Raw genomic sequence first — 57671 nt, forward strand, 5'->3', positions numbered from 1 at the left:
TACTATTGGTTTTCGCACTATGGACAGAAAGATCAACAGAAAGATCTTTCTCTGTCATATTATATAGCTCAATTTCAACTGTTTGCTTTTGCTCAGGAGTCATTCGTAAATCAAAATAGCCCGCATTTCCTACTTGATTTTCAGGTTTGATAATTTTGTAGCTGTAGCCTATTCCTAATTCCTCTGGTTCTGTGGCGTATGTAGTATGGGGCATACTTATAAATAGACAGCTTATGTATAATAATAAAAATAGATTTTGTTTGAATAATGATTTCATGATTGATTCCTTTCTGGTTACTCTTTTCTATAAAGCAAGCCCGGGACAAAACTAAAAACCAGTTTTATTTTGGGCTTTAAGTCCGAATAATCGACGAGAAAAAGCAACTCCTTCGGAAATAAGAAGGAGCTATACACTTTTATCTCGACCTCTTGTTTTTCTAGTCTAAAAATCAGTACGTTACTCAAAGTTAAACGGATTACTTAGCGGCAGTTAATACCCAAGTAACTTCACCTTTATAGCTGCCTTCAAAAATTGTTTTATCTTTTCCGACAGTTAACTTCACTGATTTCTCAGATGATTCTTCACCTGTGGCAGTTGTTTTACCAAAGTGGATGTATGTTTGTCCTTGACCTTGTTCTTTGTTGGCGCCATTATTGTCAACGATTGTTGCAGCTGCCGTTTCACTTACTTCAACAGATTTTTTAACTGCACTTGTTGGTAATGCAATTTCTTCTGCTACGTTTGTTTTACGATCAATGTTTCTATATAACAAAGTGGCTCCAGAAAGTGTGCGATCTTCAGATACGTCCCCTTCTTTTACAGTTGTTGTCATTGGTTTTGTGATTTGAGCTGTTAATGTGTAATTATGGTTCAATGTACTACGAACATCTTTGATTAATACATTATTCGCCATAACCGCTTTTGATTCCGTATAATTTTTAGCCCAGAAAACACGATCATTTCCGTCAGTCACAACAGCATTCATACCAAAGCTTAATGGTGTTACATCTTGAATCCCAAAAACAGCTGGTCTAATCGGTCTGGTAACTGAACCAGATTCGATTTCAGTGTCTGAATTTCCATCTGAATCTGTTAAATTTGGTCTTGTTGTATCCGTGTCGTCCGCTGTATTACGTGTAAATTGGATATCCATATCGCCTGCAAAAGTTGTATCCTCTGCCTTTGTGATTCCTGGTACTGCTACTGCTACTGCTACCCCTAGTGTTGCCAATAATACAGCACCACATAATTTGTTAGTTAATTTCATTTGTATTTCCCCCTATGTGTGTTTTTATTTATGGTAACTCGGAAATAATCCAAGTCAGCACCGTTGCGTAAGTCCCTGGTTCTTTGTTGGTTCCCCCAGGAATGGATAATTGGACTGCATTATTTAAATACACAGCTTGATTATCTTTGGAAGTGTCAGTGACAGGCTTCCCATGTTCATCTAATCGAGGAACTAATGTGGAATTATCATTATTTGGATTGTCTTCAGACGTACCAAAAATAATGCTCCATGTTCCTCCACCAGTTCCCTTTTCAGCTTTAGCTAAAGTATACGTCTCGCCTATATTGCTAAGACGAATGACTTCTTTTGAAACAGTTGGATACTTCGGGATGCCATTTGGTGTATTGACCCATGATTTATCGAAAGAAAGAACTGCACCATCAAGTTGGTGCTTCTCTTTATCTTGCTTTGTAAATTGGGTTTCTTGGCGTACTTGTAAGCTCCAACCCGTTTGTGTGTCTCTGTAATCGGAAATTTGAATAAAGTTTCCTCTGGGAGCGATGATTCCTTTAAATAGTAATGAATCAACTGGATAACTGATATTATTTTTCACTATTTTATTACGACTGAAATTGATATTAGGAACAAAATCAATTCTTAAAGGCCCCTGAGTCTTTCCATAATCTTCCTCACTTATTACCTCATTTTTAGGATTTTCGGGATCTAGCACCCCAAAACCTGGATCAGTTAACCCTTTAAACGAAATGCCCATCTCTCCTGTTTGTACCTGAGCATGGGCAAAAGAAGAACTCCAAACTGTAGAACCTACAACACAAAGGAGTAACGTAGGAATCCAATGAATTTTAGTCATTTACTCATTGCCCCTTCCTTTGTTCTTTTGGTGATTAATCCAGCAAAACAACAACAGCAGTATTAATACTATCCCGCTGATGAAAAAACTGTATTTAATCAGTTCACCTGTTGAAGGCAATCTACCTTTGGGCTTTGTAAGAAGATCCGAAGAGTTTGAGGAACTCGTTGAGATAGACGAAGTAGGTTCGCTAGAGCTTGATGATGGATCATCAAACAATATGATTTCCCCTTTGGTTTGCACCTGCGCGCCAGTTTCGGCGGATACATGCTCCACAGTCATTACCAAGAAAGTAAAAACAAGCAACAAAGAAAGGATAGTTTTAACGAAATATTTCTGTTTTTTCATACTCTTCCTCCGCTCCTCTACTTCGTATTTTCCAGTGTAATTGTGATTTTTGCCTGATATTTCCCAAGCGCTTTGATTGCGCCTGGTTTTAGATCAAGTAAAAATCCTTCACCTTTAGACCAACGTTCTTGCGTTACATCATAGCTTCCTGAGATTGTATTCTTATGGCTGATGATTACAACATTCTCATCCCCTAGTAGTAAGTCTTCTCCTTGATAGTTGTACTTGATTGCATCAGGGATAACGACTTGCTCATTCGCTAGACTTGTTAAAGGTTGATCGACTTTGGCTTTTAATGTCCACTTCTCTTTTTCTGCTCTAGTATCAGAAACAACTAGCGGTTGTCCAGTCACTTTAGGATCTGTGAACTTCACCGCATTAATTGTGGCTTTTCTGGTCTCGAAGTCTAATGCATCCGGTGCTGAAATCAACGTTAGTGACCCGTTAAATTGATAGTCAACACTATTATTCCCATAAACTATTTTAAGTTGTTCACTCTCTGGTTTTTTCATTAACTCATAATTGTCTTCTTTTAACTGAGCTAAAATATCAGTCACTTCTGTTAGTTTAGTCAAATCAATCGTTGTACCTATTTCATTCATGCTCACATAAGGATCATGAACTGCATTTCCATTGATATCTATAAAGTTGACTGTTAATTTCGCACTAAGGATGATTTGAACCGTCGTCGTTTTCATTATTGTTCCCTTTTTCGCTTGGATCGTAGCTGTATAGTTTTTTGTGATGTCAGGATCATTGGTCAAGGTTGTGTTAAGGACAGACAGCTCTACATCCTTTTGTAACCCTGTAGCAATATCCCAGCCAGCAGCCTCTGATTTTTTCAAAATCAAGGTATTCAATTCTTTATCTGTTAAACCAGCAACTTCTTTCCTACTCGTACCAAAGTCATTCGCTCCTACCATCACACCAGATGTAGGTAAAGTGTCATCTAACACCATTACAGGGACTCGAATAATCGTGTCTTGTGTGGCTTCATTGGTGTCTTTCATGCGTACTTCTATATACTGTAAACCAGTTTTAGACGTATCGACTGGTTTGTCTGGATTCACATACTCAAAAGCCGCTTTATGCCCAGGTATAATAACTGGATCAGTAATCAAGGTACTGGCTTCTTTACTCCAAACACTATCCTTTTTAAGAATTTGTGCAATCGGTGTTCCGCCTAGGTGATACACATTGACATTGATCTGATAATCTCTTGATGGAACGCCATTTGTTGGACCACCGGATTCATCTACTGCTATGATGTTTGTTTCGTAGCTTTTGATCGTCCCTTGATCTTCATTTGGGTTTTCCGGTAGTTTATTCATTGGCATTACCAACGTTCCATCAAACTCTTTTGCATCATTTGAAAGATAAGGAAATTGACCTTCACTTCCGTCAGGATAGGTGACATACATAGAACCTTTGGCGTTGGCTTCTGGAATCTGGCTTATCGTATAGTCCGACACTAAATCTTCTGTATGATCATGATAGACATTGAAAACATCAGGATCAGCTTGTATTTGCATATAAGGAAGTTCATCCCCTACAAATACTTCATAACCTGTTTTCAAGGCATCTCCTGGTGCAATATCTTTCCAAGGCGCTCCTAATTGGTATGCCGTGTCTAGTTTTTCTACAATAACATCTCCTTCAGCTAAAGCGTCACTTTCATTTCCCTTACCACTAAAGTCATTGCCGAAATAATTATAGTTATCATAAACCCCGATACTTTTATAATACCCAGCAATAAATTTCGTATAGTCTGTCAGCCATTCTCCCCTAGAATCTTTCAACTTAATTGAAAAGCGTTTTCCAGGTGTTGGCTGCATATAGAACCCACTATTATTTTCTAATGCATAGATTGGAACTAAGTCTGATATATAAGCCGTATCAACACTTTCCAACATAGAAAATCTCTTTGTCGCATTAGCAAGGTTATACATGTCTAAATGAACCGAAAAGTTTAAGTTTCGCGCCAGAGCTAAGGTATATACATACATAACCTGATTCGTTTGATCCATCAAAATTTGTTTGATTGTATTGTCTTTTCGCATAAAATAGTCAGTTTCAATTTTAGAATCTACCTCATCCCAGCCAAGACCACTAGTTCTTCCCCAACTATTACTCCCAACACCATAGATAGGAGAGCCTCCTATACCTGGGATATCGGATACATTTTGATTAAAAAAGACATAACCTAGATCATCTTTATCTTTAATGATAAATCCTTTATCCGTTTTAAAAGCACTGGTTAAGCCTCTTTGAGGAAAACTCATTTTTGACCCAGTAAGAGGATTAACAATCAAGCCCTCTGAAGAATTCAACGGAATGTTTTGCCAATCAGTTGGAAGATCTTTACCAAATACCTTATCCGGAGTAACTATCATACTTAGACTATAAGGAATTGAGTCTGTTCCAGAAGTAATGGTCACCGTTGTATCACCTATATGGCTCAGAGAATTGAGTGTCGTACTTGTGATTTTTGCCTTTAGTTTCTCTCCAGTTGTTAATGTCCACGCATTAAACGATAATTTATCGTTTAATAGATTACTAATTTGCAAGCTAGTCAGCCCCTTGATCTCACTTTCTGTCACAAGAGGTAACCCATCGTAACTTAAACCTACTTTGTCACCTACAAGAGCTGTTTGATTATTGGTTACAGTAACAGGGATTGAGATAACTGTTGAGATAGAGGCGTTATTCTTCTCAGTCATTTTGATATATCCCCATTTAAAACCAACTTTACTAGAATCGAAGCCACTTATTGGATCTCCTGCTTCATTCGCTACCCATTCAAAGTTAGCACTATATGCTACTGTTCCAGATAATGTTTGATACTTATCAAAAAAGTTCCCAGCATAGCTTCCCATATTTAGTTGTCCGAACTGAGGAACTGTAGCATAGTACGGTGCTTTTAGCATCGCACCAAATACAACGAAATTACGAGTAACCGTTTCAGTTCTCCCATTTAGACTCAATCGAATCGAACTACTATAGGTTCCGATTGTATCTGGTTTTGCTGTTGTACTTATAACCGTTGCTGATACAGCTTCACCAGTACTCATATCCCAAGCCTTCATATTTGCTTTCGCTTGAACTGTTGCAGCTACCTCATCTGGTGTTTTGCCTTTTACATCGCTCAAAGTAACAACTGCATTTTTATCGCTTTTAAACATAACAGTTGCTCCAAAATGAGTCGAAGTAGTATCGCCCGTCACATTGACTGATACTTTGATGATTGTCGAGACAGTTGGATTATTATTATCCGACATCTTAACATTAGCCCAGTAAAAACCTGTTTGACTGGTATCAAATTTTGGTAATTCTTCTCCTGCTTCATCCACAAATTTATAGTTTACACCTATAGATGCCGTAGACGTCACTGTTTGGAATTTCGCAAATAAATTTGTTGGAACCGAAGATAAAGGTAACGTAGCATTTTGTGCCACCGTCACAATTTTTTGCTGTTCTGCTCCAAAAACCACAACAGTTCTTGAGGCTGTCACTTTTTGTTGGTCGGCTCCTGATCCAGCAGTCACTTCAACGTTGGCAGTATATGATCCAATTGTCGTTGTATTGATCGTTGTATTCAGAACATTTACTGGTAAAGCTTCCCCTGTCTCCATATTCCATGCGCGGAGATTTCCTTTCGTTTGGACTAATTGTGCTAATTCAGCATCTGTTTTATCTTTGGTCTCATTTGGATACAAAACAATTCTTCCGCTATTATTGTCTACTTGAAGGGCCACTGTATTGTTTAATAACAAGCTCGTTCCTGCATCTGTAACAGTCATAGGAATTGGAACAATGATGCTGGATGAAGTCGCTCTTTCCGTGATTTTCACATAAATTGTTTGAAATCCAAGAGTGTAACTATTTGGATTCGTTGGTGAACCATCCGCATTTACATACTCATAAAATGCGCCAGCTGGTGCATTAGGAATAACTACTTGAGAAAAGAGCAAGTTTCGACTTGCAACTGTAGCCAGAGAAGGAAGAGCTCTATTCTGCACTACCGTCAAGACTTTCGGTGTAGCTTTTAGTCCGTTTTCATTTTCTGTAGGATCTAGCAATCTTGCTGAAAAGTTATTCTTGCTTGATTGGCTTGTAGCATTGGTTGAATCTATACTATCTAGATCTTGGATGGTACTTTTAGTTGTTTCTTTCGGAGTCTCGTCTGTTTTAGCAGATATTGACGAAGAACGACTCGAAATAATTATTACCATAACTATCCCTAGAACTGTCAGAGCAATCAAGCTCCACCATTTTTTATTTTTTATATTTTCCATTTTTTCTCCTTTCTTTCTTTATTTTCAAGCTACTCCCTATTCAAGTTCTTACACCACCTCCTTTAAATCCCTAGGTTTTAGGCCTTCACTTGAATCAAGAAGAGCAATTGATGCTATCACCGGATAAATCGGATAAAGAAACAATCTCCAAGTTGTTCTATATTATTTTCACTATTGGATTAAGCATGTATCCTTTTGTACGAACAGTTCTAATGTACTCTCGCCCGCCATAATCTTTCCCCAATTTCGCTCGAAGTTTAAAGACAACATTCGTCACTAAGTATTGGCGGTTCGGATTTATTTGATTTTCCTTACTCCAAACATTTTGATAAAGTTCATCATAAGAAATCGTTGTTCCTATATGTTTCACTAAAACAGTTAAAATCTGGTATTCTGTATTGGTTAATTCAATTTCCTCAATACCATTTTTAAGAACACTTATATTTTGTGGATTGAGCGTTAATGAATCTTCCACTAATTGATTTTTTTTCTTGCTTTCATCAATAACCTCTGCTTTTTCACATGCTTCCAGTACCCGTTTTAGTTGAGTGAACGTAACTTCATAGTCTGTTTCTTCACTTGCTATTGCATCAACCCCTAATTTCAAATACACTAAATCCGTTGTGGTCGTCCGATTCTTTGTTAATAACAGAAGGTACTTATCGAATAAGCTTCTTAATTTCAGAATTGTTTCATAACTATTTTCAGACGCTGAGTCCCCAGTTTCATCTATAATGATTGTATCTATGTAATTTTGTTGCTGTTCAACGCTATTTAAGTCAATAAATTGAACATTGAGTTCAAGCCTTTTTAATACATCTAAATATAACTTTTTCGTCTGAGTTGAGGTTGATAGGATACCGACAAAATACATCTACAATTATTCCTTTCTCGTGCCATTCGTCTCTGAAACGATGTTTCATATATCACTTTCGTTTATAGTAATATAAAGGAAAATGATTCGCGCTATGAAGAAAGCGCTTTTTTGTTCATTCTATGTATTTTTGATCTAAATAAACTTGAAATATTTTTTATTTATTATATAAACATACATATTTTTAACGTATATTATTTCGATTCATAAACTATTTATCTGATATATAAATAGACGAAAACATTTTATATGGAAAAAATAGGAACAATGTTGATCGCATAAATCAAAATTGTTCCTATTGGCTTTTTCATTTAGAGAGGACTTTTCATATTTTAGTCTGGCATAAAAGTAGTTTAGACGTGCCTTGATAAGGCTTGATTATACACACGGATATACATTGTTAAAGTCTTATCTAGGAAATGTTCCGTTGGTTCTTATAGATTTTATGAAGAAAGCGAAGAAAAAACATGTGATTACTTTTAAGTGATTAAAAAGGTAGTTAAAGAACATTGTGCTTACGGATATTTGTTTCATGCATCTTTCGGAGAGTTTGTGCGGTTGTTTGAACAAGGAGATGAGAAGGTTAGGAAATTAGATTATGAGCAGAAAGTTGTTACTGGTTTTATATAGGAAATAGTTTGGGTTTATGAACGGCGGATTTAAAAAAAATAACTGAAGAGAAATAAAGTACTATTCTCACTCAGTTATTTTTTAGATAGGGTTGCTACTTTTCAATCACTTTGATCATTTTCTTTTACTATGTACTTATTTTTTGAGTCCATTTGAAGTCGCATTTTGTACCTATTAATACTTTTTCTGCCTCCACCATCCTTTACAATTACATCTCAAAAGTGAAAGTAGCCCGTATAATTAGGCTGCTTTCACTTTTTTCTGTTCATCCTTATTTTTTTACTTTTTTTTCCTTTTCTTGTTTCTTTTTTTGATTTTCAGTTTCGATTTTTTTGTTCTACTTCGTTTAATTAAAATAATGACGATTATAACTACTACTGATAGAACACCCGCAATAATCATATACAACTGCTTATTATCTTTTTTCTCTATATAAACGGCCTGATTATTAAGTTCCATCGCTTGTTTGCGGCTGATTGTAAAATCTTTTGAAAAATTATATTCTTTTCCATCTGCATTGGCAACCATCTTAAGCCTGTAGTCACCTGATATCAACTCTGTGTTTTGTAAATCTAAACCAAAATTAAACGTCGAATTGGGCGCCATTCTAAGAGAACTTTTATTTGCTTGATAGGCTACCTTTGATGATTTTTTTTCGACTATTTCAGATTTGACGGATAATTTTTTAATCATTGTCGGCGCAGTATTTTGAATGCTTGCTTCAATAAAATTCCGATAATTTCTTTGATCTGCATAAACATCAATTAGTTTTAATTGATTCTCCACTTGTTGATTATTCTCTGTTAAAAGTGTAGCTATGCTGTATGAAAATGTGTTGTATACAGCATTTTCTTTTTCATTTTTTTCTTTTTCATCTGGTTTTTGAGAGAAATGAATGCCTCCTAATACTTGCCCCTCAAACGATTCTTCTGGCATTTGGAGTATAATATCGATTGTTCTTTTTTCCTTAGCATTCAGCGTGACTTCTTGCTCTTTTACGTGTACCAATGACTCAAAATCTACTTTTAGACTATTATCTTTTTCTCTCATACTTTTTTTGTAGCTGGTTATCCCTGCATCACTTGTTGTCGCACGATTTGCCTCTATGTTTACCGTTGTTGGTTTTTCCGAATAATTTTGCAACTCAATCTGCAAAACTTGTTTTTGTTTTGGTGATACATTCAGTTCAAAATACCCATTTTTTCCATTCGCTTGATTATCTGGATAAATTGGCGACACGCTAAATGCAGCACCAGTCCCCTTGTTCGCCTCTTCTTCCGCTTCATCTGCAAGAGCTGTTACGAAAAATAAAGTAGATAGAAAGAACGTACTTAATATGTATATCAGTCCTTTTTTATTCATTTATTGTCACCTTCCTAAAAGAAGAGTCGTTAAGATTCGTATAACCATCAGAATCTTAACGATCTCTTATTTGCTCAATTATTTGTCTGTTACGCTATGTCAATTATGGCGCAACAGTTGGATCTGCTTTTAATTCCCAATCAAAGGTTGCTTTATACGCATCGATTTCTTTTAAAGAATTTCGTGGAATGTTCAATTCTACACCTTTTACAGCCTTTTTATCTTCTGACAATGCGCCCATTCCTAATGACCATGAGCCAACACCGCTATTCTCTCCAGCAGTTGCGATAGTTGTTTCTGTTGCTGGTGACAATACTTTATCACCAACTGCTGCTTTTGGTGCTGTGCCAATTGGATTTGTTGGATTTTTATAGGTTAGATCTTTTAAGGTTACTTCTCCACCTTTTAATTCTTTTCCTTTAGTCGATGTAAATTTGGATGCTGTTACAGTCAATTCCCAGCCTTTGCTTTCTGAGCGAACATCTTTTGTAGACACAAACGATGGTACTTCGTATAGTTCTCCTGTACGGTTTCCTTCTGCATCTAACGCAAATGCGTAGTCTGGTTTTGCATTTGCTTTAAATGTTTTCAAACTATTTTCATGCGTACCAAAATCAAAATCCGATACATATTGAATCATTAAATCAGCTTTAGCTGGATTTACAGGTTTATCAGGATTTGTTGGATCTGTTGGGTCTACTGGCACGATTGGGATATCAGGATCTGTTGGGTCTACAATTTCTGGTCCGCCTTCAGTAAATGTTACTTTCCCCTCGCTTTTAGCTTTTGTTGCAGATGGGTATTCAGCTGCTGATACGCTCTGTACACCCACTCCTCCTAAAATAGTTGCTGCCAGCGTACTGCTGATAATCATTTTTTTCATTTTCATTATTTTCTTCCTCTCAAATACCTAATTTTATATAAAGTAAATAGTTTACGTTATACCATTGTCATTCCACTTATTTCTCTAATGTTCCAGTCGTTTATTTCTGATCCAACTGATGAGCAAAAAAATACTCACAGTAAGTATTCCTAAAAGTAAAAGTAACCAATTTGTTTTGCTATTGGTCTTTGGCAAAATCCCCTTAGTCATTTTAGGTTCCTCTTTTTTTATCGCTTGCCTATCTTCGGTTGTTTCGCTATTATGACTTTCCTGTTCTTTACCCGTTGCTGGAACAAAGCGAACTCCGCCATTGGAAGTGACACCATCAGCAAAACTAACTATGGGAATAGTCAAAATGAAACAGAATGAGCAAAGGCACATGTAATATAATAGTTTTTTCAATTTGTATCACCTTTCTTGTTCCCCTATGGTTCAATCACTAATTCCCAATCGATAGTTGCTGAATATGCTGTCTGATTCTTCCCGTACCCTTGTGCAATATCTAACGTCACACCTGTTGTTCGTTGATCTGCATCTAATGAGCCAAATGCTAAAGACCATGTTCCATTCCCGATATTTTTACCGCCAGTACTAGATATCAACGTTTCATCCTTTGATAGTTCGATTTTGTTAGAAACAACATCTGGCTTTTCTTTTGATGTTTCCGCATAGTTTAGCTCTGAAAGAAAAAGTCTGGCACCTTTTAATACTGAGCCGGAAGCATCTGAAAAGTCAGTTGTACTTGCTCTTAGTTCCCAGTTGCTTGTGCTCATTTTCGGCCGATCATCAATAACAGAGATAAATGCCGGAACTACTTTCGGCTCTTTGGGTGTATTACCATGATCTCCTGCGGCTTTCAGTTGTAGTTGATTTAACGTATTTTGATGTGTACCAAAATCAAAGTCTGATACATACTGGATTCTTAAATCTTCTTTTGTAACGTTTGTTTCATTTGGTGTGCCATCATCTGGGTTCATTGGTGTCAAAATAGTTGTTCCGTCCTCTGGATCCACGATGCTACTACGCCATTTTGCATATAATGTTCTATCTTGCGTCACAGGCGTCGAAAAATCCCATTTTTTCGTTAACATTGGATCTTCATACCAGCCCATAAATTTTTTGTTTTCTAATATGGGATCGTCCGAATTGACAACCTTATCTCCATCTTTAACAAGCTGACTCGGAACTGTACTACCGCCAGTACTATCAAATGTTACGGTCCAAGGTTTTTTTATTTCTATCGTTGTCATGTTATTAGGATTTTTATCCGCTCCATCCATGATCACGTGATATCCTGCAATCGAAGTATCCCATTTTAGCTGAACGCCTTCATCCCATACTCCTTCATAAACGATTTTTTCAGTATTTATTTCCTTAATCGTAAATGTATGTTCTGGAAAAAAAACATGCTTGGCGTTGTTAGTATGTTGCAAATGTAAATTAAAGCTATCACTTGTTTCTTGTCTAAAAGGAAACACTATCTCTGACATATCACCTGCATTTATTTTATTTACACTTTTTAAACTTAATTGACTATTATTGACAATCAACGTATTACTAAAATAGTTGCTCCACGGTTTTTCTGTAGGTGCAACAGGGGTAACATCACTATTTACTGTCAACTGCGTATTCGCAACACTTATTAATGTTAAAGAAGGCAAGGTCAATATTTCTTGTGGAAATTGTCCGACTAATTTAGTACTGGATACAGTAAAGTAAGTAAATGGTGCCGCTTTTTCATTTTCTAAACTAGGAAATCGCCCGCCAATTTTTGTTCTTTGAAGTTGAAGATTTTCTAATTTGGGTAAGGTGAAAATATTTTTATTCAATGTTCCTTCTACTTTTGTATCGCCTAATTGAAATTCAATAAGATTTATTAAATTGCCTACAGAGTTTGGAATCCCTCCAGAAAAATTATTTGCCGAAAGGCGTAAATATTGTAAATTGACTAAATTCCCAATCTTTTCTGGAATCTTTCCCGAAAAGTTATTAAAACCTAAATCTACAAAAAATAATTTATCTAGCGTTTCGATCCCATCAAGGGTTCCACTGACTTTTTCATCTGTTTTTGCAGAAATACGATTTAATAGATTTACAGATTCTAGCTCTGGAAAATTAGTCCATGCTGGCATTTCCCCGTATTTATCAGCGCCTAAACTCAGCGTTAATTTCTTTAATTTATGCAACGGTTGCAAAAGAGCAACATTCGTTTTTACTGCTACTGGGTTTGGAAAATCTGCCGATGATCCTATAGAAAATTCTTCCAAATTTGTTAACAAAGAAAAACTTTCAGGCATTTCTCCTGTTAAACCTGGGTTATTCAAAAGAAATAATTTAGTGAGCCCAGTAAAATAACCAATTCCTTCTGGAATTTGTCCTGATATTTGACTTGATTCAAAAACACCAATATAAGTAATAGTCTGTAAATCACCAAAATATATTGGATGTTCGATATCATCAATTTTTTTAGGAGACAATTGCTGCTCGACAATATTTATTAGCCATTCTTGATTGCCAAGATCTTTTGCGGTTACGATATCTGTCGGTTCTTTTTCTGGTAAAACATACTGTGTCATTGATTTACTAAATTGTCTATCGGAAATGAGAATTGCACTTGACCTTTCAGCTAATACTTTTGTCTGTTCTGGAATGAAATAATAGGCTATTCCTATCAATAAGGAGAAAAAGGCAAAGATAACTATTTTCCTTTTCAATTTTTCACCTCCTTTCAGAAAACTGTTTCTATCGAAATAGGCGTTTAAAAAGTTTACATGCATTTTTGATTCACCTAACTCCTGTAAAAGCAACGTGTTCAACCAGTAGATTGAACTTCATTTGATTTTTTCCTGATTTATTTATCTGACTTTCTAATAAAACGTATTTGATACACACATAATATTCAATCATTTGAAATCGAAATACAACTACGATAATTAACAAATTTTTTTTAATTATTTTAAAAGTTTGCTTTTTTTGAGGAAAATGAAAAAAAGGCGAAAAAAAAAGGCTGTGTAATGTGGAAGTTTGTTTATTAAAATAGTATTATCTTATATAAGTTCTTTTTATTCTGGAAAATCTTAATTACCTGTAATCATTAATATTTAAATAGAATATGAAAATAAAAAAGAAATTCAATTCCAAATAGCATATAATAAATAAAAATATATAGAGGTACAAAATTGAAAAAAACAAAGAAATGGTCTATTTTCCTATTATGTCTCGGTGTTTATGCTTCTTTTAATACACCTACTGAAACTCAAGCTAACACAAGTCAAAAAGACAACAGCCTAGACGCTGGTCTGCTTACATATGATAGTCCTACTAACTTGCTCCCCTCTTCAACAGACATCGTTAACATCCCAGATAATGTATTACGTGCTGTTATTTTGTCGACATTAGGAAAACCAGCGGACAGTGAAATTACTACAACAGATATGGAGATGCTGACATCTTTATACTTATCTGGCGGTGAAACGGAGCAAATCGCTAGTCTATCTGGTTTAGAGTACGCTATCAACTTAGCTAATTTTAATATGATGGCTTCTAACCAGGTAACTGATTTTAGCCCATTAGAAGCTCTCACAAATTTGAGCTACGTTCGGTTACAAGGAGCAAATGTAACAAACGAAAACTTTCCCGACTTACATAAAAATACAGCGATCAATTTGATTTCTCTGACTCAGGCTAATGTAGACGATACAGTTTTAGCAAAACTAACCCCTTTAACGTCTTTAGAAAAAATTTTTATGGAATATAATCCGAACATAACAACAATTGCTGCTTTAAAAAATTTACCTAACCTAAAAACACTTTTCATCCAGTTTGATGGTGTTTCTGATTTTACTGTAATCAACGACTTTCCATTACTGACTGATTTAAGAGCTAGTGGACAATCTATTGGGACAACAAGTCCTCCAAGTACCATCGATTCAAGTAATTTTAATTATCAAGAAGAAAACCAGACTCTTTTAATCCCATTTTCTGCAATGCCCAATCGATTAACCAATTTTGATGGCTATATGCCTCCATTCACAACTGTACCTAGTGAAACAACGCTTGTTTTTAATGGCATTCAATTGGCTGAGGAGCGGTTACAAATACAGGAAGATCATTTATTAGTTACTGATGTTGCAAAAGAGGAATTTGATAATCTGGCAAGCATAAGCTATCGTGCTCGGCTAAATAATGCTCCAGGTTCATATGCTAAACCCACTAGTTTTGCATCCTACGCAATTTCTAACGGTGTTTATACACATGACTTTGTTGTCACGCATAAACCAAAAACCGGCACTGTATTTGTGCACTATACTGATGAAAATGATAATGAATTAGCTTCTCCAGATATATTAACTGGTGTTTTAGGAGAAACTTATCAGACACATGCAAAAGAAATAAGCGGTTGGATCGCTCAAACAAAACCTGAATCGGAAACCGATGTCTTTACTGATACTTCTAAAAAAGTTGCATACATTTATAAAAAAGAGCTCCTAGGCTCAATCACTGTCAGATATCTAGATGAGCACGGACAAGATTTAGAAAAACCAGAAGTTTTAAATGGTGTTTTCAATACTCCTTACGAAACAACTAAAAAAGAGATTGCAGGATGGACATTAAAACAACTTCCAATAAATCAGAATGGTGTTTTTTCTGATCATAATCAAGAAGTTCTTTACATCTATCAGCCAAAAGTACCGCTTTTAGAATCAATAGAAAAACCAACGACTCTTAATTTACTACCTTTGATTACGTTAGATTTTAAGCACCCATCTTTTTCCAATCAAATACCTACTACAAACAATAGGCAAACAGAAGATAGTAGTTTGATGATGCTTAGTAATCTTTTTCCTAATACAATGATACAAAATGAAGGTTTATTGGATATTACGGCTCCTTCCAACAACAAAAAGATACTCAAAAAAACAAAAAAACGATCCGCAGGGACCGTTACAATAAAATATGTAGATGAATTTGGACATGATTTGGCCCCATCAGAAACGTTAAAAGGAGAAATTGGCGAATCATTTACAGCATCTGCTAAAAGTAGCGAGTACTTCTCTAAGTAATATAAGAATAATAAACGACTAACATTGGTTTTAAAAGTAGAGTTTGAGGTGATACAATGGACTATTTAGAATTTTTAGAGGACGACGATAAGGGAAAAGCGCAACTATTAACCACACTGCAACTTTATAATGAGCAATTTTTAAGTAAAAAAAAGCTGATCGAACTAACTGGATTATCCAAATTTTTATTAGAAAAGTACATCAGTGATCTAAATTCGGAATCTTGTGAACTACGCATTTCTGAGCAAAATTATGATGAAATCGTTTATCGACCGATATCAAATGAAACCATTCAAAAACTACATCATCTTTATGTAAAACGTTCTTTGAAATTCATTTTTTTCGTTGAAGTATTAGTCGAGGAAAAATCAATAAAAAAATTCCAAGAAGAGCAACATATCGCCAAGACAACGCTCTATCAAATTCGTCAAAAAGTACTTTCTTGTTTAAAACAGACAGGTCTATCAATTAAAAAAAATAAGCTGGCTAGCCATGAAACGCATGTACGTTCAACTATATTTGATATCGTCTCTTATTTCTATTTCGGAGAAAAACATCCGTTCTCCAAACAAAATGAAAAAGAGTCTCAAGCCATTTCAACAAATGTAATCAACTACTTTAATTTAGATTTGACCTTTCTTGAAAGAAAAAAATTATTTTTATTTATTCAAATCGTGCAAATTAGAGTGAAAAATCACCATCATTTAAAAGAAAATTTCTGTACCATTGATGATAATACTCAGCAAACATTTGCTTCCCAATTGCTTGCGCTAGAAAAAATGTTACACCCATCTTCTCTTCCGCAAACAGATCACTTTGAGGAGACCAACTATTTATTATCCTTTTTATTTATCTCTGATATGTTTGATTGCGATTTACATTTCAACAAAGAATTATCTTGGGAAGCGCACGAAACAACGCAACAATTGGTTAATGTATTAACAACTACTTTTGTACTAACTCAACAACAAGAAACGAATCTATACCATTCGTTTTTCAAAAAAATATTAGGGCTATCTATCTTTAGACAAAACTATACTACGTTTATAGACGTTTCTGCTTATAGTTATTTTTCTGAAGTATACCATCCGTTACATAGAATCATTCTAAGATTCGTTAGAAAAAATAATGCACTTACTTCTTTGGAACTTTCAAAAGATGACCGTGCTAAACTATATTACGATTTAATGTTCTCTACCTTGGCTTTGTTAACCCCAGATCAGCTAGGTACTCCCATCAATATTTATATCGACTTTTCTCATGGTGCTGCTTATACGGAGTACATTCGTCAAAGCTTACAACGTTTTCGAGATTTAAATATTATTATACAAAAGAAATTTAATAATGATACTCGGATTTCTATTTCAGACTACAAAATACAAGAACTCACATGCCAGCAAATCATTTGGAAACAACCGCCAACACCTTCAGATTGGGGAAAATTTGCTGACTTAGTGATTGAGTTAAGAGAGGTCGAAAATGAAAAAGACAACCTTTTTTAAATCGTACTTTGTCACGTTATTTTTGATTATTTTCTTAATTATTCAACCAATTATCATCATTTATTATTTAAAAAATGAACAGTATCATTTGTGGGAGCTCGTCAGTAGTTCTGTTTTGCAAGAAGGAATTTTTGCTGATGATCCACAAGAAGTCACTTTTATTTACAAAAGAAAGAAAATTATTTCACCTGAACATTTTATTACTCTAGAATTAGAGCCTAACTTACTCCCGCCTGCTCATACCAAAACTACTCAATATGGTGATCTATTGCGTTCTCTTTCGGGTGTTTTTCTTTTTGGCTCTAGCACTAAATGACTTTTAAAATACTCTCTATTCAGATTTTAAGGGAGAGAGATATAACAGCGTTTGTTATATCTCTCTCCCTATTTTTACTACAATCAAGTAAATTAGTTGCTATATAGTGTCACTAACCGCTAAACTTGGTTACATCAAACTATGGCTCAGGTATCGCCGTTGCTATATATTGCAATTCATATGTTACATCTATTTCAAGTTTATCTGCGACACCGGTATAGTTTCCGGGTACATCTCCCGGTCGCTCTTGATTGAACACAATGTTTGAATAGCTACTAACCGCTATTATCCACCCACCATTTGGGAGTATCACTGCTTTAGGAAACTCAAAATTACGCACGGTCTGCCCATCTGGTTTCGTTATTAGAAATTCGATCTCTTTTGGTAAGGTATACTCTGTTCCAACTTTTACAATCAATTGATCTGACATTGCTACACTGCCCAAACTATAAGTCTTCTGATTGGATGTATTCGTGTAATAGTAATCGTCAATATCACTCACATCAGGGCGTAAGTACTCTGCATAGTAGCTGAGAGCGTTTAAAATCAGTGGTTCTTTTGTATGTTTATCGACATAATGGATATTTATTTCTACTTCATCTGTATAATATAGTTGGATGAGCATTTCCTCTGTTGAAAATACTCCGTCAAGTTCACCTTCTGCATGTTCAAATAAAAAGTTTGTAATTTCTTTTTTCTCCACATAAAATGCTTGACCTATTTCACCAGTCAAAACATCAGCTGCTATGATTTCATCGCCATTCTTATTTAAATACTGAACGGTGACCGTTCCTTTTTTTTCGACCTCTTTTTTATACTCATAAACAACGGTTTGCTGTTTTTCTGCAAATGTACCAGTAGCATTCGCTGGTAATTTTGCTTCATTTAAAGTATAGCCTGCTATCGATAACTTATATTTTTCTGTAGATGCATCATAGGCTTCACCAATAGTACCGGTAATTGTTTGAGCCGTTTGAAGCTCGTTGCTATTTTCATCAACATAACGGACTAGAATTGTTGACATAACGTTCGGTGGGGTAATTTCTGCCACTGGATAGTAACCTACATAGGTATATCCATTAATCACAGCAGGTTCAATACTCTTCACTTCACCCGCAGAAATTGAAATGGTTTCTGCTGGAATCAAGGTCCCTTCTTTTGCTAAAACAGCTATCGAAGTAGTTCCTATAGCTGTTGGAATAAAAATAAGTAGTAGCAGTTTACTGTATTTTTTCCGTTTATACAAAACAATTATACTAATAGCAATAAAACCACTTCCGTATAACCATAAATCAGTATGCCCTATTTCCCCAGCTTTTGGTAATCTAGATTGATTTGTTGCTTTCAGCACTGTCCCCGAATGTTCCTGTCCAACCAAGCTTCCAGAATCAGAAGAATCAACCATGTTGGAACTATTTTTAGAATTTTGATAAATGAAATTATATTGTTTATACTCCGAATTTAGTTCTGGCTTACCTTTGATAATGGCTGTTCGTTCCTGTTGACTAAGAGTGTCAATATCGTAAAAATTGATTTGAGTTGCTTCACTGGATAAAGGTACTAAGAATAGCGCAATTACTAATATAAATAGACTGGCGATCGTTTTTTTCAAACTTAAGCTCCTCATTATAGACTGTTTTTTTATTATAATAATACAAAAAAACAAATAAATACATTTTTTTCAATGTATCTATTATAATTCTAATAAATAAGACGTGTTTTGTTAGAATTATAATAGATGTTTGTTCACTAACTCGCCAAAATCCATATTCATATCATAGGTTAGCTTTTAATCACGACCTGATCAGTTATATCCAGCCTTTTTCCTTTGCAATCCCCACAGCTTCAATCCGATTTTTTGCATCCAACTTATTCAAAATCTCAGACATATAATTTCGTACCGTTCCACTAGTCAAAAATAATTTTCCTGCAATTTCTTTAGAAGACAATCCTTCCCCAACTGCTAGTAACACTTCTTGCTCTCGCTCAGTCAATGGATTTTCTTGCTTTGAAAATAGACCAGTTACAAGTTCAGGCGAATAAAACTTTTTGCCTTGCATAACAGCTCGAATATTTCCAATCAATTCATCTGTAGGTGTATCTTTTAAAAGATAGCCAGATACGTTTGCTTTGACTGCACGTTCAAAATAACCTTCTCTGGCAAAAGTAGTTAAAATAATCACTTTTTGTGTTCGATCTTTCAAATCTTCCGCTAACTCCAATCCAGTTTTTAACGGCATTTCAATATCTGTCAAACAAATATCTGGCAGATGCGTTTCAATCAATGTTAATGCTTCTACACCATTTTTAGCTATTCCTACAACTTCTAAATCGTCTTCCAAATTTAAAATTGTCGCCAAGGCAGAAGACAATAACCCTTGGTCTTCTGCGATAATTAGTTTAATCATTGATTGTCTCCTCTTTTTTATTCACAGGTACTGTGAATAAAACCTTCGTTCCATTTTTCTCAGTAAAATCCAGCTCCCCATCAATGCTTTCAATCCGTTCCTTTAATCCCGTTAATCCATTGCCATGCATTGATTGTTTCATCCCTAGACCATCATCTTCAACAATAAAATAATAGTTTTTCCCTTCTTTTTTGATGCTGATTTTGCATTGACTAGCTTTACTATGACGGATGACATTGGTGATACATTCTCGTAAGCAATAACTCACTGTATTTTGAATAGCTGTTGGAATTCCCTCAGTCAATTCTTCTCCCTCTGTGGACAAAATGATTTTGGCTGTTCGTAAACTTTTTTCGATCGTAATCATCTCTTCGACAATCAAAACATAACGCATACTTGAGACAATTTCCCGCACGGTCTGCAAGGTCCCTCGTGACGTGTCTGCAACTTCTAGTATTTCTTTTTTAGCTAGTCCATGGTCTTTATCAATAAGCTTTCCCGCAAGTTCCGCTTTGATTGTCATAATTGATAACGACTGCCCTAATGTGTCATGCAGATCTCTAGCGATTCGATAACGTTCTTCTTGTTTAATAACATATTCCATTCGTTGCGTTGACTGATACATTTGCTTACGTAGCTGTGCTTGTTTACGAATCGAGCGCCCAGCAAAAGGAGCAGCACAGATAAAAAAGCCGTACACAAAAATGGTGATTTTCAGTTCATCTGTCATATAAGCCGGTAACTGACTCAACGCAAATGGAACAGGTGCTAGCATACCTAATAAGACGATATAATAATAACGAAATACCTTTTTCTTCATTGGCATAAAACCAATCATCCACGCCGGATAGATAAACAAGTAAATATAACCAAAGTATACTGTATAAAAAAAGGATATCACATACATCAACCCCATCCAAAACGGAAACCACTTCCCATTAAATAAACAATTTCGATAGGTCAAAACAAAAATTACCAACATAACTAATGCCAGTTGCTTATCAAAATTATCATATGGAAACATCGCAATAATTGGAATCAATATAAAAATCAACCATATAAACGAAACAAATCCGTCTTCTTTCGGATACAATCTAAATTTGCCAATCATAACTTTCCCCTAACGTTTTACTTCTTCTTTGCGACCATTCAGATATATTGATAATACCATAAGTACAACAAAATAAATGAAAATGATCAATACTCCTTTCAGATCAGGGAATTGCCCATCTGCCAATTCTTTTGCCCCTTGAGCTGCATAGAATGTTGGTAGACCTGAAGCAATCTTTTGAACCACATCTGGGAACATCTCGATCGGCCACCATAATCCACTAACGATTGCAAGCGGCATCAACACCATGTTATTCAATACACTTGCCGTATTCGGGTCCTTCACTAAGCTGATGATTGTAGCGAGTGCTGTAATCGGTAAGCAACCATATAAAATCCATAAACCACTGCTTAGCCAAGAAACGGCAGTCATTTCCACTCCATTAACGAAATGTCCGACTAAAAAAATAGCAAGCAGCAATAAAACATTGATCAAAAATTGAGTTACAATTTTACTTGTATAATAAATAGTTTCTGGAAGAGGGGATAAGCGTAAAAACTGCTTAACACCCTGTTTGCGATCTTCGATCAATGTCATAGAAAAGGAAAATAACGAACTGATCATCACGCTGTATGTGGCCATTTGAATCATGCTATCTTTATAAAAAATCGCAATATGTTCTTCTGGCACTCCCATGTTGAACACCTTGGTAAATAGTAAGTAAAAGCCAACTGGCATTCCTAATGAAAAAAAGATAAAGGCTTTACTTCTAAATAAGGATCGGTTTAAATCGGTTTTTGTTTGTACAACTAACGCGTTCATTTATTTTCCTCCTCAACTAATGTGCTGAATACCATTTCTAGGTTTCCTGGTACAATCAATAGATTAGCGAATTTAATATTTTCTGCAATCAATTCTAAAATTGTTTCATCACTATTTGCTGTATAAAGCGTGACACGGTTCGTTTCTTTTTCAAGAGTTGTTACATAAGGTAATTCAGCCAATTTTTCGTCCGATGTATGATCTAATAATTGAAAACTCACTTTATTTTGCAACATCTCAGACTGAATACTCTTCAACGTTCCATCGTGAACGATTTTGCCTTGCTTCATTAGCAGAATCCGAGTGGCAACTTTTTCAATTTCTTCTAAATAATGGGTGGTCAAGATAATTGTTTTGCCCTGTTCTCTCAAAGCATTGATTTTGTTCCAGAAAATTTTACGGCTAGTCACATCCATTCCAGTCGTCGGTTCGTCTAGAAAAAGTAAGTCTGGATTTCCAATAATAGCTAAACCAAATGTCAAACGACGTTTTTGCCCACCTGATAATTTAGTGGTATACGTATTTTGGAGTGCAGTTAGACCTGTTAGCTCTAATAATTCCTCTAGTGACAATGATTGTGAGTAGAAACTGCGAAACAAGGTAAATAGCTCTTTGACTTTAACGTTTTCTAGCGTCGTACTTTCTTGAAGCATAACACCGATATCGGTTTTATTTTTTTTATTCATTGGATTTTTACCAAAGAGTGTAATTTCTCCGCTTGTTGGGCGAATCAATCCTGTTAAACAGTTGATCAACGTTGTCTTCCCTGCACCATTTGGACCAACTAAAGCGATGATTTCCCCTTTATCAACGGTTAGTGAGACATTTTTTAAGATTGTTTTATTCTTGATTGTTTTTGTTAGATTCTTTACTGCGATCATTTTTTTCTCCCCTTTGCTTATGTGTTTATCTTACCTAATGCTTGGAGATTGTGTTAGATGATCTTGTCATGAATCCATATGACATTTGTCATGTAGATAGCCAAAAAGCCTGAGATATAACTTTTCAAGTTATGTCCCAGGCTTTTTTACTTAACTTTTAATCTTCAATATATGTCCATTTAAAGTCATATTTCGCACCAGTTGAATGGTAAACTACATCTTTAACTTTATCAGAACGAAGATGTGCTTCAGCTTTTTGATACAACGGAATAACACCCATGTCATCCATTATTAATTTTTCAGCATCTAGCATATCTTTCCAACGTGCTTCTGGATTGTTTGCATTTGTCGTTGCAGCACTTTCTACTAATTTATCATATTCAGGATTTGAATAGCGACCTCTATTATATGAATTGTTTGTTGTAAATAAATCTAAGAAGCTACTTGGATCAGCATAATCTGCTCCCCATGCGCTAACCGCAATTTGGAAGTCTCCTTTATTAGAACGATCTAAACGAACAGAAAATGGTACTGGACTAACGGATACTTTCAAACCTTCTAAAGTATCTGATAATGAGCCTTGAAGATATTCAGCCATTTTCTTCGCATTATCGGTGTCATCAATCAACAAATCTACTGATAATGTTGAAACCCCTAATTCGTCTTTCGCTTTCTTCCATGATTCTTTTGCTTTATCGACATCGTAAACAATCTCATTACCTAATTCTTTGGCAAAATCTTCATCTGTTTTCGGATCAGTCGCTAAACCTTCTGGAACAAGCCCCATTGGTACAGCAGACCCATTTGCTAATATTTGCTCAACTAACGCTTTACGATCGATCGCATATGACAATGCTTTACGTAAATTCACGTTGCGATAAGGTGAGTCAGCTTCTCTTTGGTTTGGTTCAAGATAAAACGTTGACGCGCCTTTTAAAACAATGTAATCCGGTTCATTTTTCATTTGTTGAGCTAATTCGCCTGAAAGCGGCACTTCATCAGCCTGGCCATCTTGGAATAAGTTCAATGAAGTCGGTGCTTCTTTTACAACATCGATTGCTACTTTATCTAATTTAACCGTATCTTTGTCCCAATATTTTTCATTTTTTGTATAAGACCAGCTCGTATCTGTTCCTGGGCCATCAAAATCTGTTAAGGTAAATGGGCCGTTATAAACTGCCTTATCACTTGCTGTTGTATAATCTTTACCATATTTTTCAGCAATATCTTGTCTTTGTGGTAAGAATGATGGGAATGCTAGTAAATAATCAAAATAAGGTGTTGCTTTTTCTAACGTAATTTCTAATTCATACTCACCAATAGCCTTGATGCCAAGTTCTTCTTTTTTCATTTCGCCTTTAGAGATTTTTTCGGCATTTTTTACAGAATTGAACATATAAGCATATTCTGATCCAGTTGCTGGATCAACCGTTCTCTGCCATCCGTAAACAAAATCTGCTGCAGTTACTGGCTTGTCATCTGTCCATTTTGCATCTTCTCTTAATTTAATTTTGTAAGTCAAACCATCTTCACTGACTTCTGCCATTTCGGACGCTCCAGCTGGTTGAGGTTTACTATCTTTATCTAGTCGATAAATTCCTTCATAAACATTATTCAATGCAACAAAACTTACTTCATCTGTTGCTAATGAAGGATCTGCGCTAGGCATTTCTTGTCTTTCAATAAATCTAAATACTTTTTCATCAGCGCCAGACCCGTTGTCTGCACTTTTAGAGTTTCCGCCACATGCAACTAGGGCTATGCTTGATACTGCAATTAATCCTAGTAAAGCACTTTTCTTAAATTTCATATAAAAACCCCCCGATTTTAATAAAAGCTATAAATAATATAGCAAAGTTATAAGTTGGTCGTAATTAAAATATTACGACCGGTTTAGTAAAAATATTCTGAATTTTTTCTAATTTAAAATATAAAAAAAGAAGCGAGCCTTTAAAGGCCTCACTTCTTTTTAAACTATCTGTATTTATTTCGCATAATCTACTGCACGTGTTTCCCGAATCACGGTCACTTTGATGTGGCCTGGGTAATCCAAGTCGTCTTCGATCTTCTTACGAATATCTCGTACTAAACGAACAGCTTCTAAGTCTGTGATTTCATCTGGTTTGACCATTACACGAACTTCGCGTCCGGCTTGTACGGCAAAACTAGACTCAACTCCTTCAAATCCATTAGAAATATTTTCTAAGTTTTCTAAGCGACGAATGTAGTTTTCCATTGACTCGCTACGAGCACCTGGTCGAGCAGCTGATAAAGCATCTGCTGCAGCAACCAAGACAGAAATAACAGAAGTTGCTTCCACATCACCGTGATGGGATGCAATCGCATTGATAACTGTGGAATTTTCTTTGTACTTAGCAGCCAATTCTGCACCGATCTCAACGTGAGAGCCTTCGATTTCATGATCTAGCGCTTTACCAATATCATGCAATAATCCAGCACGTTTAGCTAATTGAATGTCTTCGCCAATTTCTGCGGCCAAGACTCCTGTCAGTTTAGCAACTTCGATCGAGTGATTCAATACGTTTTGACCATAACTTGTACGGAAACGTAAACGACCTAAAATCTTGATCAAATCTGGATGCAATGTGTGAGCGCCCACTTCAAACGCTGCTTGCTCACCGTATTCACGAATACGTTCATCCATTTCTTTACGAGATTTTTCAACCATTTCTTCAATGCGCGCTGGATGAATTCGACCATCTTGAATCAATTTCTCAAGGGTCATCCGAGCGATTTCTCTACGAATTGGGTCAAATCCTGAAAGTACCACGGCTTCTGGCGTATCATCAATAATCAAATCGATTCCTGTTAAGGTCTCTAATGTACGAATATTGCGTCCTTCACGTCCAATGATTCTTCCTTTCATTTCATCGTTTGGTAAACTAACAACAGAAACCGTTGTTTCGGAAACTGAGTCAGCTGCACAGCGTTGAATTGCCAGAGAAAGTAAATTTTTGGCTTTGCGATCTGACTCTTCTTTGGCACGTTGTTCAGACTCTTTAACCATTACTGTTAGCTCATGGCTTAATTCTTCTTCTGTTGATTTCATAATGATATCTTTTGCTTCATCTTTAGATAGTGAAGCAATACGTTCTATTTCTTGATGTTGCTTTTCAACTAGTTCTTCTACATCTTTTTCTCGCTCATCAATTAATTGCTGTCTAGCACCAAGTTTCTCTTCTTTTTCTTCCAGTGAGTTTTCACGTTTTTCAAGAGAGTCATCTTTACGATCTAACGTTTGTTCTCTTTGTAATAAACGATTTTCTTGAGATTTAAGTTCTACTTTGCTTTCTTTCAACTCACTTTCAATTTCTGACCGATACTTCTGGTTTTCTTCCATAGCTTTTAATAAAGCTTCTTTTTTCAGAGTCTCTGCTTCTTTATTGGCACTTTCGATTATGCCTTCTGCAGAGGACTTTGCACCATCTATTGCCTTTTCATGACGTGATTTTGCAACGACTAACCCTAAACCAAGACCGACAACTAAACCGATGATAGCGAGGAGAATTCCTAAAACCATTGTTTCCACCTCCGTACTATCTTCAAATTTTCAATATTCATGTAGTTTTCTGATAAACTATAATCAATTATCAATATGCCTACTTGCATACGTGTTTTGCACACAACTTTATTCTAATGTTTGTACACCAGTGTGTCAACTTAAAAAAGCCCTTTCCCGATGAAAGAGTTCCTATGTTGGAAAGAATCACTGTTACATAAAAAAACAAACCAATAAAACGCTGTTGACAGCTTTCATTGGTTTGCTTTTTACTCTATATTATTCTTCGTCAAGAGGTAGTTCTTCTTGTGCTTGTTCTTCTTCATCAAACGCTGTTCCATCACCGATACCGAATGCATCACGGACACGTTTGGACACTTCTTCGACCATTTCTGGATGTTCAGTCATGTAAACTTTGACATTTTCACGCCCCTGGCCAATTCGTTCTTCTTTGTAACTGTACCATGCGCCACTCTTATCAACAATATCTTTTTCTACAGCCATATCAAGCAATTCTCCTTCTTGAGAAATCCCTTGGCCATACATAATATCTACTTCTGCCACTTTAAATGGCGGTGCCACCTTGTTTTTAACAACTTTGATTTTAGTACGGTTACCAATAATATCTGTTCCTTGTTTCAATTGCTCGGCACGTCTTACTTCCAAACGAACTGTTGCATAGAATTTTAAGGCACGACCACCAGGTGTTGTTTCGGGGTTACCGAACATCACACCGACTTTTTCACGAATTTGATTAATGAAAATCGCAATTGTCTTCGTCTTATTGATTGAACCAGAAAGCTTACGTAACGCTTGTGACATCAAACGCGCTTGCAACCCAACGTGACTGGCTCCCATCTCTCCATCGATTTCAGCACGAGGTACTAAAGCCGCTACAGAGTCAATAACTACAATATCAATTGCACCACTGGAAACTAAAGCATCCGCGATTTCTAATCCTTGCTCACCAGTATCTGGTTGCGAAAGAAGTAGCTCATCGATATTTACGCCTAGCGCTTGGGCATATTGAGGATCTAAAGCATGCTCTGCATCGATAAATGCAGCTGTTCCGCCTTGTTGCTGTACAGAAGCGATCGCATGTAATGCAACAGTCGTCTTACCAGAACTTTCTGGTCCATAGACTTCAACGATACGTCCGCGGGGATATCCACCAACACCTAATGCAACATCCAATGCTAGTGAACCACTAGGAATAGTTGAGATCTGTTGGTCGATCTTCTCCCCTAATTTCATTACTGAACCTTTACCAAAGTTCTTTTCGATTTTTTTTAGTGCGGCATCTAAGGCCACTTTACGATCATCTGCCAATCGATAATCCTCCTTATATATAAACGATTTAAATTCCTTTTCAATAAATATATCATAACTGGTTTATTTAAAAAAAGCAAGAGAAAAACGAACAAACATTCGCCTTTTTATTTTTCCTTATTTACTGCCCTTAAAATCAAATCTAGGCCCTTCATCACAGCGCTTTGGCGAATATAACTTCGATCACGGTTAAAATGTTGCAGTACAGCGATTGTTGATTTTCCTTTTTCTGCTAAGCCGATCCAAACCGTCCCTGCTGGTTGTCCTTCTAATTCGTTAGGTCCTGCTACCCCTGTAAATGATACCGCAAAATCTGCATCTGCTAATTTTCTCGCTTGTTCTGCCATCTGGATCGCACAAAACTCACTCACCGTTCCTTCATTTTCAAGCAATGTAGGATCGATGCCTAAAAAATGCGCTTTCGTCTCAATAGAATAAGTGACAAAACCGCCCTTAAATACTTCTGAAACACCCGAAACATTTCCTAAAGTACTTTGAAAAAGCCCTGCTGTCAGACTTTCTGCAGCCGTTACAGTCTTACCATATTTTTTTAATGCTTCAACTGTGACTTTTACTAAACTGTTCTCATCCCCATATCCATAGAAATACTCACCAACTTTAGCCAAAACTGCTGATTCTAGATCATCCAGCAACTGCTGACCGCTTATTTCATCAGTGACTTTGGCCGTTAAACGCAACGTTACTTCATTAGGTTTAGCGTAAGGTGCGATCGTTGGGTTCGTTTGAGTGTCAATCAATTCTTTTAATTCTGTCACTAATTGTGATTCACCAATCCCATAAAACCTTAGCACTCTAGAAATCAGCTGGTCTACTTGTGGAAAAAGTTCTTCTAGTAGTGGACGAGCATTTTGCTGAAACATGGGCTTTAATTCATTAGGTGGTCCAGGTAATAGTAAATAAGTCGTCTTATTTTCAGTGATCAAAGTCCCCACCGCAAGTCCCGTAGGATTTTGAACCGCAAGTCCACCATCGATCATCAATGTTTGTCTTAAATTATTTTCTGTCATTTTATGTTTTGAAAACTTAAAAAACGCATGAAGACGAGCAAGTGCTTGTTCATCTTGAACTAAAGAGTGATGAATATGAGCGGCAACTGTATCTTTGGTCAAATCATCATCTGTAGGTCCTAATCCACCACATAACACGATCAAGTCGCTACGCTCATCCGCCTCAGCTAACAATTGTTCCAAACGCTGCGGGTTATCTCCTACAACCGTATGATAATACACCTCGATTCCTAAATCTGCTAATTCTTCTGATAGAAAAGTCGCATTTGTATTAACGACTTGTCCTAGCAGCAACTCTGTACCAACTGCAATGATCTCTGCTTTCATTTTTCTCCTCTTCTCTAATAAGATACGTAAATGATCCTTATTTCATTTTATCACAGGAATTTTTTTTATTGCTGCTAAACGTCTTGTTTGGTTTATTTTCTCAAACGTCAATATAATTATCATTTATATAATAATATGATACAATTTGTATATTCAATAAAAAGGAGGAAAAGAAAAACATGGTAGGATTCATTGCACTTATAAGTTTTTTAGGTATTATAATCGGAGGATTTCTTTCATTGAAAGCAGTTTTCAAAAAACAACCAAAAAAGAAGGCCTTCCTTCTAACAGGAGCTAGTTTTATTCTGATGATTGGAGCTGGTTCTGCATTGCCTGCATCACCACGTGTTGACATCACAGATAAATCAATAGAAACAAACGATCAGGGAATTGCAATAATCTCAGGAAAAACGAATGATCAAAGTAAGATCACCCTTGATGGAGAAAAAATCGAAACAAAAGATGGTGAATTTTCTTATAAAGTTACTTTAAAAGACGATCAACCACAAAAACTAACTTTTATCGCCTCTATCGGAGATAAGGACAAAGCTGAAACAATCGAAGTGAAACCATCAAAAACCTTCGTCGCTTTTTTAAATGAAGAGAAACAGGATCAAGAAACCCTAAAAAAAGCTGAAACAGCCCTAACTCTAGCAGAAAGTAAACCCACGCAAAAAAATTATGACGAAGCGGCAACTCGTGTTACTTCATTAACAAAGGAACAAAAGGACCTTACGAAACGATTAGCCATCGTAAAGGAAAATGTACCGATTTACGAAGCCGTAGAACTAGCTGAAACAAAGCAAACAAAAGAACAAGTTGATTCCGCCACCGCCTTAGTAGCCAAAGCGACTTTAAATAAAGATGGATTACTAAAACGTTTAACGACCGTTCAGCAAAAAATCATTGAAAAGGAAAAGAGCGAAAAACAAATCGCAGCTGCTCGTGAAGCAGTGGAAAAAGCTGAACAAGAACCGACAGATGCGCATTATAATGAAGCAATTGCTAGAATCAAAGAACTGCCTAACGGCAATGCTGACTTAACAAATCGAGCAAACAGCGTTAAACAAACACTCATGGTTCAAAAAGAAGAAGCAAAAAAAGTAGCAGAAGCACAAAAGCAAGCCGAACAAGAGGCCCAAAAAGCAGCTGAACAAGCGCAAGCAGCCACTGCAGCTCAAACCCCAGAAACTCCTGCACCAGATACACAAGGAACTGGTCAAACTGTCTTAGTGACCGCAACTGGATCCAAATACCATAATCGTAAATGCGGCAACGGAACCTATACTCCAGCAACATTAGAAGAGGCCCAAGCAAGAGGTCTGACACCTTGTTCTAAGTGCTTTTAATCTTATAAATATAAAAAAGAGGCGCCCTTTTGGGCCGCCTCTTTTCCTTTACAACTATCAATGCATAAACATATAAGCTGAAATCAAATATAACAGCCAAATATGCAACGGGTAAAAGAAATAAAAGAAGTTTCTCATCCCTCGTCCTTTTTCTCCATTGAACAACATAATAGGAATTACAGCAAAAATCATCATCCATTGTGTTGATCCTTGAGAAAAGTATAGTGCCGCAGCTAAAGCAATCAGAGTACACTGCAACCAACGTTGATTTTTAGCTAAGTACATCAATGGAATCAACAATACCATAACATTATTTTCAGCAAACAATAATGCTGGAATAAAATTCACTCCCCAAACTGCTGCCATGATCGTACTTGGATTTGACATAAGGGAAAGTAAAATTCCTGACGAGATGATTGGAAACACTATAATGGCAATCCCAAATAGTATCTTACCGAATTTTTTATTTGAGTACCCCTCTGATATCTTATCGATCCCATACATCATTAACGTTCCTACTAAAAGATCACGGAAAATATTGTTCATCAACTGAACTTCTTCATAGCCCACAATTTTTTGTAAAAAGAAACTCCCCAAAGTCATGAGTACCATGCCTAGATACAAGCGCAACATATATTTTTCTTTGCTTCTCGTATGACTAAAACCAACCACACTGACAAAAAAGAAAAGTGTTGCAACAGGTCTTCCAAACCAATCCAACCAATTCGGCGCTCCCATCGGAACAAACATTTGATGAATATGATCGATGAACATTAGAACGATCCCAATTATTTTTAAATCAAATGTCGTGAACCCTTTAAACTTACTTGTTGTTACAGTATCCATTATTATACGCTCCTCACTAACCTAACGTATTATAAAATAAAGGAGCCTTTTTCACCTTAGAATCACCTTTCAATAATCTATCAATTTTGTCATGCTGAACCGTTTGATCCAACAAAAAAATAAGTTAAAACAAGAGCTATGACCGCCTTATTTTAACTCATTTGTATTTTCTATTTATTGATGAACACTGAAACGTTGGTTAGGATGTGTATTTTTCTCGATTTCATCTACCATCGCAATCGCGTAGTCTGCGTATGAGATATAGCTTTTTCCTTCTTTATCTGTTTCTAACTCTTCGCCAGCTGTCACGTAGTTGCCAGTCGCTGAACCTTCTGCATCAAATTCTGCTGCTGGGCTAATGTATGTCCAGTTAACATTTTTAGCAGCTTCTAACAAGTCTAACCCTTTACCCATTGCAGTTGCTAATGGCTTAAATGCTTCTGGAAAATCTGGTGTTTCACTCAAACGTGTTGTATGTTCAGGATTTACAAATAAACTTCCAGCACCACCCACGACTAACAAACGTGTTTTTTGATTTGTTAAGATATCGATCAAATGCTGTGTTGAGCCAGTAAACTCGCTAACATCGCCCCAGAATCCTAATGCACTAACTAAAACATCAAAACCTGAGATATCCTCTGTTGTTAAACCGTATACGTCTTTTTCAATAACAGGTGTACCATCTGTGATTTTCGCTGCATCACGAACGATAGCTGTTACATCTAGTCCTCGTTTTTTTGCTTCTTTCAAAATTACTGAACCTGCTTTACCGTTTGCTCCTAAAATTGCTACTTTCATGTGTATTCTTCCTTTCTTTTAATGAAACTTTTTTTGTTACATTTAAATCTAAAAAGAGAAGAGACACGTTCAGGTCTCTTGCTGCTTGATTTGATGGATCACATCAGATAAAGCAATCTCTTTTAATTCTGATTCCATACTGTGCTGTACTTTTGTATATTGTTCTTCTAAAGCCGTTTGGATATTTGCTCCTACTAAACAGTTTGGATTAGGATTTTGATGAATATTGAATACTTCATGGTCTAATTCAACGGCTTCATAAATATCATAGAGAGAGATCTCTTCTGGCTTTTTCAGCAAGTATGTTTGGGTTGCCCCTCTGCTTGTATGAATGAGCCCAGCTTTTTTCAGCTTGCTCATCAATCGTCTAACAACGACTGGATTCGTATTTACACTAGATGCGATCAGTTCAGAATTGACCCGATCGGGTGGCCCGATTTCGATCAAACTGAGAATATGAATCGCAACACTTAATTTAGTCGACATGGCCATGTCTATCACTCCAACTCTTAGTAACATTCTAAGTTACATTTAAATCATACTGCGATCCATTGGAAATGTCAACAGATAAACTTCATCTATTTCATAAAATATGCTTTCCCATTCAAATAACCGATATTCAGCTTTCTCTCTCTTGCGAGTAGAGATCTAAACTAAATATCGGTTCTGCGAGTTTTTTTATTCTACAACGATTTGTTTACTGCTTCCACCAGATCCTTCAAAGCGGAGTGTAAAGGTTTCTGTTGCTTCATCATACGTAATGCCTTCACTCAGTGTTACAACCTTCGTAAAATCTTTTGGTAATTTGATTGTCATAACCGCATTTGACTGCGTTGGATCTGATAATACATAGGTTTTCTTTCCGTCGTTATTTTTTCTTAATAAAGAAACGGCCTTGTTTGACGTTATTCCTGCAACACCGCCACCTGTTTCTTTCCAAATGTTTACCCCAAGATAATTTTCTTTTTTTAGTTCAACAGCTTGGATATCAGCTGAATTTTCTAAAATCGTTACAGGATTTTCTGCCGCATAGTCTTTTAGATCCGCTTCGTTGATACCAGGTAAGGTCACGTATGCATATTGCTCATTTACTGGATTTTCCCCATGGTCGATCACCAATTTCCGATAATTTCCCGTATAAACATCGTTACTAGGAAAAGCATCATTAATCTGTGCATAGGTTCCTGTACGGACTTCACTGATTACGTCAACCACAGCTGTTCCTGGGAAATAGTACCCAATGCTCGCATTTTGATGATCCGATTGTAACAGGAGCCATTCTTTACTGCTACGTTCATTTTCTTGCTGTACAACGCCATTATTTGATAATACTTGATACGTATAATCATCGTTTAATAATCGATTATCTACGATTGTTTCGATTGAAGCGGTAGTACTGCCTTTAATACCCGCACCGAGTGCCACGATTTGTCCATCCACCACAAACCATGATTTTTTGCCTTGAAGGTTCATCGGCAAGATCGTCCCGTTATTTTTTGTACCTGTTTTATTCAATGACATCCCTACAACTGCTTGGTCGTCTAGTTCCACACCGCCAACCCATTTTTCTTTTGATGTAACAGTCGTAAAGGACGACACTTCATCTTTTAGAGGTACTGTGTCTATTGTTGTCCCTGGTAATCTGTAAGGATCTACGGTTGGCCAATAGGCTGAATTAAACTGAACTTCATCATCATTGTATAAATACATCATCCCATCAGCAGTATGCCACCCTCGTTTATTTTCTTTATTGCCTGCTTCAAACGAAGAAATTCGACTTGAATACATACTTAATCCCAGCATATAATCTGGTGTTCGTTGGACAAACCGATCCATTGAAGCATACATTTTAGTCCCAATAAATGGCAAAGCATCGCCAATGATCGAAGAATCGTTTAATAACGACATCGTCATTTGTAAATCGTTATAATCTCTTGCATTGGTCAAATAGTAAGTTGGATTTTCTTTCATCCAATGTTTGGCTGCTTCTTTAAACTTTGTTTGGTACTCTGCTGGCGCAAATTTAGAAACGATCAATAAATTGTAAAGTGTGGTAGAACCATAGCCAACTTTGGTTTTGGCAGGCGCTCTAGAGATTGAGCGACCATTGACTAAGGGCAGCATTTCCCCTTGATAAATCAATGGAATGAATGCTCTATCGACATTCTCAACAAAGGATTGCACAATATCTGGTGCCATCTCAAATTTAGAATCTTTTGTGATCGCTAAAATCTGACCAACTCCTTTCATTAACACATTTCCATATGAACCTGTGTAAGGAATGTTGTTATGTTGAATAAATGAACCGTCTTGATAAAAGCCATCCCCTTTTGTTACTAGTTTAAATACGTCAACAATACTGCTGGATGCTTGGCTTATTTTCCCTTCATTTTCTTGCAGAATACCTAAAGCTAGTACAGTTTGAGCGAGATCCGTCCGATTAGCTCCTGATGTCACAAAGTTTGGAATAAACGCTAAATCGACAAAAGTTCCTTGGGCTTTAGTGTACAATTGCTTAAATGGATCTGGAACATATCCACTCATTGCATCAGTATATTGCTGCTGTTTTGCTTGCGGAATTTTATCTCCAAGAATCATTAGAATCCCCACAAATTTTTGTGGTACACCGATTTGCCAATCCCACCAATTGCCGTGATATTTCTTTCCGTCATATCCTTTTTTCGTTACCATAAAATCAAGGCCCGCTTCGATTTCCGTTGCGATTTGTGAATCTTGATAAAACTTGCTGCCTTTCGTTCCATAAGCTAATGCTAATTTCTGCAATTTTGTAAATTGTGTAGTTAAATCAGCAGAGGGTGTATTGCCTTGCTCCACTGGCCATAAGTATGTTCGATTTGGTGCTTTATTCAATGTTTGATACAACTGATCAGCTTCTTCTGAAAGCTTTTGGACATAGTTAACCACTGTTGAATTGGTTTCGTCATATTGATCAGACACTAATTGATTTTTCCATTTTTCTTTTAATTTTGCATAATCACTCATAGTATTTTCCACAGGAATACTTCCAACAGCGCCACTACGCATGGAAAGAACATTTAGTTTTGATAGGTTTCCAAAAAGGCGAATCCCAACGTATCCTTCCCAATCACCATCAATAGAAGCGGACGTATTTGGATAAATGACTTCGTTATTTTCATAAAGTAACTGATCGTTTAAAAATGCTTTGATACTTTTTCCTTCGTAGCGAATCATGAGTTTATATTGCTGTCCTGAAATGAGCTTTGCTCCAGTAATGGTGGTGATCCATTTTCCCCCTGGTTGTCCTAATTGCCACTGACCATCACGGGTATAAGCAAATGATTGCCATTTTTTCGAGTCAGTTAAGTCACCGCGAAACACTACACCAAAGTTAGTTTGCCCTTCATATAAGAAGGTGTATTCCAAATCTCCTGAGCTTCTTATGTCAGCACTTTTATTTAGTGAAACTGATTCTAGATTCGTTCCTTGTTTTGTATTCGCGATCATCAATCCTTTGGCGCCAATCGTTTTATCAGCTTTTCCAACAATATCCTGCCAATCACCTAGTTGTTTAGTAAAATCCGATTCGTAGATACTAGTGGGCGTTGGCGTTATTTCAGTTGCCCCCACGGCGAAGCTCTCATCGCTCATCCCGTAAGAAAAACTGCCAATCAAAACAGAACATCCAAGCATCAACATCATTTTTTTGCGTAAATTCATCATTATTTACCCTCCTTCTTTGATTTAGTACCTATATAAGTTCACGATAGAATATTCAGCGCCTAAAAGCAAGCGTTTTCATGAAAAAATTTAATTAAAAGCCCGTAATTCATTGTTCGCAATTACAGGCTCTACAAATCGATTTACTTAGGGTTGTTTTCCAATATAGGCTAAAATACCGCCATCCACATATAAAATATGTCCATTAACAAAATCCGATGCACTTGAAGCTAAGAAAACTGCTGGCCCAGCCAAGTCTACTGGATTTCCCCAGCGAGCAGCTGGCGTACGACCCACGATAAACTGGTCAAATGGATGACGCTCGCCGTCTGCTTGCGTCTCTCTTAGCGGCGCTGTTTGTGGCGTAGCAATGTATCCTGGTCCGATGCCGTTACATTGAATATTGTATTGGCCGTACTCCGAAGCAATATTTTTCGTCAACATTTTCAGTCCACCCTTAGCAGCTGCATAGGCACTTACTGTTTCTCGCCCAAGTTCACTCATCATTGAACAAATGTTGATGATTTTGCCACCGCCTTTTTCGATCATATCTGGTATTACCGCTTTAGCCATAATAAAGGGTGCATTCAGATCAACATCGACTACTTGCCTAAACTCAGCAGCGGACATTTCGATCATCGGGATGCGCTTAATGATCCCTGCATTATTCACTAAAATATCGATTGAACCTACGTCTGCTTTGATTTGCTCAACTGTTGCTTGAACGGCCGCTTCATCCGTTACATCACAAGCATAGCCGATAGCTTCAATGCCAGCCTCTTGATAAAGAGCAAGTCCTTTATCAACTGATTCTTGGGATAGATTATTAAAAACAATTGTCGCCCCAGCCGCAGCTAATGATTTAGCAATTTCAAACCCAATGCCATGGACTGCGCCAGTTACTAAGGCTACTTTTCCATCTAAACGAAACATATTCATATTGAAATCCATTGTCTTGCCTCTTTTCTATTTTAATTGGTCCATTGGAACCATGTCCATATCAGTATACGTAATATTTTCTCCGCACATCGACCAGATAAATGTATAATCGCCTGTCCCAACTCCTGAGTGGATCGACCAACTTGGTGAAATAATAGCCTGTTCATTGGCAACAACTAAATGTTTCGTTTCATCTGGTTTCCCCATCATATGGAAAACACGAGTATCTTCACTTGCATAATCAAAATAAAGGTACGCTTCCATCCGGCGTTCATGAGTATGACAAGGCATTGTATTCCATGAACTGCCTGGTTCCAATACAGTATAGCCCATTTGTAATTGACAACTTTCACAGACATTGGGATGAATATATTGATAGATTCTACGTTTATTCAGCGTTAAAGCTTCTCCTGTTTCCATCGGCTTAATTTGATCAATACTGATTTTCACATTAGGATATTTATGGTGTGCTGGAACACTGTTTACATAAAACTTCGCTGGATTTTTTGGATCGTCTGAATGAAAAATCACTTGCTTCGTTTCTTTTCCAATGTAATAACCATCTTGTTTTTTCATCGGTTCCGTCTTCCCGTCGATCGTAATCGATCCTGCGCCCCCAATATTGATAACGCCTAATTCTCTACGTTCTAAGAAATAATCAACACCTAATTCCTTGGTTAAAACAATTTCTAAAGGTTCAGTTGTAGGAGTCACTCCACCGAAAATCATGCGATCATTATGGGTGTATGTCAAACTGATTTCACCAGGTGCAAATACCTTTTCTACTAAAAACTCTTTCCGTAATTCTTCCGTCGAATAGTGACGAATATCTTCTGGACTATGTGTATATCTATTTTCCATATTTTGCATTTTCCATGCTCCTTTAACGAATTATTTTTCCTAAATCAGCCGCTAAGAAGTTCATGACTTCTTCTTTGTTAAATTGATTGCAATCACCATATATCGTATGCTTTAAAGCTGATGCAGCAGTAGCAAAGTCCACTGCGGCTTGTGGAGACATCTCCTCTAATAAACCATGTAAAATCCCAGAAGCAAAAGCATCCCCTGCACCCACACGATCTACAATCGGAGAGATTTCATGAATTGATGATTCATAGTACTGATTTTCCCACCATAATGTGCCGACTAATTGATTGGCACTAGCGGAATGGACTTTTCTTTTAGTTGAATAAAATACTTGAATATTTGGAAACATTTGTTGCATCTGTTTGTAATAAAAGCTAAGCTCCTCTTCCTTCATTTCGGTAACACCCAGTAAGTATAGGGCATCTAACTTTCCTGCAGAACAATAATCTACATATGGCAAAAGCTTTTTTAAGGTTTCTCCAGCTTCTTTTTGACTCCACAATTTTTTGCGATAATTGATATCAAAACTAATTTTACATCCGGCTTTTTTTGCATACTTCATCAATTCCAAGGTCATCATCCGCCATGGCTCAGATAAAGCTGGTGTAATCCCCGATACATGAAATACATCAACGTCTTGAAACAACTCTGCCAGATTCCAATCTAGCAAAGTCATCTCAGCAAAACTCGACCCTGATCGATCATAAATTACCGCTGCCGCACGCTCACCAACACCCGCTTCCAAATAATAAGTGCCTAGACGAGGGCCACCTTTCAGCAAAAAACGAGTATCTACTTGATAACGCTGTAAATGTTTACGAGCAGCTTCTCCCAAAGCCGAATCGGGAACTTTACTGGCAAAAAAAACCTCATGACCAAAATTTGCTAAAGAGATTCCCACATTCGCTTCACCGCCACCATAATGAGCCTGCAGACAGTCACTTTGAACTAGACGATTGCCGGATTGGGTGGACAAACGTAACATGATTTCTCCTAAAGTAACGACTTTCCCCATCTGCTCATCCCTTAATTTCTTTTAGTTTTGCTACATATTTGCGCGCTATTTCTGTAACTTTTTGAAAATCGCCAACTGCAGCGGGTGCTAGTAAATCACCACCAACGCCAACAGTCACAGCTCCTGCCTTAAACCAATCCGCCATATTATCTAAATTAACTCCGCCAGTCGGCATCAAGCTGACTTGGGGCATTGGTGCTGAAAATGCTGAAATTATACTTGGTCCATAAGCACTTCCTGGAAACAATTTCACGATATCAGCACCGCTTTTCAACGCTTCTTGGACTTCTGTAATCGTCATACAACCTGGTAAATATGGAATCTGATATAAATTACATAGTTCAGCCGTTTTAGCATCAAAACTTGGACTGACAACATATTCAGCTCCCGCCATAATCGCTAGACGAGCCGTCACTGAATCTAGTACTGTTCCAGCACCAATCACAATATCCGAACGATCCTTATAGAAATCTGCCAATTCCTTGATCACTTCGTCCGCTTCAGGTACCGTGAAAGTCAATTCGATTCCTGTCATTCCGCCTTCTACGATGGCATGACTTGCTTTTAACGCTTCTTCTTTCGTTGCACCACGTACCACTGCAACTACACCTGTTTTCTCCAAACGAGATAAAATATCGACTCGTTTCATCTAATCACCTATTCCATCGTTTTATTAACCTAATATTCCAAAAGCACTTAATGCAATTGAGAGAATCAAAATAATCCAAATCACTCGAGTTGAATTCAATTTCTTTTGACCTAACATCCAGTAAGTCAACAGCACTAAGAGAATCGGCACTAATGATGGTAAAATTGCATCCAATGTATCTTGAATCACTAACTCCACACCATCTTTTTTATAAACAAATGGAACTGTGGCTTTGATCACTGAAGGAATCAACGCACCAATCACAGTGATTCCTAAAACAGTTGCAGCATTTGTAAATGCCGATAATTTATCTTTCAATGTTGTAACTAACTTAACTCCTTGTTTATACCCTAATGGCAGTAGAGCTGCACGACCAAACAATAACGCAATATTGGCAATGATCCAGATCACACAACCAACAACAGAACCATTTTGCGCAAGCGTTCCGGCAACTGATCCAAAAATCGTGCCCCAAATGACATGGAATAACGAATCTCCCACACCAGCAAGTGAACCCATCAAAGCGGTTTTCAGTGCAACGATCGTGTCTTTGGCTTTATAGCCATCTTGTTCTTCGATTGCTACATCGATCCCCATGATCAGATTCCCAAAAATAGCATTTGTATTAAAGAATTGATTGTGGGTACGTAACATATCTTGAAACTGCTTATCATCATGTCCGTAGAATTTTTTCAACACAGGTAAAATTCCATATAGATAACCCGAACTCATCATTCGTTCATAGTTCCAGTTCAATTGGCTTCCTAAAATATAGCGCCAGCTGATCGCATTCAATTCTTGTTTCGTTAGTTTTTGATTACTCATCCCCATCAAATCCTCCTTCAAAGTTGCTTGTACCAGAAGCTGTTTGAGTGACTGTTTTGTCACTATCACGTTTAAACACAAGCATTGCTGCAACCATACCAATGATAGAAACACCTAGCATTGGTACTTGTAAATAGGCTGCTAAAAAGAATCCTAAAAGTAGATACGGAATATATTGCTTGGTTGGTAGATAGCGTAATAAAATCCCCACACCTACAACAGGTAAGACGCCACCAGCTGTTTTCAACCCGGTCATCAACCATTCAGGTGTATTTTCAGTAATTGTTGTCACCGCTGCATCACCAACTAACAGCATCAAAAGAATCGGTATCGCACGAGATAATCCCCATAAAAAAGAACCAGAAAGAACTAATTTAGGAATTCGTTTGACCTGCATATTGTCGATTGCTTTATCAACACGATGTAATAGAAACACATTGCAAAATCTTGCTACAACATCTAGCTGTAACATCAGTAAAGATACTGGTACCGCTAAACCAATACCGTACTCCGCACCTTTTCCAGAAATCACTGCAAAGGCTGTCCCTAACACCGCTCCTGTGAAATAATCAGGAACAGACGCTCCGCCAAAGGCTGCAATCCCAAGACGCATCAACTGCAACGTTCCCCCAACCATCAATCCTGTTTTTAGATCCCCCATGATCATCCCCGAAATCATTCCGGCAATGGCTGGCTGTGTCAACGTATTTGAAATAAGTGAATCATTAATTGCAATAAAAGCATAAACCGTGATAAGAATAATTTGATACGCCGCTAAATGCATGAAAATTCCTCCTAATTTTAAAAGTGTAGCAAATCGATTAGTCCTGTAGAAAATTAGGAAATTGGCCTTGAAACGTTCTTTGTTTCACTGACGATTTGTCTATTTTCTGAAGGATAGATTTGTGAAGCTAGATAAGTTTAAAAGTGTAGCAAATCGATGAATCCTGTAGAAAAAACAGGGAAATATCAGAGTGACGCTCTTTGTCACTCTTTTTCGAGAGACTAGCTCTATAAGTACATAATTTTAACTTCTTAATTTTTTCATGAAATCGATCACTGGATCATTTGGTACTAATTGAGCGGTTACATTTATACCTTTTGAGGCAATCGTTTCAAAAACAGTTTCTTCTGTTTCTAAAACTTGAATACTTTTCGTTACTTCACGAGCGCCTTCTTTGTAACTCATATTTCCAACATTCACTGCTTGGATTGGACCGCCTGCTTCAATAAATTTTAAGACATCTGTTGGATTCTTGAATAACAAGAACAATCGCTGTTTCCCATATTTACCAGAAAGAATATTTTCAGCGGCTTCAGTGACGGGTAAAACAGATAAACGCATAGAAGTAGGCGCTGCCATTCTGAGAGAGGACTTTTGCAATGGATCTGCAGCGGCTTCATCGTTGGCTACAATAATTCTCTGTGTATCTAAACTAGTTGACCATATCCCTGCAACCTGTCCGTGAATCAAGCGCTCATCAATCCGTGTATTGACGATATTTGCTTTACCAGCATACTCACCAAAATTACTTAACTCTGCTTCCAAGTTCGCTTCTGAAATCTCTTTCTCTGCTTTATTCATGCCAGCTTTGACATCCACAATATTTTCTTTGGCCAAACCAATCAATTCTTTTATAGATACTTGTTGATTTACAACGGCTTCGATCACGATTGAAAGAGTCATTCCTGCAATAATTTCCACGCCATCTGCATTTAAATAATTCTTCACAGCTACATTACACGGTGTTCCTCCTAGTAAGTCAGCGATGATCAGCGTTGATCCGTTAAGGGCTTTCATTTTTTCATTCAACTCATTTTCAAACTGGATGTTATCTCCATCCGGCCGTAAAGAAACAGTATGAATATGCTCTTGTTGCCCAACAATCATCTCCAGACTCACTTTAACACCTTCCGCCATCCCGCCGTGGCTGATCAATACAATGTTTTCCACTCGATTCCCTCCTAAAGTGCAGGTCGCCCTACTTAACATGTTATGTCCTTTACGAATATACTATAACACATGATAACTTATTCGTAAACCTAATATCTTAATATGTTGAGTTTTTTATTTCTACCTTACTTATTGTGTGTATTTATTAACAGAATACGTTACAATGCAATTGCTAAAGTTAAATTAACATGTTATGCTTAATTGACTATTCTATGAGAACGGAGGTAATCCATCGTGATCCCTAAATATGAGCAGATCAAGCAGGATCTCTTAAGTGAAATAAAAAATCACACCTTTATCCCTGGTGATAAATTCTATTCAGAGGCGGACATCAAGCGACGGTATTCCGTCAGTTCCATCACTGCAGTAAAAGCCTTAAACGAGTTGACTAGTGCCGGATATCTTTATCGTATACAAGGAAAAGGAACATTCGTATCGAAATCAAAAGTCTCACAAAGCGTTAAATTTTCAGATATAGAACTTCATTCTTTAGATACAGAAAAGATTCACGTCGTTTCTGTTGAAGAAGAAAACAATCCCGAAATCTTAAAAGAGTTAGGGTTGTCTGCAAATAGTTCTTATTATAAAATCATACGCGTTCGCTCTTTTGACGATGTTCCTTTTTTAGTGCATATCACACACTTACCAAAAAAGTTAATGAAAGAGCCTCTCTCAAAAAAATTGTCCACTTATTCTAGCGTTTATGAACGAGTTCGAAAAGATTTTGACATCGACCTTTTCTCATTAGCCTCAGTGGAAACAAATGAAATCGTCTTTCCTGACGATGCAGAATTGCTAAATTTATTGCAACTCAGTTTCCGTGAACCAGTAGTAAAACAAATCAAGCATTCTTATTTACCTGATAGAAGTGTCGCTGAATATATTGTCAGCTACAAACATTGGAAATATTTCAAAACAAAAATCGAAGTAGAAGCTGAATAAGCTTCTACTTCGATTTTTTACTCTACGATTGCTTTTTCTGAAAAATTAAGCTGGGTGATTTCTTGTCCTTCCGTTTCAAAAATCACTACTTCATTACGTCCTTTATTCAAGAATTCTTTTGGACAATACAGTGAACGAATCGGCCCAAGATTCCAGTATCGACCTAGGTTCATTCCATTTATCAATACAATCCCCTTGCCATAAGCAGAACAATCAATAAACGTATCCCCCACATCCTCTATCTCAAACTCTATTTGATAGAATGACGGTTGCAATGGATTCGTCCCTGCTGCATAATCGATTGCCCGCAGCTGATCTTCGGTCAACGTCAAAGGATATTGTTTATACCCTTGATGAAAATGAATATCCTGCATGATCCCACCACGAATGCCTTTGGATTGGGTCGGACTATTTAGTTTGTATCCATAATTTACTCGACCTAGATTTTCAACTAAAACATCTAAGTGAATTACTTCTTGATCTGACTCAGCCTTTATCAACAGTTCTTCCCCAAGTGTTTCTTGATATTGCGTCACTTGATATTTCCCATCCACATACACCTGAAGCCGATCGCTAGCTTCTACGACCTTCAGTTTATTTTCACGAAAATAATTGTTCAATTCTGCTGAATACAACATATACCCATATCCAACACCGGCTTCTTCCATACTTAGCGGGTACATGGTATGTTGGGCCTGCATTATTTTATCTTTTGTTGCCAAAAGTGAAACACTCTTCTTTACAGGATACGAGCCTAGATTAACAAGCGTTTTTTTTCTAGGTTCTGCTTGCCACACATCTGGACAAACTTCTTTGATCGCTCTTTGGACATGATAATATTTTTCCGTTGGTTCTCCCGCCTCACTTAATAATGCGTCATAATCATAACTTGTAACTTGAGGTAGATCAAGCATTCCCCGTGCTGAACAGCCATTATAAAATCCAAAGTTCGTGCCGCCATGAAACATATATAAATTCAGAGAACCAATTTCTAGCATATCTTTGACTTCTGACGCTAACTCTTGTCCATCTCGCTTGATTACCGGTTCATTCCAGCGATTAAACCAACCATCCCAGTATTCCATACACATGATCGGCCAATTTTTGCCGTGTCGTTCCATAAATTTACGCATCACAGCAGCATTTTCTTTCGAATGGCTACCGAAGTTTCCCGTCACAAAGACATCCTCTTCAATCAACGTTCCAGCATCTAACACTTCTTCCCAAGCACCATCCGATGTGAACAGTGGTATATCAATACCAAACTCTTCCATCAATTGTTTTGTCTGGCGTAGATACTCTTTTTCCATCCCGTAAGAGCCATATTCGTTTTCGATTTGCATCATGATAACAGGACCGCCATAAGTCAGCTGCAGTGGGACTAATTTAGGGATCAAAACACTAAAATACTGGCGAACTTTTTCCATGAAAAACGGATCGGTTGAACGAAGGCGCACTCCCTTTTCTTTTAATAACCAAGCTGGAAGTCCTCCAAATTCCCATTCTGCACAAACATAGACAGAAGGTCGTAAGATGACCATTAGCCCCATTTTCTGAGCGAGTTTTACAAAAGCTTCGATATCTTTTAACCCTTCAAAATCATAAACTCCCTCAACGGGCTCATGAATATTCCAGGGAATATAGGTTTCAACAGTATTCGCTCCTAAAGCTTTTAGATTATATAAACTATCTTCCCACTGACTAGGTGTCATCCGAAAATAATGGATCGCACCGCTGATCAACTTGACTGGTTTACCATCTAATAAAAAATCTTCTTTTATCTCAAACGTTTGCATCGTCATTCCCCTTTACCAGTATCTTTGCCATGTTGGTTTTGCTAATCTGATCAAAGCCTCTAAGTAAAAGTAATCACCCCATAAGTTCGGTTCATCGATTCCTTTACCCTCACTATGAGCGTACACGCCATGCAACAACAACCCTTCGTTACCGATCGCCTTTTTAGCTGAATAATGCTCTCCTAATTGATAAATCATTCCTTTGGCGAGGGCTTTGGCATCTGGATACGCATGTAATGTTTCGGCTTCGAGTAATCCACAAACAGCAATCGCTGCGGCCGAACTATCTTTATCAGAAGGATGTCGATCGTCAAAATCAAAATCCCAGAAAGGAACAAGATCTTCCGGTAAATGTTTAAGAAAAACATCTACGATTTCTGGATAGTTCTCTGGAAATGGCTTAGAGTGAATATAGCTTTCATTCAGCGGAATTCCCAATATCGCCCAGCTTTGCCCTCTTGCCCAAATTGATTCATCGCTATTTCCTTGATGAGTAGCGCCATGACTCGCTTTGCCTGTTTTCGGATCAAAATAATACGTATGAAACGTTGTTGCATTCTCTCTGATCACTGTATTCAAAACCGTTCGATAATGCTTAGTAGCAACATCAGCATAACGAGAATCACCAGAAATTTTTGCCGCTGTAAACAAAAGTGGTAAGTTGAGTAGAGAATCAATGATCAAACGATATTCTTTAGGATCACCATATTTCCCCCATGCTTGGATAAAATTTCCTTGAGACTGAAAACGAGCCATTAAAACGTCTGCAGCCTGTAAAAGTTCTTTCTTGCAAGCAACATTGCCAGTGATCTTGTAGCCTGCACCCGCTGATAAGCTATACAGAAAACCAATGTCATGATGATCCAACACGAAATGATCATCCAAACGTTGTTGAAAACTTTTAATATTTTCTAGTGCTAGATTCAGAAATTTTTCTTTGCCAGTCCATTCATATGCTAACCAAAGCATTCCTGTCCAAAACCCATTCGTCCAATCATCATTGGCTTTGATTCGATATTTCCCATTTGTCCCGCAAGCGGAAGGAAATTGTGTGCCAAAGCGCTCCATATTTTTCTCTATTTGTGTGATGCACCAATCGATTTGCTCTTCTACCCATTGCTGGGTTACATTTTCACTTAAATAAATCAGCTGATCTTTATTCTTTTTGAGAGTCATAAACCACCGCTCCTTAACTTGTTAACATATTAACTGAAATCATTATAACTCAAAAAAAATTAAAAAGCGAACGTTCCTTAGTTTTTTTCTAGAAAAAAACCATGATTTATCTAACTGCGAAAAATCATGATCCATTTCTTTACTTATTATTGCCAAAAATTTCAAGTTGCGTTAGCGCTGGAAATGGCGAATCATCCATTGCTTTTTTGAGATTTTTCAACGTTACAAAACTAGTTTCTTTTGATGGAAATCTAATTTCCTGAAACTCTCTAGCGTTTGTTGTCGGTATACTCATCTCTGAGCCATCAGAAAATACTACTGTCACTTCAGTCCAGTAGCTATCATGAGGATAATCCGCTCTAAATAACAATCTGATCCAATCAATTTCCACACTCCGACCAAATTCTATCGTTAAAGCTGCATCCTCTTGTTGATTGATGCCCCAAGAAGCGAATGGATAAGAGCCATGAGATTCATTTCCAAACTTTCCATCAATCGCATTTTTGGCAAAAAAGACAGCATCATCTCTGGTTTCGACATTCGCATGAGCATGTGGATACGCACCAGATAACGCCTTTTGATCATGGGCATTAAAAGAAAGATTTTGGTAGTTTTTAATTTCAAAATCATGTGCTTTTCGCACCATCACATGATGACGTTTTGAATGAAAGCTAGTTTCGACCGAGGCTTTTCTGGCAACCTCCGACAATGGTATTAGGTATTCCCACTTTTCTTGCGGTAGATAAATAATCGAAGGTGACAACGTTTCGTCTAGCTGCACAACAAAATATTGATTCGCCTCCTCTGTTGTCACAACAATTTTATCTCCTTGCTGATAAGTGTAGTCTTTAATCGCAAGAACCGCCATATCGTCGCCTTCTATCATATAAGTCTGTTCCTTTTTTTCATGATCGATTCGGCCAACAATCAGCTGATCCATGTTATCTTTCAATTCAATTTTGATCATGTTCTTTCACTCCTTCTATATTTTCAAAAATCCCGCCAACAAGACATATTAAACGATGTTTTCCTGCTGGTAATATTGTTTTTAAACATGGTAAACTTGTTCTCGGGAAAAACAGAGACGTATTCACTTCTGGTTTGATTAACCACGCTTCTTCATACCCTTCGATTCCCACAATTCTAGAAGTGAGGTTTCCTTCCGTGACAAACGCCCAATCAGTGCCAATCGCTCCATTTGGATTTCTTCCTAATAGCGGTACGCTGAACCCACCTTCACGGATTTCGATTGGAATTTCAGTCTCAATAACATGCACACGCAGATGCCACTGGCCAAATGGATAAATTTCCGTTTCGATCATTACTTCTTTAAAAGGCGACCATTTGTGATAAACGCACACTTGTGTCAATCGATACTCCCTTACTTCCCTTTTCGTTCTAAAATACCGACCATCACGAGAAATCGCTAATGTATTATCAAAAGCGCTTTCTTCATAACATACACCTGCCTTAGGTACGCTAAAACCAAACTTCGTCGAATAAACAAATTTGCTATATTTCGCTTGTGCATGCGCTTGCCCTTCAACCATCATTCCTGCTGGGTATCCTAATAAATGATGACCAAATTTCTGTTGTAGCAAAAGCATGTTGCCCTTTTCGATAAGCCTTTTTGAATCCCTCTCAACTGGTAATAATTCAGCCTGCCAAAAAGGATGATCTGCGTCAACTGCTAATAATAAAAATGTTTTCAATGCCCAATAAGGTGAGCCTGGCGCATTATATCCTTCAGCCATAACAAGATTTTCATAATGGTACCCGATCGACAGTCGCCCATCAAAGGTTAGGATATCATGATTCATCCAGTTCTTTAAATGTGTGGATAGCAATGTTTTCATTTGTCCCCAAGGAATCGCTTCAACATCCGCAAATACCAATGCTGAAAAAAAAGCGCCCTGTGCAAACCGATAGGTTAAACTACGCCCAAATGGTAGTGCTTCCCCATCGCTATCAAAGTAATACACAAAATCTTGAGCAAATACCGTTGCTCTTTCAATAAAACGTTGTGACCATTCAGGATCTTCTTCCTTCATAAATCGTGCATAGAGCAAGCCATAATAATGGAAAGCAAAAGGAATGTAGTAATCTCTTTGTGTCGTTTTCCCATCTACATACCAACCTGCCCCGATATACATCGAGTCCACTAGTTGAAGCTCCTCTAACAACTTCTCACGATCCAGTATTTCTCCGCAGTGATGCAAAGCAATTCGAATCAAAATTTTGAAGAACGTCCAATTATTTTTAGGTATTTTTCGTTCCAAAACTTGAGACAACCAGTTGATAACGTTTTGTTGCGCCTGTTTTGATAACATTTCCCAGAAATACTCTTTATGCAATAACAAGGTTACAGACAAAGCAGCAGATTCAACAATGTATTGATCATAATCATCGATCATTCCCCAATAATAAGCTCCCTCAGGATCAGTTCCTTTCATCAATTTGTCTAGATAGGCATCTCTTAATCGATCATCTTTTTGGTACGTCCAAGAAGGCGCAATTCCCCATAAAGGTCTAACAAGCGCTTCCATATCTGCGCGTTGCTGATTATACACAGCACCGCTGCTTCCTAAATGTAATCCTGCAGCTTCCGATTCAACTAAATGATTTCTCAACGGCCGAATGATTTCTTCTAAAGCAGTCTGGTAATCTTGTTGTGTCACAAAATTATTCACTCTTAGTTTTCCCACAATCGAACCCTCCTCCATCAATTTACTGAACAGAATAACAAGATAGTGCTTCTTTTTCAACCATAGCTTTATCATAAAATGAGGCAAAAATGTTCTCGGCATTCCAACTTAACTTATCCTATATTTAAGTAAAAACACGCCTATCAGGATAAATCGGAATTAGTTTACCAGTACTTAACCTATTAAAAATGAGAAAAAAAGTCTCTTTTTCTCATAAATTTATTCTCCTTAATACTAAAATCAACCTTTAAAAAAATACTGTAAAAGCTAATTTATAGGATTTCTTGCTAATTTCATGATAAAATCTACATACTTATCAAATGACAAAAGCCTTAAAAAGGAGCCCAACATGAAACTCAATCTATCTGTACTTATTACGGAAACCAAGACAACTATTGAATTTAACAACCACCAAGGAATCATTAACATCTTTGAAGGGCATGACACCCTCACCCTTGACCAACCCGCCATCTATATTTTATTGAACAACAACACAATTGTTTCAATAGGAAAATCAGAAGCTGGTTCTTTCAAGAGTGACATCCAATTTAGCAAAGTGATCACGATTACTCCATCATGGGACATTGAATTAGGCTATTTAGAACAACAACTTATTTCAGAAGCTGTAGAAAATGGCCTTCCACTCGTTAATACACCTGAACAAGAAACAACGATCCCGACAAGCTATCAAAAAACCGTCACCACTTACAAAAATGAAGTCCTTTTAGTTCTTGAAAAATTTGGCTATCACCTAAAACATCAAGAAGAACCTAAAAAAGCGAAGGCAAAACCTGCCAAAGCACGTCATAAATGGACCAAAGAAGTCAGCCAAATTGACTTTTTTATTGATACAAGAGAGAGCAAAGCCACAGCACTTTGGCATAAGCGCAATGAAATGCTTTTAAAAGCTGGTGCAACAATGATGACAGAACCTCCCCTTAATAAAGATGGTTCTCTAGGATTTTCCGCAAAAATGGGCCAAAGAATCCGAGAAGATCATAAAGATAAAGTAAAAAATTTCGTTACAACGGAAGATATTCTATTAAAAAGTGTGAATGAAGTTGGATTGTTTTTATACTTTGGGGGAACAAATAGCTGGCTTGAGCTAATCGATGCTAATGGTAAAACGCTCAATGAATGGACGATCGTTTAACAAAAAAACATACCCACTAAAAAGTAAGTAATTTTCAAGCTGAGCGTTATCCTTTATGATTGATTTACAAATAAATTAGCAAAGGATGATACGATGAACATCACTAGTTCAGCAATTGAAAATGGTTATTTTTTAGACGCATACGGCGGACACGGAACACAATTTAACGAAAACAAGGTGCCAACTTACTCCATTCCATTTAAAATCGAAAATGCACCGGAAAATACTAAAAGCTATGCCTTAATTTTATATGACATCGATGCATTCGAAGCAACCAATGGATTTCCTTGGATTCACTGGGTCATTTCAGATTTGACAAAAAATGAAGTTTTAGCAAACGAAAGTCAAACAGCTACTGACTTCACTCAAGGAATCAATAGTTGGCACAGTGCATTAGGAGGAAGTCAATCTAAAGAATTGTCTGCTTATTATGGTGGGATGACTCCTCCTGATAAATACCACACCTATACATTGAAAGCACTGGCTCTAGATACACACATAGAACTAACAACCGGGTTTTACTTAAACGAGTTAGTCTCTAAAATGAAAGGTCACGTTTTAGACACTGCAACAGTTGAGGGGAAATATAGTAAACTGAACCAGTAAGTTATTGCCCCATTGGTTCTGTTATGATGTAATCTGGTTAGGAGGCGTTTACTATGAAAATAAGAAGTGACTATATTTGCCCTATAGAAGTGATCACTGATATGTTACGAGGAAAATGGAAAACAATTATTCTGTGGCGCCTAAGATTAGGCCCCACACGTTTGTCCAAACTTCACAAAGATATCGAAAATATTACTGAAAAAATGCTTCTACAGCAGATTTCAGAATTAACGGAATGTGGGCTTGTGATAAAAAACAGCTACCAAGGCTATCCCTTAAAGGTCGAATACAGTTTAAGTGAAACTGGGCTTGAGTTGTTAAAAGCTTTAGAAATCATGCAAAAGCTTGGTTCAAAAGTCGTAGAACACACAGCATGTGCCTCTTTGGAGAATAACATTACGGCTTGAGGTTAATCCGTTTTCGTTGAGAACTTCTTTATGTTCCAACACAATTTTTTCAAAAAACCTAAAAAGAGGATGGGACAGGAGTGTTTAATCCCGAGAAATAAGAAGGAATTTACGAAAATTACTCTTTAAATTTTTGTGAATTTCAGCTTATTTCCGAAGGGATTGCTCCTGCTCCCACCGTTTATTCGGTTTCCATGTGAGTGGGATATGACTCGAAGAGTTATGTCCTGCTCACAATCATAATACTTGATTTAATTTCCGCGATTTTCTTTGCCACTATTCATTAACAAAGAGCGAACTAAACTAAGACAAATCCTTACTCCACACTCACATCCTAATACGTATTTTTTCCTCGCCAATATACATGCATTTAATGATTATAAAACGGATCCTCAGCTCTACTCCGCAACCACCAAACATATCCAATAAAACCGCCTGTACATAAAATCAACAAGACAACCCCTAAAGAAAATCCTTGTGGTAAAAAGACAAATTCAATTTCATGCTCTCCTGCGCTCACGGGCAAAGTCAAAAGTGCCTGTTTGAACGTCGGGATCTCCGTATACTTTCCATCAATATATGCCTTCCAACCTTTATCATAAGGAATACTAGTAAAAAGCACCTTATCTTGATCCAAGTTTACTGTTGCTGTTGCTTTACGCCCAGTTACTTTAAATTCTACACCGTTATCTTTTATCTTCTCAATAGAACGGCTAAATTTATCCGTATCCAACAATGCTACATCTGGCTGAACGATTTGAAAATTATCCGTCTTTTCCAGATTGGAAACAGTCATCTTCAATTTGATCTGTTTCGCTTTTTTATGATAACCTAAAGAATAATATTGCCCAGTTTCACTAATAGAACTATCATAAATAGTCCCATCTACTTCCAACTTCATGATTGGAAATCCAAATGTTTTATAATCTACTGGATAGATACTGACATAAGCTTGTTGATTTGCGGGAACGTCTACCAACCACTCTAATACCATCGGTTCAGCTCGTTTTTCTGGGGTATAGGTCGCAACTTCAGTTCGATTAATCATTGCCTTTTGCTCTTTTACGTTTGTAGTCTTGACTTGTTTCAACTCACTAAACGAAAAGAAATCCTCATTTGTTCCAGCTAAATGATTTAACAAAGATGCCTGTGATTCCACGGCACTAGGCTCATATATTTCATCATCCGTCCACATTCCTAATGGTAGTGAGTAGCTATTTTTATATAAAGAAAATTCACCTTTCTCGGCAATTTTATTGTATCCAAATTTCAAGATATCCTCTTTAGCCAAGTTATACTTCATTCCTACTAAGGAGTCCATCAATAACGTATTGTTGGCATAACGAATATTTAAATTTGTTCCCAATGAACGGTATCCCAAGGCATTTAAATAATAAGATGAGTGACGGTTTCTAATTGAAGAAAACATATTAACACCACTATATCCGTAATTAAAAGAATCATTAGGGGAAACAGGGTTTAGATTCTCCAATCGGTAAAAAGTATCATTGTCAGCTTTAGTTTGATCTACTAACTCCTTGATTGGCTTGTAAGGCTCTGCATAGTATTTCCTAGAAGGATAATGCCATTCAGCCTGAACTCCTTCAGCAATACCGTAACTATTCAATCCTGCTTCTCCACAGACCAATAAAACGAACAATAAGCCAATCCACCTTTTATAGCCTGTATTTCTTTTTATCAAAGCAAAGATCACTAAATAACTGACTAGAAAAAGAAGTGTCCAAATAAAGTTGATTGATTGAATATATTTATAGTCCTTTTGCTCTGTAATAACTCTCACGATTAAATACATGCTAATTAAGCTTAAAAAAATCGTTACTAGCTGATCAAAATCTTTTGAGTCATATTTTTCCCAGCCATAGCCTGCTAAAATTAGTACAAGAAATGAGAAAAGAAAACTAAAACGAAAATTAAACATATTCGGCGTATGCATCCCTTGCCAAAAAAGATTCAGCGGTTCTAAGTAAAAGCTAACAACTAAAACCAGAAGCAAACTGCCATAACAAATTTTTTGCTTTAACGAAATTTTCTTTGTGATAAAAAAGAATAAACAAAAAATAACCGCTAACAATCCAATGTAGATAAACGGCGTAGACTTTACCTTAGTGCTATCATAAATCCCTATCATATTCTTGACTACTAAATCCCAAGGACCAGTATGTTTTGTTTTTAACCGAACAATTCTACTAAATGCTTCTCCGTTGTTTCTCAAGTCTAATAATGTAGGTAATATTACAATCATTGATGCCCCGCCTGCCAAAAACGAAGTAATCAAATACATCGGCAAACGCAACCAATATCGTTTTCGATCAGTCAACATGCGTACCACAAAATAGCCAAAGGTAAACAACCCTACCATAAATGCCATATAAAAGTTTGAAACAAATAACAGAACATAACTAACGAACAATAAGATTGGTTTCTTTTGATCCATTAAGTGATGAATCCCCAGGACAACCAAAGGTAAATAGACCATTGCATCCAACCACATCAGTATTTCAGCATGTGCTATTACAAAAGACATCAATGCATAGGACACACTTAAAATAACATGACTCCATTTGGGTAATCGAAATGTCTGATGAGAAAAAATCCAAAATGCTCCACCCATACTACCGATTTTTATCAATGTAAGATAATAAAGAAAATCTGGAAGTTGAAGATTCGTAAAAAAGATGACTAACGGACTATATATGCCACCTAAGTAATACGCAATAAATGTCCAATAATTCAATCCCATTGAACTATTCCAAGTGTAAAAGATACTCTGATCCCCTTTAAACACATTGTTTAAACTAGCATAAAAATTAACATATTGAGAAAACGCATCACTAGCCAAAATTGTGTGTTGCTCACTTCCTGGATAAACGCCTATTTTTGCGTATACGATAACCATAATCACTATCGGAATTCCTATACTTAAAAACAGATAAAGACCATTGTTTTTGATAAATAAATAAATTTTTTTCCTCATACTGACCTCACTTTACATTTAATGAACAAAACCGAATCGATTCAAAGGATAAAACCGAAAGTTGACGACCCCTTCAATTTGCTTCTCATCAATGAATCCGATTGAGCGACTATCTTTAGAATTTGAACGATTATCCCCTAAAACAAAGTAATGATTCTTTGGAATTTCGTCTAGGTTCTTAAAAAGAGATTGCGTTTCTTTTTGAAATAGTTTGACTACTACAGTACTGTCAGGTAATTTATTTTCTTCAATTAATTTAGCTGGTTCTTGATTATTATCTAAATGTTCAAATAAATATAATCGAGTATCGTACAAAAAAATCCGATCACCAGGAAGCCCAATCACTCGTTTAACATAGGATGAATTCGGCTCCTCTTTAGGCTCAAAAGTAATAATATCGTAACGAATGATTCTGTTTCTTTTGTGTACAAGTAAATGATCTCTATTTTTAAACGTTGGTTCCATCGAGTGCCCCTCTACAAAATGAGAGCGATAACTCAAAAAAAAATTCAAACACACCAGAACAAAGAGAGCAAATAAAGTCGTTTCTATAAGGTTAGATACCTTTGTCACTTTTTTTCTCCATCCCCATCTCTGTTCTTTTTGCTTTCTCGAGAGTGGTTGGCGCTTTTCAACCATTGATTTTCTCTTTTTCTTTACAGAATAAGCTTTTTGTTGATTTATTTTAGAATTTTCTCTTCGCTTTTTCTGATTTTGTTCAAGATGAGTCATATTATCTACCTATCTTTTCTATAGTTTCATCATTTCATGAAGCGGAAGTAATTTCATCGAGGCAACACCAATAATCTCTTTTTGATCGATCAGTCCATAAAAACGACTATCTGTTGCAAAAGAACGATTATCCCCTAAGACTAAATATTTTCCTTTAGGAATCTTCCCTTGAACTGCTCCAATGATACTTTCCGTGCTAAAATCTTCCGTTAGTCGATATCCCTCTTTTTTCGCTTGCCGAAGTTCATTGGATAAGAAACGCTCCACTCGTTCCTCGCCATTGATAAAAAGAACATCTTCTTTATACACTACTTTTTCTCCCGGCATGCCAATAACTCGACGTGTGGAAACCTCATTATACCGATTCGGTACATGAAAATAGACTAGGGAAAATCGGTTGACTTTACCTATACGATTCACAAAAATTCGGTTAGGCTCTTTCAATGACGGTGCCATTCCAAATCCTTCTACTTTAGGAATGACAAAGGTAAACAACGAAACCAAATAAACTAAAAGCAACGTAATTAATATACTCATCGTCATTTCTACCAGCATATTCCTCATCTTTTTATGCTGTTGCTTTTTTCTTTTCTTTTTAGTCCGTTGCCGCTTATGAACTTTTTTTTGTATTGAAGCACCAGATTTTTGGGTGATTTTCTTTTTAAGAGCGTTTGGTTTACGTGCTGCCATCAAGAAGACCCCCTTGTGCATCAAAAACAGATTATTTATTCTTCTTTAAAGAAGCTTCGTTAATTCGGAAGTATTTCAATACTTTTTTCTCGTTTCCTTGCGCTCTCTTTACATCGTTTTTATAACTTTTCAGTGTTTCTGAGTCCTTTAATGACTCTATCGTCTGGCCACCCAGATTCACTCCTAATTCTTTCATATTTGAATATAGTCGATTCAATTTTTTTTGCCCTTCTTCTGATAAACGTCCATTTGCTGAATGTGCACCATAACTAGCAAGTCTTGCTGATAAATCGTACAATGTTCCTTGTATTTTCTTAGGATTATCCGTTTCTTGCACCTGATTTAATTGTTCTTCAATACTAGAAATCAGAAAATAGCTTTGTATTAAAGCATCTGAATCTCTTTTCCCTAAGTTTGTTGCTTGGTAATAGCGGCTGTAAAAAGCACCACTAGCTCCTATTATTCCTATTATTAAAAAGAAAATAACAAACTGAATCTGCTGATTTCGCTTTTTAATCAGCCTCCGACAAGCTTTTTTCCATTTTTTCACTTTAAGTTTATGCTTAGGTTTCTTCGTTCTAAGTTGCACCAATTTTTTTCCTGTTACTACTATTACAGTCAAAAATACGAGCATAAACACAAAACAGAGGATAGCAAGGGAAAGGAGTCCAATAAACAGCCAATCTAATATTTCCATTTTTCTGTGCCTCCTCTAACTCTCTCTAGTTTTTCTTTCTTTTCTTTGTAGCAGAGGCTTTTCTTTTAGCATTCTTCTTTTTACTTCTTTTTTTTAACGAACGAATCACTACGAAAATGATTAAAATCAATGCTAAAGAACCAACAACAATCATCACAATCAACAGCCAATTGATTCCTGACTCTTGGACTAATGTTAAATCCTGTTCATTGAACTTATCCGCGTCTTCATCTGTGATTTTAAATTCTTGTTCCCACTGCCAGCGTCCGCCAGTTTTTGTAGTCACTAAGATTTTAGCGCGATAATCGCCTGCTACCATTTTCTCACCATTCATGGATACAGGAAAATTAATTAATGTATTTGGTGCCATCTTCATCTTAGCTTTTTTGGTATCATATAATACTTCATCTGAGTCTTTGCCCATAATTTGAACATCTACCGTCATATCATAGATATAGATTGGCTGAATATTCGAAAAATTAATAAAAATAGAATTACGGTAATTATTTAGTTCTGGATACACCTTGTTTAATTTCAATTCCGGCTTGATTTGGTTTGTTTCACTTTCACTTAGCTGAATTCCAGTTTGATAAACAAATTTATTTTTGATCATTCCACTATCTGATTGCGTATCTACACCTTCTTGATCTTTTTCAGATAAACTGATTGCTCCTGAAATATATCCTTCAAAAGTAGCCTTTGGTACAGTAAGTTCTAAATTTAGTATTTGTTCACTTTGCGGTTCTAGAGTCACTTCTTTTGGACTAGTTACAATATCTTTTAAATCATATTTTAGTGAAGCATCTTTTTTTATTGCATTCTCACCATACTCGATAACACCATTGCTATTGGTCTTAGCTCCGTTGACACTGGCCAAGACAGTGGTTTCTTTATTTGCGCTATTTTTAAGTTTTATTTGGAGTGTTTGTTTTTGCCCCGGTGTTACTCTTAAATCAAAGTAGCCTACTTTAGGATTATGTTGGTTTTCTGGAAGAATCACTTCATAAGAGAAGCCACCAGAATTTTGATTATCTTTTGACTCTGCTGCATAGACCGTCCCTGCAAAAATAAAGGAAATTGCAACTATGTATAATAAACTCAGTAGTTTGATCGCTACTTTTTTTACCATTAAATATCCCTCTTTCTTTTCTTGAAAATAAGAGGGTGGGACAAAAACTAACAAATCGTTTTGTTTCACCCTCTAATTATGAATATATCTCCGAGATAAGCTATTGTGATTGTCTTACGCCATCATTATGAATACGTAAACTGACCCACGCTAGCATTACTCACTTTTGAAGCTTATTTGTATCGTTCCATCTTTTTATAATTTTCTATGCTTCTGGTTCTCCTGATTGGTTTTCATCTGGTGTTGCAGTGATTGTCCAAGTAATTTCACCTTCATAATTTGCTGCCTTCAATACATTTGTACCAGGCACTTTCAATGTCACACCATCATATGAATCCTTACCAAGTTTAGCATTTTCATTTGTGTCAAACATTAGCTCAAATACACCAAATCCTTTACCTTTTTGAGTATTTGCAAACATTGTTTGAGCTTTTGAACCATCTTCCGCAAATTCTAAATCATTAACTGGCGATAACCCTTCTGAAGGTAACGTTGCACCATTTGTTCCAGTTACTAAAGACACGTTATTATATGTTAATTTTGCACCAGTCAATTCAGATGCGATACCAGTACTTGTAAATTGTTTTGTTAATGCAACGTTTATTTTGTAGAAATTTTCGGCAACATTGGCACGGATATCTCTAAAACGAACAAAGTGAGCTGTTGTTTGTTCTCCATTTGTAAATGGTAAAGCTTTGTACGTTTTTTCAGAGTCATTGGCAATAATATCATGTTTATCAAAATTCATATCTGTTACTGATACAATTTTTAATTCTGACGGATCTGGATTTTGTGTTGGTTCTGTCAATTCTTCTCCTGATGATTCACCTGGTGGTAAATTAGATGGGTTAGTTGTTGAATTTGTTTGAAATTCAACATTACCTTTTCCTTTTTGTTCTGTTGCTGCTTTTGTAGCTGTTGGAAGTGCAAGACCTACTCCGACTGCTACTAATAATGCAGCAC

48 protein-coding genes (2 of these 48 running past the window's edge) are annotated in these 57671 nt (G+C 36.7%); 8 read left to right on the forward strand and 40 right to left on the reverse strand.

What is annotated here, in order from left to right; all coding sequences use genetic code 11:
• The 10 genes from AC4BB5_RS17140 to AC4BB5_RS17185 form a co-directional block, all read right to left on the reverse strand.
• Positions 1-277, reverse strand: the beginning of a protein-coding gene (locus AC4BB5_RS17140; protein WP_490457264.1) for a WxLIP family cell surface protein. The gene continues 797 nt to the left of window position 1, outside the view; only the first 277 of its 1074 coding nucleotides appear in the window; the start codon lies at positions 275-277; its stop codon lies beyond the left edge, outside the window.
• Positions 278-476: 199 nt separating this feature from the next.
• A complete protein-coding gene (locus tag AC4BB5_RS17145) occupies positions 477-1268 on the reverse strand; it encodes a WxL domain-containing protein (protein WP_490457265.1) in 792 nt (263 codons plus the stop codon).
• Positions 1269-1296: 28 nt separating this feature from the next.
• Positions 1297-2100: a WxL domain-containing protein gene (locus AC4BB5_RS17150; RefSeq protein ID WP_490457266.1), complete on the reverse strand. Its 804-nt coding sequence runs from the start codon at positions 2098-2100 to the stop codon at positions 1297-1299.
• Positions 2101-2448 carry an EF2685/EF0750 family sortase-dependent surface protein gene (locus AC4BB5_RS17155; protein WP_490457267.1) on the reverse strand — a complete coding sequence of 116 codons (348 nt, stop codon included), beginning with the start codon at positions 2446-2448 and terminating at the stop codon, positions 2101-2103.
• Positions 2449-2465: 17 nt separating this feature from the next.
• A complete protein-coding gene (locus AC4BB5_RS17160) occupies positions 2466-6743 on the reverse strand; it encodes a MucBP domain-containing protein (RefSeq protein WP_490457268.1) in 4278 nt (1425 codons plus the stop codon).
• A gap of 157 nt (positions 6744-6900) precedes the next feature.
• Complete coding sequence (locus AC4BB5_RS17165) at positions 6901-7617, reverse strand: winged helix-turn-helix domain-containing protein (protein WP_490457269.1); 717 nt, start codon at positions 7615-7617, stop codon at positions 6901-6903.
• Positions 7618-8526: 909 nt separating this feature from the next.
• Positions 8527-9609, reverse strand: coding sequence for a WxLIP family cell surface protein (locus AC4BB5_RS17170; protein WP_490457270.1), 1083 nt, complete (start codon positions 9607-9609; stop codon positions 8527-8529).
• A gap of 103 nt (positions 9610-9712) precedes the next feature.
• Positions 9713-10498 carry a WxL domain-containing protein gene (locus tag AC4BB5_RS17175; RefSeq protein WP_490457271.1) on the reverse strand — a complete coding sequence of 262 codons (786 nt, stop codon included), beginning with the start codon at positions 10496-10498 and terminating at the stop codon, positions 9713-9715.
• Between the two features lie 78 nt (positions 10499-10576).
• Complete coding sequence (locus AC4BB5_RS17180) at positions 10577-10894, reverse strand: EF2685/EF0750 family sortase-dependent surface protein (protein ID WP_490457272.1); 318 nt, start codon at positions 10892-10894, stop codon at positions 10577-10579.
• Positions 10895-10917: 23 nt separating this feature from the next.
• On the reverse strand, positions 10918-13206 hold the full coding sequence (locus AC4BB5_RS17185; RefSeq protein ID WP_490457273.1) for a WxL domain-containing protein: 2289 nt from the start codon (positions 13204-13206) through the stop codon (positions 10918-10920).
• 465 nt (positions 13207-13671) lie between these two features.
• Here AC4BB5_RS17185 and AC4BB5_RS17190 point away from each other — a divergent pair, with 465 nt between their 5' ends.
• The 3 genes from AC4BB5_RS17190 to AC4BB5_RS17200 are packed head-to-tail and all read left to right on the forward strand — an operon-like array spanning position 13672 to position 17373.
• Positions 13672-15555 (forward strand): MucBP domain-containing protein, encoded by a 1884-nt coding sequence (locus tag AC4BB5_RS17190; RefSeq protein ID WP_490457274.1) that lies wholly within the window; start codon positions 13672-13674, stop codon positions 15553-15555.
• Between the two features lie 56 nt (positions 15556-15611).
• A complete protein-coding gene (locus AC4BB5_RS17195) occupies positions 15612-17057 on the forward strand; it encodes a helix-turn-helix domain-containing protein (RefSeq protein WP_490457275.1) in 1446 nt (481 codons plus the stop codon).
• A complete protein-coding gene (locus AC4BB5_RS17200; protein ID WP_490457276.1) occupies positions 17035-17373 on the forward strand; it encodes a hypothetical protein in 339 nt (112 codons plus the stop codon). Before AC4BB5_RS17195 ends, AC4BB5_RS17200 begins: the two co-directional genes overlap by 23 nt.
• Positions 17374-17512: 139 nt before the next feature.
• Here the strand turns inward: AC4BB5_RS17200 and AC4BB5_RS17205 are convergent, their stop codons facing one another.
• The 9 genes from AC4BB5_RS17205 to AC4BB5_RS17245 form a co-directional block, all read right to left on the reverse strand.
• The gene (locus AC4BB5_RS17205) at positions 17513-18985 is read right to left on the reverse strand and encodes a MucBP domain-containing protein (protein ID WP_490457277.1); all 1473 of its coding nucleotides are present in this window, start codon (positions 18983-18985) and stop codon (positions 17513-17515) included.
• A 196-nt stretch (positions 18986-19181) separates the two neighbouring features.
• Entirely contained in the window at positions 19182-19781 is a 600-nt protein-coding gene (locus tag AC4BB5_RS17210; RefSeq protein ID WP_490457278.1) for a response regulator transcription factor, read from the reverse strand.
• Positions 19774-20892, reverse strand: coding sequence for a sensor histidine kinase (locus AC4BB5_RS17215; RefSeq protein WP_490457279.1), 1119 nt, complete (start codon positions 20890-20892; stop codon positions 19774-19776). Before AC4BB5_RS17215 ends, AC4BB5_RS17210 begins: the two co-directional genes overlap by 8 nt.
• A gap of 9 nt (positions 20893-20901) precedes the next feature.
• Positions 20902-21654, reverse strand: a complete 753-nt coding sequence (locus AC4BB5_RS17220) for an ABC transporter permease (RefSeq protein WP_490457280.1) — start codon at positions 21652-21654, stop codon at positions 20902-20904.
• Positions 21651-22535: an ABC transporter ATP-binding protein gene (locus AC4BB5_RS17225; protein WP_490457281.1), complete on the reverse strand. Its 885-nt coding sequence runs from the start codon at positions 22533-22535 to the stop codon at positions 21651-21653. The genes AC4BB5_RS17220 and AC4BB5_RS17225 overlap by 4 nt, the downstream gene beginning before the upstream one ends.
• A gap of 157 nt (positions 22536-22692) precedes the next feature.
• On the reverse strand, positions 22693-24345 hold the full coding sequence (locus tag AC4BB5_RS17230; RefSeq protein ID WP_490457282.1) for a peptide ABC transporter substrate-binding protein: 1653 nt from the start codon (positions 24343-24345) through the stop codon (positions 22693-22695).
• 174 nt (positions 24346-24519) lie between these two features.
• On the reverse strand, positions 24520-26076 hold the full coding sequence (gene rny, locus AC4BB5_RS17235; protein WP_025871645.1) for a ribonuclease Y: 1557 nt from the start codon (positions 26074-26076) through the stop codon (positions 24520-24522).
• A 258-nt stretch (positions 26077-26334) separates the two neighbouring features.
• The gene (recA, locus tag AC4BB5_RS17240) at positions 26335-27384 is read right to left on the reverse strand and encodes a recombinase RecA (RefSeq protein WP_490457283.1); all 1050 of its coding nucleotides are present in this window, start codon (positions 27382-27384) and stop codon (positions 26335-26337) included.
• A gap of 107 nt (positions 27385-27491) precedes the next feature.
• Positions 27492-28739, reverse strand: a complete 1248-nt coding sequence (locus tag AC4BB5_RS17245) for a competence/damage-inducible protein A (RefSeq protein ID WP_490457284.1) — start codon at positions 28737-28739, stop codon at positions 27492-27494.
• A 179-nt stretch (positions 28740-28918) separates the two neighbouring features.
• Here AC4BB5_RS17245 and AC4BB5_RS17250 point away from each other — a divergent pair, with 179 nt between their 5' ends.
• Entirely contained in the window at positions 28919-30088 is a 1170-nt protein-coding gene (locus tag AC4BB5_RS17250) for a hypothetical protein (protein ID WP_490457285.1), read from the forward strand.
• A 57-nt stretch (positions 30089-30145) separates the two neighbouring features.
• Here the strand turns inward: AC4BB5_RS17250 and AC4BB5_RS17255 are convergent, their stop codons facing one another.
• From AC4BB5_RS17255 to AC4BB5_RS17305, 11 genes are all read right to left on the reverse strand, one after another.
• A complete protein-coding gene (locus AC4BB5_RS17255; RefSeq protein ID WP_490457286.1) occupies positions 30146-30934 on the reverse strand; it encodes a TraX family protein in 789 nt (262 codons plus the stop codon).
• A gap of 174 nt (positions 30935-31108) precedes the next feature.
• Entirely contained in the window at positions 31109-31732 is a 624-nt protein-coding gene (locus AC4BB5_RS17260; protein ID WP_490457287.1) for an NAD(P)-dependent oxidoreductase, read from the reverse strand.
• Between the two features lie 69 nt (positions 31733-31801).
• Positions 31802-32224 carry an Rrf2 family transcriptional regulator gene (locus AC4BB5_RS17265; protein ID WP_490457288.1) on the reverse strand — a complete coding sequence of 141 codons (423 nt, stop codon included), beginning with the start codon at positions 32222-32224 and terminating at the stop codon, positions 31802-31804.
• A 186-nt stretch (positions 32225-32410) separates the two neighbouring features.
• Positions 32411-35434 carry a hyaluronate lyase HylB gene (gene hylB / locus AC4BB5_RS17270; RefSeq protein ID WP_490457289.1) on the reverse strand — a complete coding sequence of 1008 codons (3024 nt, stop codon included), beginning with the start codon at positions 35432-35434 and terminating at the stop codon, positions 32411-32413.
• A 144-nt stretch (positions 35435-35578) separates the two neighbouring features.
• Positions 35579-36382, reverse strand: a complete 804-nt coding sequence (locus AC4BB5_RS17275) for a gluconate 5-dehydrogenase (protein WP_490457290.1) — start codon at positions 36380-36382, stop codon at positions 35579-35581.
• 15 nt (positions 36383-36397) lie between these two features.
• Positions 36398-37240, reverse strand: a complete 843-nt coding sequence (kduI, locus tag AC4BB5_RS17280) for a 5-dehydro-4-deoxy-D-glucuronate isomerase (RefSeq protein WP_490457291.1) — start codon at positions 37238-37240, stop codon at positions 36398-36400.
• Between the two features lie 13 nt (positions 37241-37253).
• Complete coding sequence (locus AC4BB5_RS17285; protein ID WP_490457292.1) at positions 37254-38252, reverse strand: PfkB family carbohydrate kinase; 999 nt, start codon at positions 38250-38252, stop codon at positions 37254-37256.
• Positions 38253-38256: 4 nt separating this feature from the next.
• Entirely contained in the window at positions 38257-38901 is a 645-nt protein-coding gene (locus tag AC4BB5_RS17290) for a bifunctional 4-hydroxy-2-oxoglutarate aldolase/2-dehydro-3-deoxy-phosphogluconate aldolase (RefSeq protein WP_490457293.1), read from the reverse strand.
• 24 nt (positions 38902-38925) lie between these two features.
• A complete protein-coding gene (locus AC4BB5_RS17295; protein ID WP_170923023.1) occupies positions 38926-39726 on the reverse strand; it encodes a PTS system mannose/fructose/sorbose family transporter subunit IID in 801 nt (266 codons plus the stop codon).
• Entirely contained in the window at positions 39719-40510 is a 792-nt protein-coding gene (locus tag AC4BB5_RS17300) for a PTS mannose/fructose/sorbose/N-acetylgalactosamine transporter subunit IIC (RefSeq protein ID WP_490457294.1), read from the reverse strand. The genes AC4BB5_RS17295 and AC4BB5_RS17300 overlap by 8 nt, the downstream gene beginning before the upstream one ends.
• A 243-nt stretch (positions 40511-40753) precedes the next feature.
• On the reverse strand, positions 40754-41680 hold the full coding sequence (locus AC4BB5_RS17305; protein WP_490457295.1) for a PTS sugar transporter subunit IIAB: 927 nt from the start codon (positions 41678-41680) through the stop codon (positions 40754-40756).
• Positions 41681-41914: 234 nt separating this feature from the next.
• Between AC4BB5_RS17305 and AC4BB5_RS17310 the strand changes: the two genes are divergently transcribed.
• Entirely contained in the window at positions 41915-42622 is a 708-nt protein-coding gene (locus AC4BB5_RS17310; protein ID WP_490457296.1) for a GntR family transcriptional regulator, read from the forward strand.
• Positions 42623-42639: 17 nt separating this feature from the next.
• On the opposite strand, the gene AC4BB5_RS17315 is transcribed toward AC4BB5_RS17310, so the two are convergent.
• The 4 genes from AC4BB5_RS17315 to AC4BB5_RS17330 form a co-directional block, all read right to left on the reverse strand.
• Complete coding sequence (locus AC4BB5_RS17315; protein WP_490457297.1) at positions 42640-44418, reverse strand: glycoside hydrolase family 35 protein; 1779 nt, start codon at positions 44416-44418, stop codon at positions 42640-42642.
• 12 nt (positions 44419-44430) lie between these two features.
• Positions 44431-45594 carry a glycoside hydrolase family 88 protein gene (locus tag AC4BB5_RS17320; RefSeq protein ID WP_490457298.1) on the reverse strand — a complete coding sequence of 388 codons (1164 nt, stop codon included), beginning with the start codon at positions 45592-45594 and terminating at the stop codon, positions 44431-44433.
• 139 nt (positions 45595-45733) lie between these two features.
• Complete coding sequence (locus AC4BB5_RS17325) at positions 45734-46561, reverse strand: hypothetical protein (RefSeq protein WP_490457299.1); 828 nt, start codon at positions 46559-46561, stop codon at positions 45734-45736.
• Positions 46548-48299 (reverse strand): DUF2264 domain-containing protein, encoded by a 1752-nt coding sequence (locus AC4BB5_RS17330; RefSeq protein ID WP_490457300.1) that lies wholly within the window; start codon positions 48297-48299, stop codon positions 46548-46550. The genes AC4BB5_RS17325 and AC4BB5_RS17330 overlap by 14 nt, the downstream gene beginning before the upstream one ends.
• Before the next feature lie 349 nt (positions 48300-48648).
• Here AC4BB5_RS17330 and AC4BB5_RS17335 point away from each other — a divergent pair, with 349 nt between their 5' ends.
• From AC4BB5_RS17335 to AC4BB5_RS17345, 3 genes are all read left to right on the forward strand, one after another.
• On the forward strand, positions 48649-49452 hold the full coding sequence (locus AC4BB5_RS17335) for a hypothetical protein (RefSeq protein WP_490457301.1): 804 nt from the start codon (positions 48649-48651) through the stop codon (positions 49450-49452).
• A gap of 93 nt (positions 49453-49545) precedes the next feature.
• Positions 49546-50058, forward strand: coding sequence for a YbhB/YbcL family Raf kinase inhibitor-like protein (locus AC4BB5_RS17340; RefSeq protein ID WP_490457302.1), 513 nt, complete (start codon positions 49546-49548; stop codon positions 50056-50058).
• 53 nt (positions 50059-50111) lie between these two features.
• Positions 50112-50465, forward strand: a complete 354-nt coding sequence (locus tag AC4BB5_RS17345; protein ID WP_490457303.1) for a winged helix-turn-helix transcriptional regulator — start codon at positions 50112-50114, stop codon at positions 50463-50465.
• Between the two features lie 370 nt (positions 50466-50835).
• Here AC4BB5_RS17345 and AC4BB5_RS17350 read toward each other — a convergent pair whose 3' ends face one another.
• The 6 genes from AC4BB5_RS17350 to AC4BB5_RS17375 form a co-directional block, all read right to left on the reverse strand.
• A complete protein-coding gene (locus tag AC4BB5_RS17350; RefSeq protein ID WP_490457304.1) occupies positions 50836-53460 on the reverse strand; it encodes a YfhO family protein in 2625 nt (874 codons plus the stop codon).
• 18 nt (positions 53461-53478) lie between these two features.
• Entirely contained in the window at positions 53479-54192 is a 714-nt protein-coding gene (gene lepB / locus AC4BB5_RS17355) for a signal peptidase I (protein WP_490457305.1), read from the reverse strand.
• 18 nt (positions 54193-54210) lie between these two features.
• Positions 54211-54882 carry a signal peptidase I gene (gene lepB / locus AC4BB5_RS17360; protein ID WP_490457306.1) on the reverse strand — a complete coding sequence of 224 codons (672 nt, stop codon included), beginning with the start codon at positions 54880-54882 and terminating at the stop codon, positions 54211-54213.
• Positions 54883-54913: 31 nt separating this feature from the next.
• Positions 54914-55579: a hypothetical protein gene (locus AC4BB5_RS17365; RefSeq protein WP_490457307.1), complete on the reverse strand. Its 666-nt coding sequence runs from the start codon at positions 55577-55579 to the stop codon at positions 54914-54916.
• Between the two features lie 25 nt (positions 55580-55604).
• Positions 55605-56708: a WxLIP family cell surface protein gene (locus AC4BB5_RS17370; RefSeq protein ID WP_490457308.1), complete on the reverse strand. Its 1104-nt coding sequence runs from the start codon at positions 56706-56708 to the stop codon at positions 55605-55607.
• A 205-nt stretch (positions 56709-56913) separates the two neighbouring features.
• Positions 56914-57671 carry the 3' portion of a WxL domain-containing protein gene (locus AC4BB5_RS17375; RefSeq protein WP_490457309.1) on the reverse strand. The gene runs 25 nt beyond the window's last position, so the window shows 758 of its 783 coding nt (coding positions 26-783); its start codon lies beyond the right edge, outside the window; the stop codon is at positions 56914-56916.

It is taken from the genome of Enterococcus sp. AMC1252, from assembly GCF_058216515.1.

Excerpts from the sequence above, each read along its gene's own strand:
- AC4BB5_RS17145 (WP_490457265.1), bottom strand. The coding sequence starts at position 1,268 with ATGAAATTAACTAACAAATTATGTGGTGCTGTATTATTGGCAACACTA.
- AC4BB5_RS17150 (WP_490457266.1), bottom strand. The coding sequence starts at position 2,100 with ATGACTAAAATTCATTGGATTCCTACGTTACTCCTTTGTGTTGTAGGT.
- AC4BB5_RS17155 (WP_490457267.1), bottom strand. The coding sequence starts at position 2,448 with ATGAAAAAACAGAAATATTTCGTTAAAACTATCCTTTCTTTGTTGCTT.
- AC4BB5_RS17160 (WP_490457268.1), bottom strand. The coding sequence starts at position 6,743 with ATGGAAAATATAAAAAATAAAAAATGGTGGAGCTTGATTGCTCTGACA.
- AC4BB5_RS17165 (WP_490457269.1), bottom strand. The coding sequence starts at position 7,617 with ATGTATTTTGTCGGTATCCTATCAACCTCAACTCAGACGAAAAAGTTA.
- AC4BB5_RS17170 (WP_490457270.1), bottom strand. The coding sequence starts at position 9,609 with ATGAATAAAAAAGGACTGATATACATATTAAGTACGTTCTTTCTATCT.
- AC4BB5_RS17175 (WP_490457271.1), bottom strand. The coding sequence starts at position 10,498 with ATGAAAATGAAAAAAATGATTATCAGCAGTACGCTGGCAGCAACTATT.
- AC4BB5_RS17195 (WP_490457275.1), top strand. The coding sequence starts at position 15,612 with ATGGACTATTTAGAATTTTTAGAGGACGACGATAAGGGAAAAGCGCAA.
- AC4BB5_RS17200 (WP_490457276.1), top strand. The coding sequence starts at position 17,035 with ATGAAAAAGACAACCTTTTTTAAATCGTACTTTGTCACGTTATTTTTG.
- AC4BB5_RS17210 (WP_490457278.1), bottom strand. The coding sequence starts at position 19,781 with ATGATTAAACTAATTATCGCAGAAGACCAAGGGTTATTGTCTTCTGCC.
- AC4BB5_RS17215 (WP_490457279.1), bottom strand. The coding sequence starts at position 20,892 with ATGATTGGCAAATTTAGATTGTATCCGAAAGAAGACGGATTTGTTTCG.
- AC4BB5_RS17220 (WP_490457280.1), bottom strand. The coding sequence starts at position 21,654 with ATGAACGCGTTAGTTGTACAAACAAAAACCGATTTAAACCGATCCTTA.
- AC4BB5_RS17225 (WP_490457281.1), bottom strand. The coding sequence starts at position 22,535 with ATGATCGCAGTAAAGAATCTAACAAAAACAATCAAGAATAAAACAATC.
- AC4BB5_RS17230 (WP_490457282.1), bottom strand. The coding sequence starts at position 24,345 with ATGAAATTTAAGAAAAGTGCTTTACTAGGATTAATTGCAGTATCAAGC.
- rny (WP_025871645.1), bottom strand. The coding sequence starts at position 26,076 with ATGGTTTTAGGAATTCTCCTCGCTATCATCGGTTTAGTTGTCGGTCTT.
- AC4BB5_RS17245 (WP_490457284.1), bottom strand. The coding sequence starts at position 28,739 with ATGAAAGCAGAGATCATTGCAGTTGGTACAGAGTTGCTGCTAGGACAA.
- AC4BB5_RS17250 (WP_490457285.1), top strand. The coding sequence starts at position 28,919 with ATGGTAGGATTCATTGCACTTATAAGTTTTTTAGGTATTATAATCGGA.
- AC4BB5_RS17255 (WP_490457286.1), bottom strand. The coding sequence starts at position 30,934 with ATGGATACTGTAACAACAAGTAAGTTTAAAGGGTTCACGACATTTGAT.
- AC4BB5_RS17260 (WP_490457287.1), bottom strand. The coding sequence starts at position 31,732 with ATGAAAGTAGCAATTTTAGGAGCAAACGGTAAAGCAGGTTCAGTAATT.
- AC4BB5_RS17265 (WP_490457288.1), bottom strand. The coding sequence starts at position 32,224 with ATGGCCATGTCGACTAAATTAAGTGTTGCGATTCATATTCTCAGTTTG.
- hylB (WP_490457289.1), bottom strand. The coding sequence starts at position 35,434 with ATGATGAATTTACGCAAAAAAATGATGTTGATGCTTGGATGTTCTGTT.
- AC4BB5_RS17275 (WP_490457290.1), bottom strand. The coding sequence starts at position 36,382 with ATGGATTTCAATATGAATATGTTTCGTTTAGATGGAAAAGTAGCCTTA.
- kduI (WP_490457291.1), bottom strand. The coding sequence starts at position 37,240 with ATGCAAAATATGGAAAATAGATATACACATAGTCCAGAAGATATTCGT.
- AC4BB5_RS17285 (WP_490457292.1), bottom strand. The coding sequence starts at position 38,252 with ATGGGGAAAGTCGTTACTTTAGGAGAAATCATGTTACGTTTGTCCACC.
- AC4BB5_RS17290 (WP_490457293.1), bottom strand. The coding sequence starts at position 38,901 with ATGAAACGAGTCGATATTTTATCTCGTTTGGAGAAAACAGGTGTAGTT.
- AC4BB5_RS17295 (WP_170923023.1), bottom strand. The coding sequence starts at position 39,726 with ATGAGTAATCAAAAACTAACGAAACAAGAATTGAATGCGATCAGCTGG.
- AC4BB5_RS17300 (WP_490457294.1), bottom strand. The coding sequence starts at position 40,510 with ATGCATTTAGCGGCGTATCAAATTATTCTTATCACGGTTTATGCTTTT.
- AC4BB5_RS17315 (WP_490457297.1), bottom strand. The coding sequence starts at position 44,418 with ATGCAAACGTTTGAGATAAAAGAAGATTTTTTATTAGATGGTAAACCA.
- AC4BB5_RS17320 (WP_490457298.1), bottom strand. The coding sequence starts at position 45,594 with ATGACTCTCAAAAAGAATAAAGATCAGCTGATTTATTTAAGTGAAAAT.
- AC4BB5_RS17325 (WP_490457299.1), bottom strand. The coding sequence starts at position 46,561 with ATGATCAAAATTGAATTGAAAGATAACATGGATCAGCTGATTGTTGGC.
- AC4BB5_RS17335 (WP_490457301.1), top strand. The coding sequence starts at position 48,649 with ATGAAACTCAATCTATCTGTACTTATTACGGAAACCAAGACAACTATT.
- AC4BB5_RS17340 (WP_490457302.1), top strand. The coding sequence starts at position 49,546 with ATGAACATCACTAGTTCAGCAATTGAAAATGGTTATTTTTTAGACGCA.
- AC4BB5_RS17345 (WP_490457303.1), top strand. The coding sequence starts at position 50,112 with ATGAAAATAAGAAGTGACTATATTTGCCCTATAGAAGTGATCACTGAT.
- AC4BB5_RS17350 (WP_490457304.1), bottom strand. The coding sequence starts at position 53,460 with ATGAGGAAAAAAATTTATTTATTTATCAAAAACAATGGTCTTTATCTG.
- lepB (WP_490457305.1), bottom strand. The coding sequence starts at position 54,192 with ATGACTCATCTTGAACAAAATCAGAAAAAGCGAAGAGAAAATTCTAAA.
- lepB (WP_490457306.1), bottom strand. The coding sequence starts at position 54,882 with ATGGCAGCACGTAAACCAAACGCTCTTAAAAAGAAAATCACCCAAAAA.
- AC4BB5_RS17365 (WP_490457307.1), bottom strand. The coding sequence starts at position 55,579 with ATGGAAATATTAGATTGGCTGTTTATTGGACTCCTTTCCCTTGCTATC.
- AC4BB5_RS17370 (WP_490457308.1), bottom strand. The coding sequence starts at position 56,708 with ATGGTAAAAAAAGTAGCGATCAAACTACTGAGTTTATTATACATAGTT.